The organism is Methanobacterium petrolearium, from assembly GCF_017873625.1.
Lineage (GTDB): Archaea > Methanobacteriota > Methanobacteria > Methanobacteriales > Methanobacteriaceae > Methanobacterium > Methanobacterium petrolearium.
The window spans coordinates 57672-114805 of the sequence record NZ_JAGGKL010000006.1 but is presented as its reverse complement, the minus strand read 5'-3'; the positions used below and the strand labels follow the sequence as shown (position 1 = coordinate 114805).

The 57134-nt window shown below is 37.7% G+C and carries 66 protein-coding genes and 1 tRNA gene (2 of these 67 cut by a window edge); 50 read left to right on the top strand and 17 right to left on the bottom strand.

The genetic code is table 11. The features are described 5' to 3' along the window. The 4 genes from J2743_RS07105 to J2743_RS07090 all read right to left on the bottom strand — a co-directional run. Window positions 1-30: the beginning of a GNAT family N-acetyltransferase gene (locus J2743_RS07105; protein ID WP_209625885.1), read on the bottom strand. The gene continues 1458 nt to the left of window position 1, outside the view; only the first 30 of its 1488 coding nucleotides appear in the window; the start codon lies at window positions 28-30; its stop codon lies beyond the left edge, outside the window. 267 nt (window positions 31-297) lie between these two features. Next, window positions 298-687: a DUF5518 domain-containing protein gene (locus tag J2743_RS07100; protein ID WP_209625884.1), complete on the bottom strand. Its 390-nt coding sequence runs from the start codon at window positions 685-687 to the stop codon at window positions 298-300. A 48-nt stretch (window positions 688-735) separates the two neighbouring features. After that, window positions 736-1047 (bottom strand): DUF5518 domain-containing protein, encoded by a 312-nt coding sequence (locus J2743_RS07095; protein WP_209625883.1) that lies wholly within the window; start codon window positions 1045-1047, stop codon window positions 736-738. A 63-nt stretch (window positions 1048-1110) separates the two neighbouring features. Continuing rightward, on the bottom strand, window positions 1111-1977 hold the full coding sequence (locus tag J2743_RS07090; protein WP_209625882.1) for a ribose-phosphate diphosphokinase: 867 nt from the start codon (window positions 1975-1977) through the stop codon (window positions 1111-1113). A gap of 183 nt (window positions 1978-2160) precedes the next feature. Between J2743_RS07090 and hypA the strand changes: the two genes are divergently transcribed. From hypA to J2743_RS07075, 3 genes are read left to right on the top strand one after another with little or no spacing between them, the layout of a single operon-like run. Then, window positions 2161-2541, top strand: coding sequence for a hydrogenase maturation nickel metallochaperone HypA (gene hypA / locus J2743_RS07085; RefSeq protein WP_209625881.1), 381 nt, complete (start codon window positions 2161-2163; stop codon window positions 2539-2541). Next, on the top strand, window positions 2534-3190 hold the full coding sequence (gene hypB / locus J2743_RS07080) for a hydrogenase nickel incorporation protein HypB (RefSeq protein WP_209625880.1): 657 nt from the start codon (window positions 2534-2536) through the stop codon (window positions 3188-3190). The genes hypA and hypB overlap by 8 nt, the downstream gene beginning before the upstream one ends. 35 nt (window positions 3191-3225) lie before the next feature. Next, complete coding sequence (locus J2743_RS07075; protein ID WP_209625879.1) at window positions 3226-4254, top strand: DUF354 domain-containing protein; 1029 nt, start codon at window positions 3226-3228, stop codon at window positions 4252-4254. Window positions 4255-4378: 124 nt separating this feature from the next. Here J2743_RS07075 and J2743_RS07070 read toward each other — a convergent pair. Further along, window positions 4379-4452: transfer RNA gene (locus J2743_RS07070), tRNA-Ala, on the bottom strand. Between the two features lie 290 nt (window positions 4453-4742). Here J2743_RS07070 and J2743_RS07065 point away from each other — a divergent pair. The 3 genes from J2743_RS07065 (at window position 4743) to J2743_RS07055 (ending at window position 6707) form a co-directional block, all read left to right on the top strand. Further along, window positions 4743-5822 (top strand): hypothetical protein, encoded by a 1080-nt coding sequence (locus tag J2743_RS07065; protein ID WP_209625878.1) that lies wholly within the window; start codon window positions 4743-4745, stop codon window positions 5820-5822. Window positions 5823-5894: 72 nt separating this feature from the next. Beyond that, window positions 5895-6404 (top strand): DUF1890 domain-containing protein, encoded by a 510-nt coding sequence (locus tag J2743_RS07060; protein WP_209625877.1) that lies wholly within the window; start codon window positions 5895-5897, stop codon window positions 6402-6404. After that, window positions 6405-6707: a DUF1894 domain-containing protein gene (locus J2743_RS07055; RefSeq protein WP_209625876.1), complete on the top strand. Its 303-nt coding sequence runs from the start codon at window positions 6405-6407 to the stop codon at window positions 6705-6707. It abuts the gene before it with no gap. Window positions 6708-6789: 82 nt separating this feature from the next. Here the strand turns inward: J2743_RS07055 and J2743_RS07050 are convergent, their stop codons facing one another. After that, window positions 6790-7212: a pyridoxamine 5'-phosphate oxidase family protein gene (locus tag J2743_RS07050; protein WP_209625875.1), complete on the bottom strand. Its 423-nt coding sequence runs from the start codon at window positions 7210-7212 to the stop codon at window positions 6790-6792. 216 nt (window positions 7213-7428) lie between these two features. Here J2743_RS07050 and J2743_RS07045 point away from each other — a divergent pair, with 216 nt between their 5' ends. The 4 genes from J2743_RS07045 to ribC all read left to right on the top strand — a co-directional run bounded on the left by J2743_RS07045 (window position 7429) and on the right by ribC (window position 10723). Beyond that, window positions 7429-8403, top strand: coding sequence for a methionine synthase (locus J2743_RS07045; RefSeq protein ID WP_209625874.1), 975 nt, complete (start codon window positions 7429-7431; stop codon window positions 8401-8403). Then, window positions 8391-9044, top strand: a complete 654-nt coding sequence (locus tag J2743_RS07040; RefSeq protein ID WP_209625873.1) for a thymidylate synthase — start codon at window positions 8391-8393, stop codon at window positions 9042-9044. Before J2743_RS07045 ends, J2743_RS07040 begins: the two co-directional genes overlap by 13 nt. A gap of 93 nt (window positions 9045-9137) precedes the next feature. Next, a complete protein-coding gene (gene mch / locus J2743_RS07035) occupies window positions 9138-10100 on the top strand; it encodes a methenyltetrahydromethanopterin cyclohydrolase (protein WP_209625872.1) in 963 nt (320 codons plus the stop codon). Window positions 10101-10264: 164 nt separating this feature from the next. After that, the gene (gene ribC / locus J2743_RS07030) at window positions 10265-10723 is read left to right on the top strand and encodes a riboflavin synthase (protein ID WP_209625871.1); all 459 of its coding nucleotides are present in this window, start codon (window positions 10265-10267) and stop codon (window positions 10721-10723) included. Between the two features lie 104 nt (window positions 10724-10827). Here the strand turns inward: ribC and J2743_RS07025 are convergent, their stop codons facing one another. Further along, window positions 10828-11943, bottom strand: a complete 1116-nt coding sequence (locus tag J2743_RS07025) for an ABC transporter permease (protein WP_209625870.1) — start codon at window positions 11941-11943, stop codon at window positions 10828-10830. Between the two features lie 167 nt (window positions 11944-12110). Here J2743_RS07025 and J2743_RS07020 point away from each other — a divergent pair, with 167 nt between their 5' ends. Further along, entirely contained in the window at window positions 12111-12431 is a 321-nt protein-coding gene (locus tag J2743_RS07020) for a carboxymuconolactone decarboxylase family protein (protein ID WP_209625869.1), read from the top strand. Between the two features lie 172 nt (window positions 12432-12603). On the opposite strand, the gene J2743_RS07015 is transcribed toward J2743_RS07020, so the two are convergent. Beyond that, entirely contained in the window at window positions 12604-12984 is a 381-nt protein-coding gene (locus tag J2743_RS07015; RefSeq protein ID WP_209625868.1) for an ArsR/SmtB family transcription factor, read from the bottom strand. A gap of 243 nt (window positions 12985-13227) precedes the next feature. On the opposite strand from J2743_RS07015, the gene tsaA reads away from it, so the two are divergent. From tsaA to J2743_RS06915, 20 genes are all read left to right on the top strand, one after another. Further along, on the top strand, window positions 13228-14181 hold the full coding sequence (tsaA, locus tag J2743_RS07010) for a tRNA (N6-threonylcarbamoyladenosine(37)-N6)-methyltransferase TrmO (protein ID WP_209625867.1): 954 nt from the start codon (window positions 13228-13230) through the stop codon (window positions 14179-14181). Window positions 14182-14336: 155 nt separating this feature from the next. After that, window positions 14337-14888, top strand: coding sequence for a GyrI-like domain-containing protein (locus tag J2743_RS07005; protein ID WP_209625866.1), 552 nt, complete (start codon window positions 14337-14339; stop codon window positions 14886-14888). A 126-nt stretch (window positions 14889-15014) separates the two neighbouring features. Further along, window positions 15015-17072, top strand: coding sequence for a histidine kinase N-terminal 7TM domain-containing protein (locus J2743_RS07000; RefSeq protein WP_209625865.1), 2058 nt, complete (start codon window positions 15015-15017; stop codon window positions 17070-17072). Window positions 17073-17497: 425 nt separating this feature from the next. Beyond that, on the top strand, window positions 17498-17848 hold the full coding sequence (locus tag J2743_RS06995) for a MarR family winged helix-turn-helix transcriptional regulator (RefSeq protein ID WP_245248122.1): 351 nt from the start codon (window positions 17498-17500) through the stop codon (window positions 17846-17848). 176 nt (window positions 17849-18024) lie between these two features. After that, window positions 18025-19386 (top strand): MATE family efflux transporter, encoded by a 1362-nt coding sequence (locus J2743_RS06990; protein ID WP_209625979.1) that lies wholly within the window; start codon window positions 18025-18027, stop codon window positions 19384-19386. Window positions 19387-19566: 180 nt separating this feature from the next. Continuing rightward, window positions 19567-20112 (top strand): 50S ribosomal protein L15e, encoded by a 546-nt coding sequence (locus J2743_RS06985; RefSeq protein ID WP_209625863.1) that lies wholly within the window; start codon window positions 19567-19569, stop codon window positions 20110-20112. Beyond that, entirely contained in the window at window positions 20112-20534 is a 423-nt protein-coding gene (locus tag J2743_RS06980) for an RNA-binding protein (RefSeq protein WP_209625862.1), read from the top strand. Before J2743_RS06985 ends, J2743_RS06980 begins: the two co-directional genes overlap by 1 nt. A 15-nt stretch (window positions 20535-20549) precedes the next feature. After that, window positions 20550-21281 carry a ribonuclease P protein component 3 gene (gene rnp3 / locus J2743_RS06975; protein ID WP_209625861.1) on the top strand — a complete coding sequence of 244 codons (732 nt, stop codon included), beginning with the start codon at window positions 20550-20552 and terminating at the stop codon, window positions 21279-21281. Further along, on the top strand, window positions 21271-21648 hold the full coding sequence (locus J2743_RS06970; RefSeq protein ID WP_209625860.1) for an Rpp14/Pop5 family protein: 378 nt from the start codon (window positions 21271-21273) through the stop codon (window positions 21646-21648). The genes rnp3 and J2743_RS06970 overlap by 11 nt, the downstream gene beginning before the upstream one ends. A gap of 90 nt (window positions 21649-21738) precedes the next feature. Further along, entirely contained in the window at window positions 21739-22494 is a 756-nt protein-coding gene (gene psmA, locus J2743_RS06965) for an archaeal proteasome endopeptidase complex subunit alpha (protein WP_209625859.1), read from the top strand. A gap of 3 nt (window positions 22495-22497) precedes the next feature. Continuing rightward, window positions 22498-23193 (top strand): ribosome assembly factor SBDS, encoded by a 696-nt coding sequence (locus J2743_RS06960; protein ID WP_209625858.1) that lies wholly within the window; start codon window positions 22498-22500, stop codon window positions 23191-23193. Between the two features lie 38 nt (window positions 23194-23231). Continuing rightward, the gene (gene rrp4 / locus J2743_RS06955; protein ID WP_209625857.1) at window positions 23232-23960 is read left to right on the top strand and encodes an exosome complex RNA-binding protein Rrp4; all 729 of its coding nucleotides are present in this window, start codon (window positions 23232-23234) and stop codon (window positions 23958-23960) included. A gap of 55 nt (window positions 23961-24015) precedes the next feature. Continuing rightward, window positions 24016-24711: an exosome complex exonuclease Rrp41 gene (gene rrp41, locus J2743_RS06950; protein WP_337972256.1), complete on the top strand. Its 696-nt coding sequence runs from the start codon at window positions 24016-24018 to the stop codon at window positions 24709-24711. A gap of 1 nt (window position 24712) precedes the next feature. Next, window positions 24713-25513, top strand: a complete 801-nt coding sequence (gene rrp42, locus J2743_RS06945) for an exosome complex protein Rrp42 (protein WP_209625855.1) — start codon at window positions 24713-24715, stop codon at window positions 25511-25513. 135 nt (window positions 25514-25648) lie between these two features. After that, window positions 25649-25918 (top strand): 50S ribosomal protein L37Ae, encoded by a 270-nt coding sequence (gene rpl37A / locus J2743_RS06940; RefSeq protein WP_209625854.1) that lies wholly within the window; start codon window positions 25649-25651, stop codon window positions 25916-25918. Next, complete coding sequence (locus J2743_RS06935) at window positions 25919-26050, top strand: Rpo12/RPC10 RNA polymerase subunit family protein (RefSeq protein WP_209625853.1); 132 nt, start codon at window positions 25919-25921, stop codon at window positions 26048-26050. 153 nt (window positions 26051-26203) lie between these two features. Further along, window positions 26204-26734, top strand: coding sequence for a Brix domain-containing protein (locus tag J2743_RS06930; RefSeq protein ID WP_209625852.1), 531 nt, complete (start codon window positions 26204-26206; stop codon window positions 26732-26734). Next, window positions 26721-26975, top strand: coding sequence for a KEOPS complex subunit Pcc1 (locus tag J2743_RS06925; RefSeq protein ID WP_209625851.1), 255 nt, complete (start codon window positions 26721-26723; stop codon window positions 26973-26975). Before J2743_RS06930 ends, J2743_RS06925 begins: the two co-directional genes overlap by 14 nt. A gap of 96 nt (window positions 26976-27071) precedes the next feature. Next, window positions 27072-27431, top strand: a complete 360-nt coding sequence (locus J2743_RS06920; RefSeq protein ID WP_209625850.1) for a prefoldin subunit beta — start codon at window positions 27072-27074, stop codon at window positions 27429-27431. After that, window positions 27394-27717: a DUF3194 domain-containing protein gene (locus tag J2743_RS06915; RefSeq protein WP_342451637.1), complete on the top strand. Its 324-nt coding sequence runs from the start codon at window positions 27394-27396 to the stop codon at window positions 27715-27717. Before J2743_RS06920 ends, J2743_RS06915 begins: the two co-directional genes overlap by 38 nt. 124 nt (window positions 27718-27841) lie before the next feature. Here the strand turns inward: J2743_RS06915 and J2743_RS06910 are convergent, their stop codons facing one another. Continuing rightward, window positions 27842-28300: a DUF2115 family protein gene (locus J2743_RS06910; protein ID WP_209625848.1), complete on the bottom strand. Its 459-nt coding sequence runs from the start codon at window positions 28298-28300 to the stop codon at window positions 27842-27844. 250 nt (window positions 28301-28550) lie between these two features. Here J2743_RS06910 and J2743_RS06905 point away from each other — a divergent pair, with 250 nt between their 5' ends. The 3 genes from J2743_RS06905 to J2743_RS06895 all read left to right on the top strand — a co-directional run bounded on the left by J2743_RS06905 (window position 28551) and on the right by J2743_RS06895 (window position 33092). Continuing rightward, complete coding sequence (locus J2743_RS06905; RefSeq protein ID WP_209625847.1) at window positions 28551-28925, top strand: ArsR/SmtB family transcription factor; 375 nt, start codon at window positions 28551-28553, stop codon at window positions 28923-28925. A 200-nt stretch (window positions 28926-29125) separates the two neighbouring features. Beyond that, entirely contained in the window at window positions 29126-31501 is a 2376-nt protein-coding gene (gene lon, locus J2743_RS06900) for an endopeptidase La (protein WP_209625846.1), read from the top strand. A gap of 703 nt (window positions 31502-32204) precedes the next feature. Then, complete coding sequence (locus J2743_RS06895; protein ID WP_209625845.1) at window positions 32205-33092, top strand: tetratricopeptide repeat protein; 888 nt, start codon at window positions 32205-32207, stop codon at window positions 33090-33092. A gap of 89 nt (window positions 33093-33181) precedes the next feature. On the opposite strand, the gene J2743_RS06890 is transcribed toward J2743_RS06895, so the two are convergent. Continuing rightward, window positions 33182-33982, bottom strand: a complete 801-nt coding sequence (locus J2743_RS06890) for a metallophosphoesterase (RefSeq protein WP_245248120.1) — start codon at window positions 33980-33982, stop codon at window positions 33182-33184. Window positions 33983-34407: 425 nt separating this feature from the next. On the opposite strand from J2743_RS06890, the gene J2743_RS06885 reads away from it, so the two are divergent. The 6 genes from J2743_RS06885 (at window position 34408) to J2743_RS06860 (ending at window position 38697) form a co-directional block, all read left to right on the top strand. Beyond that, window positions 34408-34797: a hypothetical protein gene (locus tag J2743_RS06885; protein ID WP_209625844.1), complete on the top strand. Its 390-nt coding sequence runs from the start codon at window positions 34408-34410 to the stop codon at window positions 34795-34797. Between the two features lie 347 nt (window positions 34798-35144). After that, window positions 35145-35615 carry a zinc ribbon domain-containing protein gene (locus tag J2743_RS06880; protein WP_209625843.1) on the top strand — a complete coding sequence of 157 codons (471 nt, stop codon included), beginning with the start codon at window positions 35145-35147 and terminating at the stop codon, window positions 35613-35615. Further along, window positions 35616-37379, top strand: coding sequence for a tetratricopeptide repeat protein (locus tag J2743_RS06875; protein ID WP_209625842.1), 1764 nt, complete (start codon window positions 35616-35618; stop codon window positions 37377-37379). Then, window positions 37376-37930 carry a hypothetical protein gene (locus J2743_RS06870; protein WP_209625841.1) on the top strand — a complete coding sequence of 185 codons (555 nt, stop codon included), beginning with the start codon at window positions 37376-37378 and terminating at the stop codon, window positions 37928-37930. The genes J2743_RS06875 and J2743_RS06870 overlap by 4 nt, the downstream gene beginning before the upstream one ends. Before the next feature lie 129 nt (window positions 37931-38059). Then, window positions 38060-38221, top strand: a complete 162-nt coding sequence (locus J2743_RS06865; RefSeq protein WP_209625840.1) for a hypothetical protein — start codon at window positions 38060-38062, stop codon at window positions 38219-38221. Between the two features lie 98 nt (window positions 38222-38319). Continuing rightward, complete coding sequence (locus tag J2743_RS06860) at window positions 38320-38697, top strand: hypothetical protein (protein ID WP_209625839.1); 378 nt, start codon at window positions 38320-38322, stop codon at window positions 38695-38697. Window positions 38698-38765: 68 nt separating this feature from the next. Here the strand turns inward: J2743_RS06860 and hmdC are convergent, their stop codons facing one another. Continuing rightward, window positions 38766-40271 (bottom strand): 5,10-methenyltetrahydromethanopterin hydrogenase cofactor biosynthesis protein HmdC, encoded by a 1506-nt coding sequence (gene hmdC / locus J2743_RS06855; RefSeq protein ID WP_209625838.1) that lies wholly within the window; start codon window positions 40269-40271, stop codon window positions 38766-38768. Window positions 40272-40614: 343 nt separating this feature from the next. Between hmdC and J2743_RS06850 the strand changes: the two genes are divergently transcribed. Beyond that, window positions 40615-41547 carry a tetratricopeptide repeat protein gene (locus J2743_RS06850; RefSeq protein ID WP_209625837.1) on the top strand — a complete coding sequence of 311 codons (933 nt, stop codon included), beginning with the start codon at window positions 40615-40617 and terminating at the stop codon, window positions 41545-41547. A 69-nt stretch (window positions 41548-41616) separates the two neighbouring features. On the opposite strand, the gene J2743_RS06845 is transcribed toward J2743_RS06850, so the two are convergent. From J2743_RS06845 to J2743_RS06820, 6 genes are all read right to left on the bottom strand, one after another. Next, window positions 41617-43470, bottom strand: coding sequence for an adenosylcobalamin-dependent ribonucleoside-diphosphate reductase (locus J2743_RS06845; RefSeq protein ID WP_209625977.1), 1854 nt, complete (start codon window positions 43468-43470; stop codon window positions 41617-41619). 188 nt (window positions 43471-43658) lie between these two features. Continuing rightward, window positions 43659-44684: a H(2)-dependent methylenetetrahydromethanopterin dehydrogenase-related protein gene (locus J2743_RS06840; protein WP_209625836.1), complete on the bottom strand. Its 1026-nt coding sequence runs from the start codon at window positions 44682-44684 to the stop codon at window positions 43659-43661. 48 nt (window positions 44685-44732) lie between these two features. Next, window positions 44733-45182, bottom strand: a complete 450-nt coding sequence (locus tag J2743_RS06835) for a hydrogenase iron-sulfur subunit (RefSeq protein ID WP_209625835.1) — start codon at window positions 45180-45182, stop codon at window positions 44733-44735. 71 nt (window positions 45183-45253) lie between these two features. Continuing rightward, window positions 45254-46402 carry a Coenzyme F420 hydrogenase/dehydrogenase, beta subunit C-terminal domain gene (locus J2743_RS06830; RefSeq protein WP_209625834.1) on the bottom strand — a complete coding sequence of 383 codons (1149 nt, stop codon included), beginning with the start codon at window positions 46400-46402 and terminating at the stop codon, window positions 45254-45256. 10 nt (window positions 46403-46412) lie between these two features. After that, window positions 46413-47513, bottom strand: a complete 1101-nt coding sequence (locus tag J2743_RS06825; RefSeq protein WP_209625833.1) for a molybdopterin oxidoreductase family protein — start codon at window positions 47511-47513, stop codon at window positions 46413-46415. Between the two features lie 155 nt (window positions 47514-47668). Next, window positions 47669-48055: a pilus assembly protein gene (locus J2743_RS06820; protein WP_209625832.1), complete on the bottom strand. Its 387-nt coding sequence runs from the start codon at window positions 48053-48055 to the stop codon at window positions 47669-47671. Between the two features lie 940 nt (window positions 48056-48995). Between J2743_RS06820 and mcrD the strand changes: the two genes are divergently transcribed. The 9 genes from mcrD to J2743_RS06775 all read left to right on the top strand — a co-directional run. Next, the gene (gene mcrD, locus J2743_RS06815) at window positions 48996-49460 is read left to right on the top strand and encodes a methyl-coenzyme M reductase operon protein D (protein ID WP_209625831.1); all 465 of its coding nucleotides are present in this window, start codon (window positions 48996-48998) and stop codon (window positions 49458-49460) included. A 257-nt stretch (window positions 49461-49717) separates the two neighbouring features. Next, window positions 49718-50773: a 5,10-methenyltetrahydromethanopterin hydrogenase gene (hmd, locus tag J2743_RS06810; protein ID WP_209625830.1), complete on the top strand. Its 1056-nt coding sequence runs from the start codon at window positions 49718-49720 to the stop codon at window positions 50771-50773. A gap of 159 nt (window positions 50774-50932) precedes the next feature. Beyond that, complete coding sequence (gene hmdB / locus J2743_RS06805) at window positions 50933-51973, top strand: 5,10-methenyltetrahydromethanopterin hydrogenase cofactor biosynthesis protein HmdB (RefSeq protein ID WP_209625829.1); 1041 nt, start codon at window positions 50933-50935, stop codon at window positions 51971-51973. A 54-nt stretch (window positions 51974-52027) separates the two neighbouring features. Next, window positions 52028-52507 (top strand): DUF3236 domain-containing protein, encoded by a 480-nt coding sequence (locus tag J2743_RS06800; RefSeq protein ID WP_209625828.1) that lies wholly within the window; start codon window positions 52028-52030, stop codon window positions 52505-52507. Further along, the gene (locus tag J2743_RS06795) at window positions 52504-53283 is read left to right on the top strand and encodes an SAM-dependent methyltransferase HcgC family protein (RefSeq protein ID WP_209625827.1); all 780 of its coding nucleotides are present in this window, start codon (window positions 52504-52506) and stop codon (window positions 53281-53283) included. The genes J2743_RS06800 and J2743_RS06795 overlap by 4 nt, the downstream gene beginning before the upstream one ends. Further along, window positions 53270-53995, top strand: a complete 726-nt coding sequence (locus tag J2743_RS06790; protein ID WP_209625826.1) for a Nif3-like dinuclear metal center hexameric protein — start codon at window positions 53270-53272, stop codon at window positions 53993-53995. Before J2743_RS06795 ends, J2743_RS06790 begins: the two co-directional genes overlap by 14 nt. A 443-nt stretch (window positions 53996-54438) precedes the next feature. Then, a complete protein-coding gene (locus tag J2743_RS06785) occupies window positions 54439-55077 on the top strand; it encodes a hypothetical protein (protein ID WP_209625825.1) in 639 nt (212 codons plus the stop codon). Window positions 55078-55286: 209 nt separating this feature from the next. Then, window positions 55287-55796 (top strand): FeGP cofactor biosynthesis protein HcgF family protein, encoded by a 510-nt coding sequence (locus J2743_RS06780; RefSeq protein ID WP_209625824.1) that lies wholly within the window; start codon window positions 55287-55289, stop codon window positions 55794-55796. 226 nt (window positions 55797-56022) lie between these two features. Beyond that, window positions 56023-57134, top strand: partial view of a magnesium chelatase subunit D family protein gene (locus J2743_RS06775; RefSeq protein WP_209625823.1) — the 5' portion only. Its footprint extends 682 nt past the window's final position; only the first 1112 of its 1794 coding nucleotides appear in the window; its start codon is at window positions 56023-56025; its stop codon lies off the right edge, out of view.

Below are 57134 nucleotides of genomic sequence, written 5' to 3'. Positions count from 1 at the left end.
TGTCTCTTTATCTGTAGTTCCAGGGGGCATGCTGTTCCTCCATGCAACTTATTTGTGATGAATGAAAAAATGAATGAAAAAATAGTAAGAAAATAATTAAGTAGGAAAAACTTCAAATAAAGGTCTTTACCTTTGCTTTTCAGGGGCAAGTTGTCATTATTAGAAAGTTTTTTCAAGGTAAACCCTCCAATATTATTTAAGACTGAATTTAATAATATAATTTTGCTTTATTTGTAAAATAGTAAGTCTTTACTTTGGAAAAGTGCGCTGAACATATTTCTGATGTGAAGGGAGTAGTTAGGATTCATCTTGAGAATGTTCTTCTTTTTCTTCTTTCTTTTCTTTGGGATTTTTTTTGGATAAAATCCCGATTAAACCACCTATAACTCCCAATATTCCACTACTAACGAAACTAATCACTGCATTGGCTGCCACATTTGATAAATTACCGGGAACGTAAATAATGGCTGCTATAAGGGAACCCATTCCCCCTGCAAGGCCTCCGTTAATGGCACCTTCTTTATACACACCACCTGCCCAGTAAGCTGCTATTAAACCCCCTATTATCGGTGCAAAAATACTTATATACATGGCTACTGAAGCATCCACAGATTTAAAAACAATTCCAATTGTTTCTAGAACGATTGTTACCACAAAACCAATAGCTACTGCTGTCCAGTTTACCATTCATTCGCCCTCCTTTCAGTATTCCTGTTTTAAATGAATGAACTCCATTTAACCTTTAATCAATATCCCAATTATTCCTCCAATGATTCCCAGTATAAGACCAACAATGGATCCTAATGCCAAACCACCAATCACTGCAGTGAATGCTCCTAGCAAAGCAGTGCCTAAGATCGCACCACCAAAAAGCCCACTAATGCCTCCGTTAACTGCACCATCCTTGTAGTCCCCTCCAGCCATGTAAGCAGCAACCAGGCCTCCTATTACAGGGGCTAAAACTCCTAAAAATGGTATGATTATGCTGACCAAACCAATGATTACAGTTGTAACTATACCAACAATAACCGGGGTCCAATCAGTCAATTGTTACACCATTTAATTTTTTTTTAAAGAGGAATTAAGATCTAAGTATATCACTTGATCATGTTACAATCCTTTTTTTAAAGTATCAGCCACTAAACCAGCCACTGAAACACTGCTGACTTCTGATTTAAGAGTGTCAGTTCCAATCACATCATCTGCTCCGGCTGCGAATATCTTCAGAAGAGCATCCTCAACCAAAACTGGATGCACACAGCTAACCAGGATCCTTCTGGCTCCGTGCTCCTGTAGAATACCACAGGAATTGACGATGGTACCTCCGGTGCTGATGATATCATCAATGATCACCGCATCTTTTCCCTCAACATCCAGATTTTTAGGTTTGGTTTCCACTTTATCAGGGGATAGGCGCACCTTCTCCAGATAATCAGATCCACACCCTAAAATATTGGCTATTTCATCGGCAAAGCCTAGAGCGCCCTTATCAGGAGCTACAATTACAGGATCTTCAACACTATTTCTTATATGATTGGCTAATGTGGGCATAGCCGACAAATTATGTGCAGGAACATTGAAAAGGTTACAAATGCTTGCTTCATGGAGATTTATGCTGTATATTTCACTGGCGCCTGATTGTTCAATTAACTGGCATACCACCTCAGCAGAAATGGCTTCTCCACTATTGAAACTTTTTTCCTGCCTACCATAACCAAAATAGGGGATCACTGTTTTTATTTTTTTGACACCCATTTTGTGAATTGTTTTCAGAATCAAGAAAAGTTCCATAAGATTTTCATCTTGAGGATAACCAGTGGACTGTACCACTACCACCCCATCTTCAACATCACCTTTTATTCGAATATAACGTTCTCCATCCGGAAATTTTTTACTTTCAAGGGGACATAGTACATCACCCATTTCTCGGGCAATATTTGCTGCCAGTTTCTGGGAAGAAGATCCTCCTATTATCATCAAGAATCACCATAGATTAATTAAAATATTACTAAAGATATGCAATGGCTTATTTCAACTTCCAAAGCTATTAATGTCATTTGAAGATGATGCCAGTTTTTAACTTTCACTTTTAATTATTTGTTAACTTTATTAATAAGCTTCCCATAACATAGGTTAAATAAAAGCTGGAGAGGTAGTTCAATGCATGAATTATCCATGGCAGAAGCCATAGTGGAAACAGTACTTGACGTTGCAGAAAAAAATGACGCCCAGGAAATAGTGGAAGTCACAATTGAAGTGGGAGAGCTTACCATGCTCAATCCGGAGCAGGTTAAATTTTTATTGGGTGTTTTAGCTGAGGATACCCTCCTTGAAGGTGCAGAAATCATAATTGAAGAGGTTCCAGTTGAGATCAAATGTCGTAACTGTGAATTTACAGGATTAGCCAATACCGATGGTTCTGACCATTATTTGGCTATTGTTCTATGCCCTAAATGCAATGAAAGGAATGTGGAAATTTTAAAAGGAAGAGAATGTAACGTTAAAACAATTAAAATAGAAAAAAGTGATGAAAATGCATAAAATTGCAGAAGTGGAAGTTCAACATGATATAATGGTGGCTAACCGCAAATTAGCCCGGAAAAATCAGAAAATGCTGGATAATAATCAAGTCTATTCCGTTGATGTTGTGGGAGCCATAGGATCCGGAAAAACAACCCTCATCGAGGCATTAATAGATGCTATGGACTGTAATATAGGGGTTATTGCCGGTGATGTCATTAGTAAATACGATGCAGGTAGATTTGAAAAACATGAAGTACCAGTAGTAGGATTGAACACTGGTAAAGAATGTCATTTAGATGCTCATCTAGTGGAACACGCTTTTCATGATTTACCTCTGGGAGATATTGACCTGTTATTCATAGAAAATGTGGGTAACCTTATATGTCCTGTGGACTTTGAACTGGGCAGCCACATGCGTATGGTAGTTATCAGTGTCACTGAAGGAGATGACACCGTGGAGAAACACCCATTAATATTCAAGGATGCTGATCTGGTGGTAATCAACAAGGTCGATCTGGCTGATGCTGTGGGTGCAGATTCAGATAAAATGGTCAATGATGTTAAACAGTTAAACCCCGATGTTCAAGTTATTAAAACAAGTTTGAAAACTGATAAAGGTTTTGATGAAGTAATGAAAGCCATTGAAATTTCTATAAGTGAGAATTGAATTAAAAGAATTGAATAAAAAGGTAGGGTGATGGGTTGAAGATATGGATCGACATAGTTAATGCCCCGCATGCAAGGTTTTTCCAGAGTATAATCCGTTACCTGGAGCGTCAGGGTGAAGAAGTTTTCGTAACCACCCGCAGGTTTGGGGACGTTCACCGGCTCCTGGATCTGTTCAAAATTAACTATCAGTTGGTGGGGTGGCATGGAGTTACTCTGGAGGAAAAACTCATTCGCAGCACACAGAGGGCATATGAACTTTCACAGATTATAAGCCGTGAAAAACCGGATGTAGCTGTTTCTAAACATTCTATTGAACTTCCCAGGGTTTCTTATGGTCTTAAAATCCCCAGTGTTTTTGTTCTGGATAATGAACATGCCATAGCTGCGAACAAACTCACGTTACCTCTCTGTGACAGGATCATACTCCCTAAAGTAATCAAACCAGAAAGTTTGGTACGTTGTGGTGCTAATCCAGACCATCTGTTACCTTACAATGGCACATCTGAGATTACTCATCTTGTTGATTTTCAATATAATCCTCACATATTCCAGGACCTTAAATTAGACCTTGAAAAAGAAAAAACCATACTGATGAGGCCTGAACCGTCCCTTGCTTCTTATCTGGATGCTGACTGTCATAAAACTGTACTTTCTCCCATTGTGGAAGCCCTGGAGGATCAGGCCAATATCCTTGTAATACCCAGATTCAGGGAACAGCAGCAGATATTTGAGAGCGATGATAATATAACTCTGATAAATCCTCCTGTGGATACTTTCAGTTTAATGAAGGCCTGTGACCTGGTGATAGGTGCTGGTGGAACCATGAACAGGGAAGCCGCTCTCCTGGGAACTCCAGTAATATCCTGCTATCCTGGAACTCTACTATCAGTGGATGCCTATTACATAGAAAAGGGACTTATGAAACGATCAACAAATCCTGAAGAAATAGTTAAGATAGCTAAAGAGCTTCTCAAGGATGATTACAGGGTTCAAAAACTTTCTACTGATGATTTGTTTAACATCATCATCGAAAACATCTATGATGCAGCTAACAGCCGGTAGTTAATAAAGATGGTTTATAGGTGTAATCACCCTCTGTGACAAAAGAATTTCATATATGAATTTCATATATACATTAATTTCATGTTACTGTATTGAAATTTATGGAAAAATAATAATTTGGTAGTGGACTGGCCGGGATTTGAACCCGGGGCCTCCGCCATGCCAAGGCGACGCTCTACCAACCTGAGCTACCAGCCCTTTATAGCACTTATCTTTTGGTCTATTTAAACTTAATGCTCCATATATTAATCTTTCTTATCAAAACATTTCTCTACTTCACAAAGCTTTTAAAGAGGTACTTATCTAACAAATATATAAAACATTTAGAATACTCTTACTATAAATTCAATAAATCCAATTAATTCGTATTATAATTTGAATAAACTATACAATATAAACATCACAAATATTAAAAGGCTTTTTATGAATTCAAAATATTCATAAGTTTAAATTTTCCATATAACGTCCAGATTGGAGGATCAGTATAAATGGCTTTAATTGCTCAGAATCATTTACAGTACATTATTGAAATAGCAGTTATAATTCAAATAGGAATATTCTTTTTATTGAACCTGGCCCCAATGTCTTTAAACCTAGTTCTCATGGTGGCCATGATCGTTGCGGCAGGATTCGCCTTACTCTTTGGAATGGATGCCATGTTATTATTCATACCTGGCTTCACCCACTCAGAATTCACCCATCCCTATGGACCACTCGCCCTTCTGGCGGTTGTAACCATTATGGCAGCTATCCCAATTATGGAAAAGTCTGGAATCAACACCCGAAGCCTTAAACTGTACATGTATGGTGTTATTTTATTCATAACCATAGCTGGAGGTTTAATGCACAGGTCATTCCTGGCTTTATGGTTACTGGGACTCTTCATTGGATTTTTCATTATCTCCAAGTCTTTCCGCCAGAAATCTGTTTTCACAGTTAGGCGAATTATTTTCGTGGTTGCAGCGGCAATAGCAGGATTTGGATCCCTGGAATTACTTTCCAGAGCTTTGGACATGAGTGTACTTAGTCCCTTACTCAGAATTACCCGGATTGAAACCTACTCATTATCCAGCCTTAAAATGGTAATTAACCATGCAACTCTTACTGGACACCAATATGGTTCTTGTTACTGGCAGGATGCCTGTCTGGGAGGATCCGATGGATATATCTCACTGCCAGTTACATTAATAACGTTATTTGGTTTGCCCTTCCCTCTTTTTTATGGAATACTGGTAACCAAGAAGGATGTTATTGATTACATGTTACCTGGCATATTTGGGGTGGCATTTGACTTCGGCTATCTTTTCCTAATCTTTTTACTGATATGGTGTATTTTTGTCATGTATTTAGGGTTTAACATACTCAGAACATACAGGAAAAGGAGGGAAAATGGGGATAAAAAATGTTTGGGGAGGGAAGCTCTACTAATAGGGTCCTTAACTGCTTTCATTACTCAGGCAACCATGGGACTGTTTCTGATGAACCGTTCCATCAATGGAACAGCTCTTTTAACCTTTATCATATTGAGTGCACTGGTAGTCGGTCATGTAGTGTTGATCAAAAAATGAATGGCTGTAAATAGGTTAAGGGATTTAAATCATTAAGAGTGTTAAATGTAAAAATATTAGAGGGAATATTTCATGAAAAAAGCTATAATATTATTGGCATGCCCTGAATCACCATCTCAAACTCCTCTGGCAATTTATGCCACCAATAAATTAACTCGAATGGGATATGAGGTTACATTGGCCAGCACACCATCAGCCAAAAAACTACTGGAAGTATCAGACCCTGAAAAACATTATCTAAAAAACAAGATAGACATAGAAACCTGTCTTGATGGCCTAAAAGAGGGAGATTATGATCTTCTTTTAGGATTCGTTCCCAAAGATGCCGCAGTTAGTTATTTTGTAACATTTTATCACATCCTCAATACTAAAAGCTTGGCCCTGGTTTTCGCCCGCGATCAGGAGAAATTGGACTACTTTGTAAACACAGTCAGAGAAAATACCGAAGCTGAAATAGCATCTGCCCGGGCGTACCACAACCCCACACCATTAAGAGTTCGCCTGGACAGGGCACTGAAGAAATTCGACAATAAAACCCTACCAGAAGATGCTAATAGCGACAGTGAAGGGGAGGGTTCTTAGATGTTTTGTCTTGAAACTTATCTTCGTATGTCTGAAGACTACCAGATACACATGACCCGTTCAGGGTTCAAGGACTGTGCTCGTTTCATAGAAGAGAACGCCGTGGAAGTGGTTCATGTTAAACCTGGAGAAAAAATAGTGGGAGCCCGAATAATTGGAATACCCCCAGTACCAATCGGAATAAACGATGAAAAAGGCACTATAATGTTACCATACACCAAACCCTGTTACGGAACAGCAACCGTTGAGATACCTGTTCCTAAAGATGAAATAGAGAAAATAAGGGCTGTTGGTATAGATTAATTTTTAACGTGTTTTTATATAGACAACCCTCACATCCACATACAATCTTTTTTGGCTTTTTAAAAAATGAATAATTGATCAATTAAAATTTTATTATTTCTTTAGGCTTTACATTACTTTCCCAATCCCAGAAGTGAGCTTCACCCTCTGATATTCTGAACACCACCAGTTCTGGACCTTCAGCAGTTAACCCGAACTCTTTTAGGAATGGTCGGTCAGTTAAAACCCGTTTTTTAACTTCCAGATCATTGATAAATTCAACCTCACCAGAAACCCTTAACATGGTTCCCACCATCTCATCAGGCCGGTAGAATGCAAACTCCACTTTACCATTCTCCTGAAGTTGCCGGACCAGATCCTTCATGGTTGCTGCCTGGAAGTAAAAACCGGTTTCATCTGCATACCACAATCCCATACCCCTTACACGGGGTTGATCCCCATCAACAGTTGCCAACCAGGCCACTGGATTTTCATTGGCGAATTTAACACAATCTGCAAATTCCATAGTGTTTCCCTCCATTTTTCCTATTTTTTTACTTACGTTACTTAATATCTGTGAATTAAATTTATGTCTTTGAAATAGTATAAAATAGACAGTAAGAAAGAGTTTTTATTGTGGCAGTGTTGATTTTATATATCCAGAGAACCATATTCAGTTAGTAATCGTAATGAAATTAAAGGACATAATAAAGGCCTTTAATCCCTTAATAAGAGGTACCTCATGTTAACCACGGTAGTTGGAAGCTATCCTTCCCCACCCCAAGAGCCAGCATCACTGGGTTCTAAAATTTCTGCTCTTTTAGGCAGTTTTGACCCTTACAAACAGGCAGTAGAGTTTGCAGTTCAGGAACAGATAGTTGCAGGTATTGATATAATATCCACAGGCCAGGTACGTGGAGATATGATTGAGATATTCTCCCGGGATATAACTGGAATGGAATGGGAAGAGGGCACCTCCAAAATTAAGGGAAAAATACTACCCCTTAACTATTCTATTGGAGCCGAAGATCTGAAAATCGCCCTTAAAACTGCACACGCACTTTCGGATAATTTCAAAGCAGGTGCCGGTGTCATTGCCAATGGAAAAATCACTGCAGATGTTAAGGGAGTTAAAGGAATCATCACCGGCCCAACAACCCTCGTTTTATCATCACGTCTTGAAGGATTTTATACCATGGATGACAGGGATAAAGCCATCGTTGACATGGCATACGCTCTTAACAAGGAAGCCAAATACTTGGAAGGAGTAGGAGCAGCCATAATTCAGTTCGACGAACCTTTTCTTTCTACAGGAATGGCAGACATCCCAACAGCCCTTAAAGCCATAAAAATCGCATGTGATGGTTTAAAAGTTCCGGTGTCCATGCATGTATGTGGGGATGTGACCCAAATTTTTGGAAAACTAATGAAATTTCCTGTAGATATGGTGGACTGTGAATTTGCAGGGATAAAGAGGAATTTTGAAGTCTTAGAAAACACAGACCTTAAAAAGATCATTGGTTTTGGATGTGTGGACACCAAAACTGAGAAGGTGGAAAGTCCGAAGGAAATTCACGAACTCATCAAAAAAGGAGCAAAAATTGTTGGAGTAGAAAACATGATGATTGACCCGGACTGTGGAATGCGCATGCTACCTGAAAAAGTGGCTTATCAAAAACTAAAGAATATGACGGAGGCACTAAAATGGCTATCCTGATCAAAAAACCCACCATTAAGTTGGGGTGGGAAGAACTGGTAAAAAAAGTTATGAAGGAAGGTTCTGAAATAAAGGATGAAAGGGGCTCATTAACCCTTGAGCTTCGCAATACAATTGTTTCGATGGATAATCCCCTCAAACTGGATATTCCGCCTGGTTACTTCTGGAGTGGTGAGAAACTTGAAATTTATGCCAAACAATTCTTAAGTGATGATAAAAAGGGTTTCATCTACACCTACGGTAACCGGCTACGAAAACATTTCCAGGGCATAGATCAGATAGGTGAAGCAATCAGACGTCTTAAAAATTGTAGCGAATCCAGAAGAGCCATATCTGTAACATGGGATCCTCCCACCGACACTAAAGAGGATGAAGTCCCTTGCATGATACTGGTGGATTTCAAGATCAGAGATGGCCAGTTACACACCACCGGCCTCTGGAGATCCCATGACATTTATGGGGCATGGTTCCCCAATGCAGTTGGTCTCACCCACCTTTCCCAGTACGTTGCCAAGGAAGTAGGAGTTGAAGTGGGCACCTTAACTATACACTCCATCAGCGCCCACATATATCAGGTGAACTTTGAGGAAGCCCTGGGTATAAATCCCATTGAAAATCTTTTCTATAACAAAAGAAAATAAAAAAACTTAAAAATCCCGGTAGATTAAAACAATTTAATGGATAACATTAGGGATAATAATCCATTATATCTCACTTTCATGGAGATGATTAGGATGGTAAGTGTCAATTTGGAAGCAAAAAAGACAGTAGACTTAATGATTGAGAATGCAGACGACCTTAATATTGCAGTTCACAAACTTGAAAATGGTTCCACAGTTATAGATGCTGGAGTTAATGTAACTGGAAGTTTCAAAGCTGGAGAATTATACACCAAAGTTTGTTTGGGTGGACTGGCTGAAGTGGGAATTTCCATACCTGGAGAATTAGCAGACAGTGTTGCCCTTCCCTCAGTGAAGATAAAAACTCATCAACCTGCAATATCAACGTTAGGATCCCAGAAAGCAGGATGGTCAGTGAGTGTGGGAGACTTCTTCGCCCTGGGCTCAGGTCCTGCAAGAGCACTAGCACTGAAACCCGAAGAAACCTACGAAGAAATAGGTTACATGGATGAGGCTGATCTAGCCATCCTAACCTTGGAAGCTGACCAGCTCCCTGATGAGGCTGTAACTGATTACATTGCTAAGGAGTGTAAAGTCACCCCTGAGAATGTTTACACTCTGGTTGCACCCACATCATCCTTGGTTGGTTCCATTCAGATAGCTGGAAGAGTTGTGGAAAACGGAACTTACAAAATGCTGGAAGCCCTGCACTTCGATGTTAATAAGGTTAAACATGCAGCAGGCATAGCACCTATAGCTCCAGTGGATCCAGACAGCCTGAAAGCAATGGGAAAAACCAACGATGCAGTTTTATTCGGTGGTCGAACCTACTACTTCATTGAATCAGAAACTAAGGATGACTTGAAAGCACTGGCAGAGAATTTACCATCATCTGCTGCAGATGGATATGGAAAGCCTTTTTATGATGTGTTCAAAGAAGCCAACTTCGACTTCTTCAAAATAGACAAAGGCATGTTTGCCCCTGCAGAAGTGGTAATAAACGATTTAACCACCGGGGAACTCTTCCGTGCAGGATACGTTAATGTTGAACTTTTAAAGAAATCCTTTGGATTGTAGAACTTCTACAATTCACAATTATTTTTTTTATAAAACCTTTTTTTAAAAGTAACATTATTAAAGGAACTTTTTTTATGGAAACACATTTCTTTATTTTTATAATGGAATGAGTAAATCATAAATGATACTAACTCTTATCTAATTACATCTAATAGTGTGATACCATGATAATTGGAATCTGCGATACAACCTTTGCCCGTTACGACATGGCATCTGCAGCCATAAACGAGATAAAACAGCATGTGGGCAACAATAGAATAATCAGAAGGACAGTTCCCGGCGTTAAAGACCTTCCTGTGGCAGCAAAAAAGCTCATTGAAGAAGAAGGCTGTGAAGTGGTAATGGCCCTGGGCATGCCCGGTCCTGAGAAGATCGATAAAATATGTGCTCATGAGGCATCTACCGGATTAATACAGGCCCAGCTCATGACCAACACGCACATACTGGAAGTGTTTGTCCATGAAGATGAAGGTGTAGATGAAAAGGACCTTAAATTCCTGGCAGATCACCGTGCCCGTGAACACGCACAGAATCTGGTTAAAATGTTTTTCAAACCAGGATCTCTAGAAAAAGAGGCAGGTATGGGTATGAGGGAAGGCCATCCTGACAAAGGACCATTATAATTGTTTAAACACGCAACAATTAAAATGTATGACTGTAACAATTAAAGAAATATTTCATTTATCCAAACTTTTTTTTGAGATCTTTATTCTTCCCAGGTTTTCATCTATTCATAGCGCAGTGCCTCGGTTGGGGACAGGCGAGAAGCCCGATAAGCAGGGTATAAACCACCAATAAGCCCCACTAAAATCGCCACACCAAAGCCCTTAATGAACGTTAGGGGAGAATAAACTGGTTTTATAAATCCTCCCACTGATGGGGAGAGTAATATTAGATTCACAGCCACCACCCCCATGATGATGCCAATGAGGGCTGCGAAAATGGTTAAAACTAGGGATTCTCCCATAATCATGGTGAGTATTCTTTTATTTTTCCATCCCACAGCTTTCAACACCCCTATTTCTCTGGTTCTCTCATAAACTGACATAACCATGGTATTTATCACACCAATACCTCCTATTAAAATGGCCAGTAGAGATATGGCCCATGATGCCGTGTCAATACTACTTAAACCTTTATTAACTCTGTTGAAATCATCAACACTTTTAATGGTGGTTAATTTGTTAGGATAAGTATCTTCGATGCTGTCAGTCACATCCTGGAGCTGGGCATCATTGTCAATCTTTACAAATATCATGGTGACTTTGCCCTGATTATCAGTGAGGTTTTGAAGTTTTTCCAGATTCAGGAATGCCCCACCGTCTTCCCACATGTTACCGGTCTCATAGATTCCGGTTATCTTAAAATCACTACCAAAAAGGGTAACAGTGTCCCCAACATGTTTATTTAAACTTTGAGAAGCCCTTTTACCGAGAATGAGCTCATTTGAGCCGTTACTCGTAAAAGCGTTTCCTTCCTGGAGGTTAATGTTCGCCAATTCCAGTTTATCGGGGGATATGCCCATTAAAATAAAAGCATCACCATTAAGGCTATATGTATTTACTAGAACTCCCACTGCCTCTTTCACTCCAGTTATATTCTGTACTTCACCTACATATGATTGATTCAAGGTGCTAGAAAAAAAACCACCTGAATTTGCCTTGGTAATAGTGAAATCAGCCTGTCCTGCCTTTAAAGTGCTTTCAGTGGATTCTTTAAGACCATCAGTTACAATACCTAGGGCTACTATGGTGGCAATTCCTATGGCTATTCCAACAATGGCTAAAATACTTCGAGTTCTGTTTCTGAAAGGATTCTTGACTATGAAAGATAAAAAAGACATGCTACTATTATGTTTGTAATAATCTAAATAAATTATGAGAAGAGGTTAAATGATTTCCTTTAATTTTCTCCTTTATTTTCTTAAGATGAGTTCATTTTAAAAAAATTATATATGAATAAAATGACATACTATTATGAAATAATAAAGATATATTTGGAGGAGAAAGGATGAAAGAAGATGTTTTTTATGGTAAAGGCATGGCCCATGTTCGAAAAGACTATCCAGATATCTTTAAAGCAGTCGTTGAGTTGAACAAAGCAGCTTTCACAGGTAAAGTCTTAGATTATCGTACACAAAAGCTGATTGCACTGGGGATAACTGCTGCAGCCTCAGATGATAGGGCAATGAAAAAGCAGATGATGAGTGCCATGCAAGAATTTGACATCACTCGAGATGAGATTGTTGATGTCCTCAGAGTGGTTTTATTAACTTCTGGTAACCCACCATTCACCAAAGCCATGAAAATACTCTATGATCTTACTGAATAATTCATTTTTTTTTATTTTTTCGGATAGATGATAGATCTGGCTCTAGATAATAAACTTTAACCAAATTTTTTTTCTAAGGGAATGAATGATCTTTTGAGTTTAGTTTGGAGATACCTAATATTTACCCACGAGTGGGTCCAAAGAAATCAACAAGTAATTAATAGTTATTTTCTTATTTTCGCTCTAAAAAGGATTTTGCAAGATTTTTTCGCTGCCGAATTTCTTTTCTTTTAATTTTTACTTTTTTACTATCTTTAAAACTCTTTTCAATAAAAAAAATGTATCTTTTGCCATCTTCTGTAATACCATAGGTTCCGTGTTGTATTTTTTCAACAAGACCTAAATTCTTTAGCTGAGTTAGATGATTGGCCAGGGCGGATTTTTTTAGGTTCATTTCATCAAGTAGTGTTTGAAAGTTTAGGGGTCTATTTACCAGCAAAATCAGTATTTTCAACCGGCTGGAGTTTCCCATGGCTTTTAAAATAAGAAGAATTTCATCAAAGGATTTTAAGAGAAACTCTTGTGAAGGGTTTAAATCATTTTTTTTATCCATACAATTGTTTTATTTTTTAGTCTGATAAATATTTTTCCGTTAAACCAAGCGTTTACCTCCTATTACCATTTTTCAAAATTACAATGTCCCTATTTTCATTTATGGATCATGTCTACATTTTGGGAATCAACACACTATACTCAAAAACATATTCATTAATTAATGGAATATTATTCCGAAAAAAAATAAATTTATATATTATTATTTCCAACATTTATTTCGGGAGATAAATGAGAGGATAACATGAAAATTGAATCAAAAACCATTGAAGAAAAACAAGTGGCCAGTATATCTTATGTAGGGCCAGTAGAAGCCATGGGTGATATAATAAATGAATTAATAGACTGTTTAATGAATGAAGGGTTAGAAATCACTGGACCCCCATTTGTTGTTTATTACACCAGTCCAATGGAAGTGTCACCAATAGAAATGGAATATGATGTGGGAATACCATTTCAAGGAAAACTAAAAGACGAAGGCAAGGTTCGTGTGAAAATATTACCACAACACAGGGTTTTATCTACTCTCCACCAGGGGCCCTATCAAGAGGTGGGATCAGTCTATGGAATGATGATGAAACATATATTCAAAGAAGGATATGAAATAATTGGAGTTCCCAGAGAGATCTACTTGAACAGTCCGGGGAAAGTCCCTGAAAGTGAGCTTTTAACTGAGATCCAGTTTCCCATTATTCCTGAATCAACTATGGATGATTCAGATTCGAGTATCGAATTTTTCAACATAAAACAGAATCCAGAGTCATATAAGATATACAAAATTGGAGAGGTTAAACTGGAAAAATCCAAAACATATCTGGAAATTTCAGACTCTTACCTACCTGCATTAGAGAAACTTGCTGAATTCAGTCATGTCATGGTATTTTGGTGGGCTGATAAGTTTGCCAGTGATAAATATAGAACTGCGCTACGCACCACACTTCCCTACGCTACCAACAAACAAGCAGGTATTTTTGCCACCCGTTCTGAATACAGACCCAACCCAATTGCATTAACTACTTGTCAAATAATTAAAGTTGATGGAAAAAAAGGGATATTGGAAATATCAAGCATAGATGCCTTTGATGGCACAGCAGTTATAGATTTAAAGCCATATATTCCTTTTTTTGATAGAGTAAAAGAACCGAAGATTCCAAAATGGCTTTCTTTCCTGTGGCCACAATGGAGATCTGAATACTAAACACAAAGATGGGTGATAATTAACTAACCAATCATGAAAAATACCTTAATGATTAATGCAGGAGGTGATAATAATATATAATAAATGATTAGATATTGTTTCATTTGGACTCAATTTAGGAATTAATGACAATTCATCAATAGTGAGGATACAATATGAACTCCGATCCAAACCTTCCTCAACCCAAGGAAATTCGAGTTACTGGTGTAAAAACTTTAAAATTAGTGGGTTGTGTTTATTATGGGGATCCATTTCATTCAAATGAAGAATGGAGTACAGAAAACGAGATTGGAGTGACATGGAGTCGGTTTCAGAGGTTATGCTATTTTCATGACGAAATGCTGCATAAAGAAGCATTAGGGGATGTGGCATATGAAGTTCACATCCAACCAGACGATTACAAAGATACTGGGAATTTTTACGTGTATGTGGGAGTTGAAGTTAAAAATCTGGATGAGATGCCCATAGAAATGTTTGGTAAGACACTTCCCTCCACTAAATATGTGGTGTTCACCTTTAAAGGAGAAGATATGTTCAATGGTGGGAATTACATATGGAATGAATGGCTCCCTGATTCAAAATATGATGAATCGTACCCTTACATGGTGTTGGCCTATGATAAAAACAGATTTAGGGGTATTAATGATCCCAAATCAGAAGTTGATTTTTATGTACCTGTGAAGTTAAAAAGACCTAATAATGAGTAGCAGATCTATTAGGGAGTTAGTCAGTTATCCGAGTATAAAAAAATGAAAAAAATTAATATTTAGGCAGATAAATATTATACCATTACTTTAGTTAATTTCTTAGAAATTAGCAGGAACTGATTAGGGATGAGTGCTAAACAACCAATTTTGGGTATAATTTTATTAATAAGTGCCATAATAGTCATGTACTTGGCTTTCTACAGTCTCAGGAAGCGTTCTTCCAAATTTTATTATTATTTCGCACTACTGATGTTTTCTGTATTTTTCTGGTGTTTAGGTTCTGCCATGGAATTTTTCAGCGCAGATATGATGGCCAAAATATTCTGGATAAAAATAAGTTACATTGGAGTAGCCACTGCCGCCCCCTTATGGTTCATTTTGATTTTAGAGTATGGCCAATACGAAAAATATCTCAAACCAGCTTATATAGGTACTTTGATGGTTCTGCCCCTGGTTGTCATAATTCTGGCATTCACCAATGATCTCCATGGGATCATCTGGCCCAGCATCACCCCAGTATCTGATATGACTGGTGCCCTTTTGATCTATGCCCATGGACTGGGATATTGGGTAAATATTGGCTACAGTTATATTATGATTGTCCTGGGATTGGTGATTTTATTACGATTACTAATGAAGTCACCACGGATATACCACAACCAAATCCTGATTTTAATGTTAAGCGGGGTTATCCCCATCTTTTTCAGCATATTGTACAATACCGATATTTTACAGATACCTGGACTGGACATAACTCCATTTGGTCTTACTATTTCAGGATTACTCATAGCAATATCAATATTTAAATTTTCTTTATTAGGAATAAGGCCCATTGCTTATGAAACACTGTTTAATACCATCAAAAATGGATTTATGGTTTTTGATAATGAAGATAAGTTAATAGATGCCAACCCCGCTGCTGGAATGATTGGAATTAGCAGTGATGATGTGGGTCGGCACGTTTTGGAACTATTGGAAAATTTACCTGAATTAAAGGAATTTTATCAGAACCAGGACGAAGAATCTGTAGTGTTTGCAGGAGATCCATTTAACATTTGGATCAGAATACAAAGCACACTTCTCTATGATAATAATTCTTTTAAAGGACATTTAATTGTAATACCGGATATAAACAAACTTAAAAGAGTAGAAAAGGATTACAATGACAGTGAAGAACGTTATAAAAATTTATCTGAACTTTCACCAGATGCAATTTTAGTGGTGATAGGAGAGGAAATTGTTTTTGCTAATAAGGCTTCAGCTACGGTATTCGGATTTGAAAACCCTCAAGATCTTTTAGGTAAAAACTATTTCACTTTTCACCATCCAGATTCACTAGAAATAGCTAAAAAACGTTTAAATGAAGTTTATAATGAAGAAAAGTTTTTAGATTTCACCGAAGAAAAAATCATAGCCAAGGATGATCAGGTCAAGGATATAGAAGTGGGTGATGCCCCAATAGTCTACAATGGCCGCCGTGCTGTTCAGATTGTTGCACGGGATATCAGTGAACGGAAAAAAATGGAGGAAGAACTGAAAAATTCCCTGAAAGAAAAGGATCTCATGATGAAAGAGATTCATCACAGGGTTAAAAATAATTTAATGGTTATTCAGAGCCTTCTTAATCTGCAATCAAGGTATATAAAGGATACAGATGCACGGGATATATTTAAAGATAGTCAAAACCGTGCCAAATCCATGGCAATGATCCATGAAAGTCTCTACCAATCCGGTGATCTAAAACGGATAGAATTCAGTGAATACATAAACACCCTGGCTAAAAACCTTTTTTATAGCTATGCCGCCGATTCGAAACAGGTTGAAATGAATATTAATGTAGATGAAGTCATGCTGGACGTAAACACTGCTATTCCACTGGGGCTGATTTTAACGGAACTAATCTCAAACTGTTTAAAATATGCCTTCCCTAATGATAAGAGTGGCAAAATAGAAATAGATTTCCATTCCTATGCTGAAAATGGCGAAAATAAATTAAAATTAACCGTCAGTGATAATGGAGTTGGACTTCCCGAAGGATTCGACCCTAAAAAGTCAGATTCCCTGGGATTGATGTTAATTTACAGTTTATCAGACCAAATTGGCGCTACAGTTACACTTGATACTACTGAAGGAACAAAATTTGAGATTAGTTTTGAAGAAAAACTTGCATATGACAGGGGTTAATGTATAAAAACTGAAACTAAGATCAAAATCAAACGCTAATGTGTTAACATGCTTTTTTGGGTAGAATTTATAACATAAATTCATAATAATGATAAAAAAACTTTTCATGAATAATAATTGTTAAATTGATTTATCTGTGTTTAACTTTTAGTTATAATTATCACACCACCAGTATCAGTTGTGGTTGTCGTGACAATTGTTGCATAAACAACATATTTATATGTTGGGAACTCAATAGTATAATTGAAGCCAAAATTTTTTATTTTAATTTTTGCTCATCATATTCCTCAATTTGTTGAGGGAATCGTTTATAAAAAAATTAAAACAGGTTTTCAGTGAATATGTCGTTAAAAATTCCATTTAAGGGACTGATATCAATAATTCTCAGAAATCATTTTGTATTTATGAACCGAGAGTTAAAACATTTGAACCTGACTGAGGGGCAGGTTCCCTGTCTTGTAGCACTCTCCAAAAAGGAGCAGCTCACCCAGGATGATCTGGCAAAGATGTTCCATATTGATAAAGGAACTATTGCTCGTAGCATCCAGAAACTGGAAGACAAAAAACTGGTGCAGAGGGTCCAGGATCCGGTTAATAGAAGGAGATACAGACTATCCCTGACTGAAAAAGGGGAAAAAATCATACCAGAGATCCTCAATGCTGAAAAAAAATGGGAGGATACCATATTTAAGAATTTTTCACCGGAAGAACACTCTCTTTTAGTAGAGGGTGTGGAAGCACTGGCAAAAAACAGTCTGGATATAAGTAAAAAGTAATTTAAGAGAGTGAAATTTTGAATAAGGATAAAAAATCGTCTTCAAAGGACAAATCATCATCAAATGATAACTCATCATCATTTACAGGGGATATATCTCCTGAAGGGAAAAATCCTTCATCACCTGTGGGGGGTGAATCTTCTGAAGGGAAAAATGAAGAAAAAATCCCGGAAACCATGAAAGGGATCACTGAGGGTGTTGACCTGATTACAGGTGACCCTAAACATGCAATCCTAAAACTTTCAGGCCCCCTCATTGTGGCCATGTCATTGACTTCAGCTTATAACCTGGTGGACGCTATCTGGGTTTCTGGTCTGGGTGGAGATGCCCTGGCAGCCGTGGGATTCGTAACACCACTTTTCATGATACTGGTAGGTCTTTCCAATGGCATAGGGGCCGGTGCAACCTCCGCCATCTCCCGTTGCATAGGAGCCCATAACAAGGAAGGTGTAAACAACACGGCCATGCATACTCTGGTTATCACCATCATTATTTCAGCGGTTCTAACCGTATTGCTGGAACTATTTTTATATCCTATTCTTTCAGTTATGGGAGCAGGGAACACCATTGACCTGGCTATGACTTATGGTACTGTCATATTTGCCAGTACTATATTGATGTTGTTTAACGGTGCTGCTTACGGAATCCTGCGTTCAGAAGGAGATACCAAAAGAACCATGCATGCTATGATAATAGCAGCAGTTATCAACATAATTCTTGACCCTATACTCATCTACCTTGCAGGATGGGGTATTGCTGGAGCAGCATGGGCTACCTTAATTTCCCAGGGTATTGTTTCTCTGGTGATAATCTATTGGTTCCTCAAAAAGAAGGACACTTTTGCCACTTTATCCTGGAAATATTTCAAACCCGATATGAAAGTTTCTAAATCCATATTAGAAGTTGGTTTACCCGCCAGTGCCGAGTTCATGGTAATGTCAGCAGTCACCGCCATTTTAAACGCAATACTGGTTATAGTGGCAGGGACCGATGCAGTAGCAATATATTCTGCAGGATGGAGAGTGGTAATGATGGCCATAATACCCATGGCAGCAATCGGAACATCAGTGGTCACTGTTGCCGGCGTTGCCTATGGATCAAGAAAATATGAAAACCTATCCATTGCCCACAACTACTCCATGAAGGTAGGACTGCTAGTGGCCATCATAACCAGCATTTCAACCTTTATATTGGCACCATACATAGCCAAGATATTCGCCTACTCACCAGAAACTGCCTACCTGGCACCAACCATAGCTGCCTTCTTGCAGGTGATGTGTGTATTTTATATCTTCGTACCTCCAGGGATCATGTCCAGTTCCATCTTCCAGGGAGTGGGAAAGGGCATCACCTCTCTCATTCTCACTGTGTTTAGACAGCTACTTTTCATAGCCATATTTTCCTACATGCTGGCAATGACCCTGAACTTTGGCCAGCAGGGTGTATGGTGGGGTATAGTTGCAGGAGACATTGCAGGGGGTATAGTTGCATATCTCTGGGCACGTCTTTACATAAGTAGAATCCAGAAACAAGTTTAATTTTGTTTTTGGATATTTTTTATTTTTTAGCACAACCTTATTTTTTAGCACAACCTTTTTAAGGACATATGATCAACATTTTGTTACCGCCAATAAGTGGCGTGTATTTGACCTACTTTTTTTGGGATTACAGTTAGTCCCATGGATGTGGCGAAAGCTGAACAAAAAGAGGTGTATTTAATGTACAATTATATCAAAGAAGCCTGGAAAAATCCAGACGAATCTTACGTAAAAGAATTAATGCAAGAAAGAGCTCCTCAATGGAGACGAGAAAGTGTAATTAATAGAATAGACAGGCCAACCCGTCTAGACAGAGCACGATCCCTTGGCTACAAAGCCAAAAAAGGATACATAGTTGTCAGAACTCGAGTACGCCGTGGTGGAAGAAGAAAAACCAGATTCACTGCCGGTCGAAGGCCTAAAAGAATGGGTGTTAAAAAAATAACTCCTAAAAAATCCATCCAGCGCATAGCTGAAGAAAGAGTAGCCCGCAGGTACCCTAACTTGGAAGTGTTAAACTCATACTGGCTCTGGGAAGATGGAAAATTCAAATTCTTCGAAGTAATCTTGGTGGACCCCAACCACCCTGCAATCAAAAATGACCCTAAAATAAACTGGATATGTGAAAAACAGCACACAAGTCGCGCATTCCGTGGTTTAACCAGTGAGGGTAAGAAAAACAGGGGACTTTATAATAGAGGTAAAGGAGCGGAGAAACTAAGGTAATGATACATAACCTCTCATACCGGGCCTTTGTTTACTCAACAGAAAGCGAAGAGAAGGTTAGGGAGGCCATATGTACCCTCCTCCCCACAGCCCTACCTGAAAAAGAAGTCACAGAAGGTTACCATAATAATCCGGTTATTATTCTCCATGGAAAGATCACCAAGAAAAGAGAAATTAATGATTTCCTGGAAAAACTACGTTCATTAAAACCTTCAGTCAAAAAAAAGATTTTAAAAGAACTTCATAACCGTATGGATGATAAGGGAAACCTTTTTCTTAGATTTGATAAACAATGTGCCTATCTGGGGGATTTAAAGATGGTAGAGCACGGTGATGCTTTGCATCTTAAACTTAAAATTGCTGCCTACCCTGCTAGGAAGGAAATAGCCCTTGAGGTAGCTCAAAAAATATTTGAGGAATAAGGGTAGGTGAGGCACATGTTTTTTGATCTTCATATTCACGCAAACCCTGAATTGGCAATCAATGCCTTAAAAATGGGATATTCTGGAATGGCTCTTGTATTAAGTCCTCAGGATTATGAGGATAAATCCAAAATTCTTAAAAACATCAAAAGAACCATAAACACATCCCCTGGTGATGATAAGCTTAATATCAAGTTTGCCGTGGAAATAGATGCTAAAAACTCTAAAGACCTAAAAAAACAGGTTCGAAAGTTCCGAAAAAAAGTCGACGTGATCCTGGTCCATGGTGGGGATCTTAAGATAAATAGAGCTGCCACTGAAGACCCTCGAGTTGACATTTTAAGCCATCCTTACCGCAGCAGATATGACAGTGGCCTTAACCATGTATTAGCAGTCAAAGCCGCTGAAAACAATGTTTCTGTGGAAATAAATCTTAAATATTTCCTCCTAACCCGTCCTACTCAGCGGTACCGGGTTTTAAGTCAGTTTAGGCAAATTATGAAATTGCATCGTAAATATAATGTTCCAGTCATTATCACCAGTGATGCTAGTTCTGTTTATGATCTACGCCATCCACAGGATGTGATTGCTTTGGCATCCTGTTTTGGAATGACCAATGATGAGGCATTACATGCCTTATCAACAGTTCCTCAGAATATACTGGCAAGAAACGAAATAAGGGACCAGATCATAATTCCAGGTGTTCGTTTGCTAAAACAAAGGAGTCAGAGGGATTATGAAGCTTAAAATTTTGCCTACTCATCTTCGGGATAAAACCAGATATCTGGCATTTCAGGCAATATCGGAAATTCCCCTGGAGAGGGATGACATAATATCTCTGGTTTCAGAAGAATCTAAAGATCTTTACGGAGCTTATGGGGCAAGTAAACTCGGTATATGGGTGGTTAAAGTATGGAATTATCCGTCACCTGGAAAAAATATGGTAAAAGGAATTATCAGATGTAACCGTGAGGAAATAAATGCTGCTAGGGCTATAATGCCAACTGTAACCCGATTTAGAGGAAAAAGAGTAGTTTTCCAAACCCTGGGAATTTCAGGAACCATCAAAGCAGCAATAACAAAGTTTATTAAATTGAATGCAGCAGATGATTAAAATGTATAAATGATTTGATAAGTTATTAAATCAAATATTCTATCATTAAATTCATTGTTTTATCAAAAAAATTTAAAAGAGGTATAAGATATGCAACCGTTCCCAGCAGCAGGATATGATAAAGGTATATCTATTTTCAGCCCTGACGGAAGACTTTTTCAAGTTGAGTATGCAAGAGAAGCTGTAAAAAGAGGCACAACTTCATTAGGGGTAAAATCATCCGAGGGGATTGTGCTGGTAGTTGATAAAAGACCCAGCAGCAAACTGGTGGAACCCACCTCCATTGAAAAGATATTCCAAATTGATGAACACATTGGAGCCGCAACTTCTGGACTGGTGGCTGATGCCAGGAAACTCATTGAACAGGCCAGAATGGAATCTCAGGTCAATAAGATCACATTCAACGAACCCATACCAGTGGAAATGCTGGCCAAAAAGATATGTGACATGAAACAGATGTACACCCAGCATGGTGGAGTCAGGCCATTCGGATCTGCCCTGATAATTGGAGGGGTAAATGATAATGGATGCCGACTTTTCGAAACTGACCCCAGTGGTGCTTTAATTGAATACAAAGCCACTGCCATTGGAGCTGGAAGAGCCCTGGCCATGGAAGTCTTCGAAAAAAGCTACAGTGAAGATATGAAATTCCCTGAAGCCATGGATCTGGCATTGAATGCAATCTACGAGGCTACCGAGGGTAAAACCACCAAAGAAAGTGTGGAAATAGCTGTTATAGAAGAAAAGAATCACAGATACCGAAAACTCACTGAAAATGAAATAGAAGATCATGTAGAAGAACTCCTCATCCGCAAATCCAAGGAAGGTGAGGAAGAAGAGGAATAAATCATGATTACCCTTGAAGATGCCGTTATTGCCCGTTTAGAATATTACGGGGAGCGATTTGAGATTTTGGTAGATCCTGATCTAGCATCTGACTTTAAAAGGGGCGAAGATATCAAAATTGAAGATATACTGGCTGTTGAAGAGGTTTTTAAGGATGCTAAAAAGGGGGACAAGGCGTCGGAAGAGGCCATGAACAAGGCTTTTGATTCTGCAGACCCCCTAGAGGCCGCTGCCATCATCATACGTAAAGGCCATGTCCAACTCACCGCCCAACAGCGGAGAGATATGCAGGAGGATAAAAGGAAGATGATCGTTGCTAAAATAGCGCGAGAAGCAATAAATCCTCAGACAAAACTACCCCACCCTGCAAGAAGGATTGAAATAGCTATGGAAGAGGCTAAAATCAGGGTGGATCCCTTTAAAAGTGTGGATGAACAGGTTAATATTACATTAAAGGCCATCCGTCGATTAATACCCATAAAACTTGAAAAGGTACAAGTGGCTATTCACATACCTGGAGAGGACACGGGAAAAGTCTATGGAATCATACCAGAATTTGGAAAAACAAAAAAAGAAGAATGGCAACCGGATGGCTCATGGGTTGCAGTTGTAGAAATCCCTGGTGGTATGCAGGATAATTTCTATCAAAAACTCTCCGAGATCACCCATGGACAGGTGGAAACCAAACTCTTAAAATAAAACTTCTTTTTATAAGCCCGTAAAATAGGAGGCAAAACGTGTTACTTGTAGAAGATAAACAGATAGTAGTTCCAGGTGAAATACTGGCAGAAGGGGACTATCATTCAGGTAGAGGAACTTTCAAGGATGTAGACAAGATATGTTCTTCCCTGGTCGGCCTGGTTGCTGTTAGGGACAAAAAGATTAGTGTTATACCCTTACAGAGTAAATACATCCCTAAAAGAGGAGATGTAGTAATAGGTAAAATCAGTGACATTAGATTTTCCATGTGGAACTTAGACATTAACTCGCCATATTCGGGAATATTACCTGCAGCAGAAGTCTTTGGTAAGGACAAAAGAGAATTAAACAGGGCATTCGATGTAGGAGATGTACTATTTCTGCGAGTTGTAGATGTTGATGAAGTTAAAAAGGTTAAACTTGGCCTTAAAGGCAGAGGGCTGGGCAAATTCCGAGGAGGAATCCTGATATATATAACCCCAACCAAGGTACCCCGGCTCATAGGTAAGAAAGGATCCATGATCAACATGATCAAAGACCAGACCAGATGTGAAGTAGTGGTCGGTCAAAATGGAATAGTCTGGGTCAAAGGACAACCAGAAATGGAAAGAGTGGTCCAGAAGGTTGTGAAAACCATTGAAGAAGAAGCACATACCTCTGGTCTTACAGATAGGATAAGAGACATGTTGTTGGAACTTCTCGGGAACAACAAAGATGAGAAAACAACCAAAGAAGAGGACGATTTTGAAGAAAAACTGATTCAATAAAGGGGTGATTATTATTTTAACCAGCAAATCAATAGGAAATAATAAAGGAAGTTTAATCACATCCGGAACTAAAAAAAGGCCGGATGGAAGAGCTTTCGATGAGATGAGGCCCCTAAAGATAGAGGCAGGAGTCCTGGAACGAGCAGATGGATCAGCATACCTGGAGATTGGAGATAACAAAGTGCTGGCAGCTGTTTACGGTCCAAGGGAATTACACGTACGTAGACTGTTAAAACCTAACATGGCAATACTGCGCTGTCGCTATAATATGGCCCCATTTTCAGTAGAAGATAGAAAAAGACCAGGACCAGACAGAAGATCCGTGGAAATATCCAAATTAACTGCAGAAGCACTTAACCCATCAGTTTTCCTTGAAAAATTCCCACGATCAACCATCGACATATTTATAGAAGTTCTGCAAGCTGAAGGAGGAACCAGATGCGCTGGTATATCCGCCGCATCAGTGGCACTGGCCGATGCAGGCATACCCATGAGAGATATGGTAGCAGCATGTGCTGCTGGTAAATCTGATGGACAGGTTATAATGGACCTCTCTGAATCAGAGGATAAAGAAGGAGAAGCCGACTTACCAATAGCCATGATGCCCCGTACAGGGGATATAACATTACTACAGATGGACGGACACCTCACATCCGGTGAATTTGAACAAGCACTGGATCTAGCCATAAAAGGATGCAAAACCATTAGTGAAGAACAGAAAAACGCAATCAAAAACAGGTACGGTGATTAAAATGGTACAAAGCATAGTTCCAGAGATCATAAAAGAAAGCGTGGTTAACCTCATCCAAAATAAAGAAAGAGCAGATGGAAGAGATCTGGACCAGTATCGGGAAATAAGCCTGGAAACAGGCATATTAAAGAAAGCAGAAGGTTCAGCCCGTGTTAAAATAGGTAAAACCCAGATCGTGGTGGGAACTAAACCTCAGATCGGCGAACCATTCCCAGACACCCCCAACGTGGGAGTTTTAATAACTAACTCAGAACTCCTGCCAATGGCAGCCCCTAACTTTGAACCAGGACCCCCAGATGAACGTTCAGTTGAACTGGCTCGTGTAACAGACCGTTGCATTAGGGAAGGGGGAGTAATTGACCTGGAAAAATTGACCATCATACCTGGAAAGAAAGTGTGGATGATCTTTTTAGACATGCACATTGTGGATTATGATGGTAATCTCTTTGATGCTGCAGTTTTAGGCAGTTTAGCTGCTATTATGAATACTAAAATCCCAACTACAACCATTGAAGATGAAGAAGTAGTAGTTAACCATGAAAAGATGGTTCCACTCCCAGTTAAGGAACAGCCACTCATGTGCACCCTGGCCAAGATTGGGAAAGAACTGGTGGTTGACCCATCCCTGGAAGAGGATGACATCCTTGATGCACGAATATCCATAGGTATCAGGGCTGATGGTAGCATATGTGCCATGCAAAAAGGAGGATCAGTTCCCCTCACCCGTGAAGAAGCATTAAAAGCCATCACAATAGCCCAAGATAAAACTAAAGAACTTCGTAAATCCCTTCCCAAAGCCTAGAGGATACCATCAGATCCAAAGTTTTTAGTGAAATACAATAATCCAAACAACTAAGAACGTCCAAGCAACTATATCAGTTTAGAGTGGATAAACACTCTAAACAATTCATTATAACAAAATACTAAGGTGATAATTATGGCAAGAACCAAAAAAGTAGGTATTACTGGGAGATTCGGTGCCCGATACGGTAGAAAAGCAAAAAGATCCGTAAAAATCATTGAAGAGAATATGAAAAAGAATCACACCTGCCCTCAATGTGACCGGCCAGGTGTTAAAAGAGTCTCAGCAGGAATATGGAAGTGCCGCAAATGTGGTGCTGTCTTCACCGGTGGAGCATACATGCCAAACACTCCCATGGGCAAAACCGCCTCAAGAAACATTAAAAGGATTGTTGGAGGTTTATAATTGTATAAATGTGTTAAATGTGGTACACTTGTAGATATTAAAGGGTACACAGAATCTAAATGTCCCAGCTGCCGATACAGGATACTTTTCAAGGAGATCCCAAAGGTTAGACGCGTTGTAAAAGCAAGGTAATAAGCTGGAACCAGGTTTTTACATTTAAAAAGATTTAGCATCTAAAGGTGAATTAATTCATTGAATATTCATCAATACCTCAAGAGGCAAATCAATCCCCAAACTTTTACCCTCCAAAGGTAAAACCAATACTTGAATATTTAAAATAGATTCATGTTATTCACCACTTCCCGAAAACCATCTCAGAGAACCAGAACTTTTTGCCGCGGATTAGAACGGGTCATGAAAGCTCGTTGTGTTAACCGGGGAAAAATGAGTCTTCGAGATGTTTTTTTGAAGGCCAATCAACTGGGAATGAGTCGTGTAATGGTGATATCAGAAAAAGATGGAAATCCCAATGGGATGGACGTTTATGTGGATGGTGAACTATTCGCTACCATGAAATTCACTGTGGATTTCTCCCTTCCTAAAGGAAGGATGAACAAGGATGCAATTTCTCTTCGGTGTGAAGTAAAAAAATTAAAACATGTTACCCAAGAGATTTTTGACATTCCACCTGAAAATTCACATGAATCTGATTATAATAAGGAACATAAATCTGATTGTAATCTACTATGGATAAGGACCCACAAAAGGAAATCCACACCAGTGATGGAATTTTTCGATGCCCACGGTCAACCTACTGGTCCACGCATCTATATAATTGAGAGTGAATTCGCAGGGGAAGTAGATGAAAGCTCTTAAACAAGTTGAAGCCCAGTTTGAAATAGAGTTTGACTCCCAAAAAGAAGCCGAAATTGTCTTATCTGCAATTCAGCCTGAAATATGTGACTCACCCTCTGATAGAGCCATGACTGAAGTAAAATGTGAGAATAAAGTTCTATTCATTTACATAAAGGCACAGGATTCTCCTTCCCTTCGAGCATCCATAAATTCGTACCTCCGCTGGATCACACTTTCTCAGCAGGTTCTCAAATTGAGTTAAATAATTATATCTGAAATAGAATTAAGATTTAAAAATTAAATTTAAAACTAGAATACACATGTTACTGATTTATTATATGATATATGAGGTGAAAATATGGAAATCCCCCAAAACATCCAACATCAACTAGCCCAATTCCAGCAGATGCAACAGCAAGCACAGGCAATAACCATGCAAAAACAAAGCGTAGATTTGCAGATACGTGAAACAGAAAAAGCCCTGGAAGAACTGGAGAAAGTGGAAGATGATGCTGAAGTTTACAAAACTGCAGGAAATCTACTCATTAAAATGGGTAAGCCAGAGCTAACTGAAGAAATGTCTGAGAAACTGGAAACTCTGAAACTCAGGGAAAAAACAGTGGCAAGACAAGAAGAAAGAATTATGAAACGGTTGCAGGAAATGCAGGAAACCTTACAGGGTGCCATGCAGATGCAGCAACCTGGTATGGGTAACTGAGGTCAAAAGTTTGAAAACCCTCACAGACTCTGAATTGGAAGAAATCTCTGAAGCTGCGGCAGTAGCCGCAGAAAACTATATTTTTTCCAAGGTTTCTAAAAAGGAAGTTCTCGACCTGGAGTTAAGAGTTGAATTCAATCAGGACGAAGGCCTTGATGTGGATGTAGAAATAGAACTCTTCCTGGATGAGCTATCTAAAGCAGGTGAGACTCTGGCTGATGAGGCAGCTAAAGTTGCCCTGGATGAAATAGATAGACAGGTTGAAAAACTGTCAGAATCCTCCTAATTTTTAATAAATCTTCAAAAAATGTATGATATTGAGGGATTATGGGGATTGTGAACTCAGAACCAACCCATTTTTTTTAATCTTCTGTACCTTAAAATAGTTTAAAATAATGTTCATATATTTATCATTGTGTTTGTTTACAAATGCAATATCTGCACAGTGAATATGTTTCCTGAATGAAAACATTTTTCCCGGTACAATAATATTTATCTTGTTTTTTAAATACTCGGTTTCCATCTGAAAAAATAATCCCTGGTGGATGCAATGGTTTTTTTGCTATAAATGATAGATATGTGGATATTGCCAGTATAAACTCTTTAAAGTCACCATCATCTGGAGCATGTAACTGGAAATAATATTCTATACTCTCTTTAAACTCATTCAATTTCCCTTCATCAATTTCTCCATCAATTTCTTCAGGAGATAAACTCATAATCTCATTAAAATTATCTTTATTATACTTAGACATGATAAGATGTATTGGATCAATATTTTCATTTTTATCTTTGTTGTGACAGTTAACTTTTGATTTAAATGGTTTTAAATCCTTTTTAATCTTAATAACTAAATTTGAACTCTTCATCTAAAACCCCTTATCAAAGTTTTTTATATCTAATTTTTGTCACGGCTAGTTTATAGGTGTTGTAATGTTCACTAATATTTTTGATTCGTTAATTGTTGTTCTTTTAGTAAAAAAGACAATCTTTAGTTTAACTTTTTTGTAATATTGTTCAACCCCTAAAGAATGTTGCTGCCTTAATTTTCACATACATTAATTTATGCCCTAATTGGATAGAAAAGTATATAAGCATATACTAATATACTTATGGTACATGCTGAGGATAAATTCCAGGTCAACATTAGAGGCAACTGAAGAGATGGAGGAAGTGTTGAAGGCCCTGGCCAATGTTAATCGGTTACTTTTGATTTATTCACTGGCGTCCGGTGAAGTGGATAAGATCAGTGTAACTGAAATGTCCAGAAACATGGGTATCACACAACCTGCAGCATCGCAGCATCTAAAAATCCTGAGAAATGCCAAAATCCTCATTGCAAAAAAAGAAGGAAACTACATCTACTACAGATTCAACGAACCGTCCATGAGAAAGTACCAAAAAAGAATTGATTTTTTATTTAGCTGTGCATTTGCAAGGTGCAATCAAATGGAAAGATCGAAATGCCACTACTCAGAAAAAAAGGAAGAATAAATATAAGTTATTCCCCTTAAATTCCACAAATTTTCCAAAAATCATTTTAGACTTGAATTTAAACCTCTGGAATCTGTAATTAAAATAAATTTACATAAACTTGAGAAAAATTAATCTTAAATCATTAAATTTAAAGTAAATCATGAGTATTTGAGTTATTATCAAAGTTATTGATTCATAAAGCCCTATGAGTGATTAATATGAACCAGATAAACGCAAACGAAGAATTACCCTTGTTAGTTTTACCAGACATGGTTTTATTACATGAAACTAGCATGAACCTTAAAATTAGTAGAAAAAGGGGGAGAGAAATACACGACCGGGTTAAAGACCATAATTACTTTGGCATTGCAGTTGCAGCCAAAGAAGGATCACCAGCACGGTTCTACTCAAAATCAGATTTATACAAGGTAGGGACATTAGTTAAAATAGAAAACGCCGTAGAAATGAAAGATTTCTACCACCTGAAAGTAGAAATCATAGAACGAGCTGAAATTGAAGAATTTATCAAGGATGGTTTAAATTACCAGGTTAAATACAAGTTAATACCCGATTTAATGGACTTAGACCAGGAAAACCAGGAAGAAATCCTTAAACACGTACGATACCTTGTATCGGAAATAAGTGAAAACTTCAAAGAATCCAAAGCTTACTCAGACCAGATCAAACAAATGACTGATTTGGGTAAAGTAATTGCCAGCATATTCCCCTACATGAGACTCGCACTGGAAGAAAAACAGGACTTCCTCCAGACACGATCACTAAAAGAAAAAAGCCTGAAATTTCTGGACATCCTCATTCAACAGAAAGAATCCATACAGTTCCAGATGGAAATGGCTGCCAAACTCAACGAAGAAATGAACAAAAAACACCGGGAAAACATACTCAAAGAACAGTTAAAAGTTCTCCAGGATGAACTACATGAATCCGAAGGAAAAGGCAGGAAGGATTACCGGGAGCTAATTGAAGAATCAAACATGCCAGAAGATGTAAGAGAAATTGCACTGGACGAGGTTAACAAACTGGAACGCCAGGGCCCCAACAGCTCAGAAGAAAACGTTATAAGAAACTACCTGGACCTTTTAGTTGCATTACCCTGGGATGAAAGCCAGATCAAAGACATTGACATAGAAGCTGCCAGAAAAATCTTAAACGATGAACATTACGGGCTGGATAAAGTCAAAGACCGTATAATCCAGCATTTGACAGTGATGAAACTCAAACAGAACCAACAGGGTTCCATCCTCCTATTGGTAGGCCCACCAGGAACTGGTAAAACCAGCCTGGGCAAAAGCATAGCCGAAGCACTGGAACGTAAATACGTACGTATAAGCCTGGGTGGTGTAAAAGACGAATCAGAAATCCGAGGACACAGAAGAACCTATGTTGGGGCATTACCTGGCCGAATAATCCAGGGTATGAAACGTGCCGGTGAAAAAAACCCCGTCTTCATCCTGGATGAGGTGGACAAATTAATGGCCTCCTACAGTGGCGACCCTGCCAGTGCCTTACTTGAGGTCCTGGATCCTGAACAGAACAACACCTTCTCAGACCACTACCTGGAAGTACCCTACGATCTATCGGATGTGTTCTTCATAGCCACTGCCAACTCACTTAAAGGCATTCCCGGCCCATTAAGGGACCGTATGGAGATCATTGAGATAGGCAGCTACACCAGCCATGAAAAATTCCACATAGCCAAAAAACACCTCATTGACGAGGTCTTAGAAGACAACGGACTGGATGAAACTCAGATAGTCTTTGAAGATGAAGCAGTAAAATCCATCATCGAAAAATATACCCGAGAAGCAGGAGTAAGGAGCCTTAAACGCCAGTTAGCAACTGTAGCCAGAGTAGCATCTGAAAAGATAGTGCTGGGCAAGGTGGATTTACCTTACACCATTAAAGAAGACATGTTATACGACATTTTGGGCCATGAATTAATTCAGATCAACCAAGCAGGTAAAAATAATCCTCCCGGTGTGGTTACAGGATTAGCATGGACACCGGTTGGTGGAGACATACTCTTCATTGAAGGGGCATTCATGCCTGGAACCGGGAAGTTAATGCTCACAGGACAGTTAGGAGATGTGATGAAGGAATCTGCCAAGATATCCCAGAGTTTAATCCGTTCTCGACTGGCTTTCAGCCTTAAAAAGGTAGAATTTGACAAAAAAGACCTTCACATACACGTACCATCAGGAGCCATTCCTAAAGATGGTCCCTCTGCAGGGGTGGCATTACTCACCACTATAGCCTCCCTGGTAACTGGCCGTGAGGTGGATCCTAAACTGGCCATGACTGGTGAGATCTCCCTCAGAGGAGCATTACTACCAGTGGGAGGTATCAAGGAAAAGGTGCTTGCCGCCCACCGGGCAGGAATAAACAGGGTCATCTTACCTAAAGAAAACTTAAAAGACCTGGATGATGTTCCTGATGATGTTAAAGCTGAAATAGAGTTCATCCCTGTTGAAACTGTGGAAGATGTCATAAAAGAAACCATTGGCATAGAACTTCCCAAACCCCTGATGATGGATATGTCTACAGACACTCTGACTGGGGGGGCAGGCACTTAAATTACGCCAAAATAGCATTATAGCTGAAAAATTGTTTTATCCTCCTGATTAATCGTATTGGGAGGATTAACCTTATTTTTTTAAAAAAATTCAGAATTAGATTTCAGAATTAGATTTCAGAGTTAGATTTCAGAGTTAGATTTTAGGATTAATTTTGGTTAGTTGGATGATTCCTATTTATGGGATGATTTGTTTTTAGTGTGTTATTTATGACCACCGGTCAAAGTATTAGAGATTTTTTTTAACACATTATCCTTGTTTCGACTCCGGTTGTGTGGATTTTTTTTGTTTTGAATGGATTCTTCCAGAATCATTATTTCATTGAGTTTTTGCTGTAGTTTTTCATCCATTTCTGCAAAGGACAGAACTGCGGATAATGTTTCTAAGTGATGAGAATAAACCAGTTCACCCCCACACTGGCAGCTTTCAAAGTCATCAGGATTTTCTCCTTCTGTTAACTCATAGTAACCTTTACATTCCCTGCAAATCAGATAACCGATGTTAACACAACCATCATCTTATTATTATTGTTTATAAGTAACAATATTGTTATATTGTTTTTATTTTCCAGTTTTATGGTAATAAATGTTTTTCTTTCAGGGCGGGAAAGTTTCCAGTAGAAAAATAATTTTGCGACTTTGTATCCCATCCCAAATTTTATATTTCAGAATAAAGATAGTAATACATCACCTGGGGGGTTGTAATGCAAACTAAAGGTGCTCACTACTATATCGAAAAGGGTATCGACACTTGGTTAGGCCATAAGGACTATTTTAAGGCCATAAACCTATTTTCAAGAGCATTGGAGTTTGAACCTCATAATCCTGATGCTCACCTTTTAAGGGGAGCAGTATACGTTGATGTTGGAGACTTGCATTCTGCTTTGAAGGATTACAATAAAGCTCTAGAATACAACCCTGAAAATGTAGGTCTGTTTTTTGATAAAGGAACGGTTCTATTCTATTTAGGAGATTATCATAATGCCATCCATTCCTATGAAAAATTTCTAAAGGAAGAACCCCATGATGTTGATGCATTATATTTCAATGGTCTGGCCTATCACTTTCTGGGGCAGAATAAGTCTGCCCAGAAATTAATTGACGAGGCCCTGGCTTTAATTGACACATCCGATGATTTGTACCCTGATCTGTGTAATGCTAAAGGAGAGATACTTTTTGATCTAAAAAATTACCAGGATGCTGTCACTTATTTTAAAAAAGCAGCAGAAGCTGATCCCACCTCATTTATTGCACTCTACAATATAGGACGTGCATTCTATGAAATGGGAAAACTTGAAGAGGCCCTCAAATACATTGACGATGCTTTAAGAATAGAACCAAAAGAATGGGATATTATGAATTACAAAGGACTTATTTTAATGGATATGGATAGGAAGGATGCAGCTATTCACTGTTTTGATGAAATAATCGAATCACATCCTGTCTATTTCCCGGCATGGTACAATAAAGGAGTGACCCTTCGACAACTTAAAAAAACAGAAGAAGCCCTGGAACATTTTGACGAAGCAATCAGATTGCTTTTGGATAAAAAACCTGACCTGGTTAAGGGAATGTGTTTAAAAAATTTGTAATTAAGTTAAGATGATTCATCTATTTTTTTACTAGTGTCTTTTTTCCAGGATTAACCCATTTTATCAGTAATTCCTTCTTTTTTTATCCATCATGTCTTTTTTAAAGTCACCACTATGATTTGTGGTCGTGCGAAAAACCTTACTGGTAATATGGTGGTTCCCAGACCATTACTAACAATTAAAGTAGAGTTATCCTCGGTGATAACCCCGGTACGGTACTTGTTACCATAATCCGAGTGAGTGGTAGGTGCCCATAGTCCGAAGAAGGTTACCTGTCCTCCATGGGTATGTCCAGAGAAAACCAGATCAACTTTGGACTTATCAACCAGGGGGAAGTAGTCAGGGTTATGGCTGATTAAAATAACAAAGTCCTGGGGTGTAACCACTGAAGTGGTGGCATCCTGTATCTGAGCACCATTATTGTAATCACCTACTCCACCCAGACGAATTCTGGAGCCATTAACCGTGATCCAAGTCCCTTTGTTGCCTATGTAGGTTACATTTGATTGGAATATGGTATTCAAAGTTACATATTGAGGATCTTTATTACCTAAAACTGCATAAACGCCTAGAGGGGCTTTTAAATTGGATAATGAATTAAAAGTGGAGGGGGTATATGCAGAATCACCGTCTACATAATCTCCTCCCAGGAGGATCAGATCAGGATCCAGGGCATTGACCTGATTAACCAGGCTATCAATTCTTTCTTGACTAAAAAAAGGACCAGCATGAATGTCAGAGAGGAAAACAATCTTTTTACCATCAAATTGGGCAGGGATCTGGTCGGATTCAATGGTTATCTCCTTGGTTTCAATCCAGTAGGGTTCTAAGAACATGTAGATTACTAACAGGATCACTGCCATTAGCAATAAATAACGTTTTTTAATCAAAATGACACCTGTAACGTTTTAATTCGGCTAATTTTCATTCAAGTTTTAAAAAATCGAATAATTGATTTAGGGATAATTCTATTTTTATTAAAAATCCTTTCTTGGAATATTGATTTATAAGGAGTGGCCACTTTGAATTAGATAGGATTTTCAAGTAAATAAGGTTTAGGGTTCCGAAGTCATGGTTTCAAAAAAATATTTTTGAGGATCCTCAGGTCTATAACCTAGTGTAATTTTTTGAAAAACATGTTACCATATAGTCTGTTTTCATTAATACGTTCTTTTTTGATTATTTAACTAAATTTAATCAAGGAAATGGTGAAAATAAGCGTTCATAAGCTTATTAATTTGTAATACTTTTATATGAAAAATTATTTATACTGCGAATATCATAATAATATCATAAAAAGTAGGAGGCACATGTTATGGAAGGAGATTTAAAAGATCTGGTTTTAGGATTCAGGAAATACACAGGAAAAACCCAAAGTCAAGTTGCTGATAAACTGGAAGTATCCACTGATATAGAGACTGCACTGGAGACAGGAACTTACAAACAACCCACAAAACATCTTATGGGGAGAATAAAAGATTTAACCTCTAAATGTGATCAAAACGATCTAGTACATATTGGAAAAGGTTACCGGATAATGGATGGTTTAGGTCCTGACTTCAAATACTTCATCCGTGGCCTGGAACAGGCAAGGGGCATTGATCCTAAAGAACTCCTCAATCAACCCGAAGATGAATTCTATCGTATAATCGGAAGTGTTAATCTGGAGGAGTTTGACTTAGTTATGGCGGGTAGGAAAGCTTAATTAGACACAATTAACGATTAATGTAGTTTAAAAAATTTTCTTTTTTTATTGCTTTAGAGGGAATCAACTCTTGATTCATAAATAGTCTATGAGTTAATATTTATTGTAGAGAATAATGAAAATTGAAACTAAAGTATTAAATACTAGTTTTTTTAATATCCATTTTTAAACTGTTATGATTAATCATAGGAAATCGTGTTCTCAATGGTTTAAACGTGATTTTAACCTTACAGAGTTATAAACTGTTGATTAATTAACATTGATAAGGTTAATTAAGGTGTTTGAACCAGGAGACTATTCTATAATTTAATCTGTTAAATCTTAGTAGTGGGGGCAATGAATTAAAGATGGAATGCAAAAAATGTGGGAGCCTAATTCCGGATGAAAATTCTAAATTCTGTCATGAATGTGGTACAAAAATTCCAAAAAAGAATGGAATATTTGAAAGATTAAAAAATTTAAATACCGGTCCTGAAAAGGAAGCCTGGCCAAAAAAAATTGCCCTCATCCTATTTTTCTGGGGCATTACAAACATGATATTCACCTCACCCTTTGAGGGCAGTATCCTGATCTTTTTCGCAGTTTCAATATTTGCTTCTCGAAGTTCACTGGCTATTTATGCCTTTGGAATTATCTGGCTACTGGTAGCATTGTTCCAATTAATTAATGGAGTTACTAATTGCCAGTTAACTAGTTCTGCCAGTACAGAATTTTTTTATATCTTAATTTCAATCGTTAACTTCATTTTTGCAGGCTACTCCATATATAAAACAAGGATAGTAGATGAAAATGAAAAGCAAAGAGAGGTTTTGGTTTAAATGGGTGTTAATGGTATTTTTCAAAGGATAATGCTTGATTATGGTGAATTTTTTACAGGATTAGGGTGGTATAATGTATCATTGAAATTTATTGAAATGGTGATGAGTATTGATCCAGACAATAAAGAAGCATGGTATGATAAAGCCAGTTTATATAAAAAAAGAGGGGAATTTAAAAGGGCATTAGTTTGTTTTGAACAGGTATTAAAAATTGACCCTCATCATTCCAGAACATGGCATCTGAAATCAAATGTCCTTGAATTAATGGGCCGTAAAGAAGAAGCGAAAAAATGTGCTTTAAATGCAATTGAATGCTATGATAAAGATTTAAAAAATGATCCAACAAATGCAACTACTTGGTACAATAAAGGGGTAGTTTTTCAGAACTTGGGCAAATACAATGATTCCACACAAGATTTTAATAAATGTCTGAAATTAGATCATGATTATGTTTCTGCATGGAAGAAAAATGCCTATAATCTGGCAATGATGAAGAATTATGATGAGTCATTAAAATTTATAGATGAAGGACTAAAACTAAGTCCAGGGAGTAAATCGCTTTTAATGTTAAAGTCAAATATTTTCAGAATTGAAAAAGAATATTACTTGGCCATTGCCTGTTTAGATAGAGTTTTAGATATAAAACCAATGCATATTGATTCACTTATAGCAAAAACAGATATTTTAGTGGAAATAGATGAAAATGAAGAGGCTTTAAAGTTATTGGATTTAATTTTCAAGCTTGATCCTGAAAATGAAAAGGCGTATTATCAAAAGGGTTCAATTTTTGGAAGCTCAAAGCAATATGGGAAGTCTTTAGAATATTATGAAAAAGCAATCAGTATCAACCCCAAAAACCCATTTTACTGGAATTCAAAGGCCTGGGCTCTTAATAATCTGGAAAAATATTCTGAAGCTTTGGAATCCGTTAAAAAAGCTTTAGAACTGAATCCAAAATTTAGCACGGCTTATGGTTTAAAGGCATTTATTCATAAGAAAATGAAGAATTATGATGCGGCTATCAAATGTTTTGATAAGCCAATAGAGCTGGATAATGATCCATATATTTTTTATTCTAAAGGTAAGATTTTGTTTAAACTTCACAGGTACCCTGAGGCTTTAACCTGTTTTGAAAGAGCTTTAGAACTGGATCCAGAAGATTCCGGATATTACCATATGAAAGGGGCCACTCTCTATGATATGGGGATGGAAGATGTATCAAAGACTGTTTTTGAAAAAGCAATTGAATTTTACGATCAAAAAATTGATGAGAATCCTGAAGATAAGTACAACTGGGCTAATAAGGCCGCTGTTTTAGAAGACCTTGGAAATTATCAGGATTCTCTAAAAACAGTTGACAAAGCACTTGATATAGATCATGAATATTCATGGGCTTTGAATTTAAAAAGCCGTATCTTAAGGAAGATGGGGGAATATGGGGAGGCATTGAAATATTCAGATAAGGCATTGAAAATTGATTCTGAAGAGGGGGAGTACTATTATGAAAAAGGAAGAACTTTATGTGGGTTAGAAAAATATGAAAAAGCTCTTAAAATGTTTGAAAAGTCTTTTGAATTAGATGAGTTGGATGAAAAGTCCTTGCATGCTAAAGGAGTTATCCTTGAATCTTTAGGCAGTAATGAAGATGCTGAAAAATGTTTTAAGGAATCCATACAGATAAATCCATATTTTGAACCTGTTAAAAAATCTTTAGAGGATTTAAATGGTAGATTAGGAACTGATAGGTCAGGGGTGGAAAAATGAGATTTAAATCATCATCAGATAACAAAAAACCATGGGAAAAAATACCTCTAGATGAAATACAACCTTATCCTTCCCCTTACAATAAAGTGATTCTAATAACCTATTTATATGCATTTTCAGTTTTCGTCATCAAGTTCATGAGTGTAAACTCAATTTTTGATCCATTTATTCCCTTCATTAAAATGATGGTTTATGGAGTATTTGCATTCGTAGTTTTGAAGATTATATTGAAAAAAAAGGTTAAGGATTCAATTAAAGGTATTTTCATGTTCATTGTACCCCCCTATACTCTCGTTTTAGTGATCATAAATTTAATTGTTCTTTCAGTAATGAAAATATCTTTAAGTGATGTTTTTGGAGTTTTATTTAATCTAATTGGATTATTGTATCTGATAACCTGGTATTTCTATACACTTTTCGGATTAATTGCCATAGGATCGGTTATTTATCTTTTCATGTCAGAATATCCAAAAATAAAAATTCAAGCTTATATTTTAACTTTGATGTTTTTCTTTATTTATTTTGTATCTGGGAATTTCATTAAAATTTGAATGAGAAGATGATATGAATTCCAAAAATAAAAAAAATAGAATCACTTTTTTAATATTTATATCGGCATTATTTGATGAATACATTGTTTATGGAACTGCTCGGGGAAGGGAAATAAAGTTGTTTCGTCTTTGGTTTACGAATCTCTAAACGAAAAACTCCAAAACAGTCCACTCTATGTATTCCATACTTTCACTGATCATGAATCTCTAAAATATACTCTTTTTTTATTTATAACTACCTATACTACCATGCAGGCCTATTTAACTGCTGGAACTGATGATGAATGTTAAGGTGTTGGTGGTGGAGGGGCCGGAGGAGGATCCCGTGGTGATGGAGCTTTTTAACCCTTTCTACATCTTATTTTGTTAAAATTTTATTTGTGGTGGACATGATTAATAAAAGAAAAATTATGTATAAAAAGTTATTTAAAGATAAAAATGGTCCCAAATTGATGATTATGAATAATTATAGGGTGGTACTGACCAGGGCATTGTTTATTTTTTTCCCTTTTATTGGTACCGCCAATGGAATTCATGGCACTGAATTTATTTTGTCAATTTTAATCGGAGTTGTCTTGGCCATATCGCAGTTTGCACGTATTTGGTTTCTACAGATATTGGGTACTACTATTTTATTTGTTTTTGGGGCTTTAGAATTATTATGGGGTTTATTTATAAATCAAGATGCTTTAATTCTTGGAGGGTTTAGTATTTTAATAGGATTTTTCAGTGTACATGATATTAGAAAATACTTCAATAAATCTTGATGAGGCTATAAGAGTGGTTTAGGTCATAAGTATCTTTGAAAGCAGTGAATTGAGTTATAAATACTAAATTAAATCAAAGTAATCGATCCATCCAACTTCCTAGATATCTTGGTAACCAATCCAGGAATAGTGGAAGTGATTATGGTGTGATCAGCACTTTCGGATGCTAATCTATCATCTGATGAGGCCCCAATGATATTTGGTTCCAATTCTCTACTTAAGATATCAACAGTTACCTTTTCCACCCACGGATCCTTATCGCTAATGATGATCTCATCCACATCGTTGTCCAGTTCTTTGGCTAAAGCCCATGATACAAATCTTCCCCCTATGAGTGCGGCACTGCTACCCGTCAGGGTTTCATGAATACCCTGAATGGTCCTTTCAACTTTCACTTTATCATAGATAGGTGAGTTGGGCAGCACTGCCCAGTGAGCATCACCTACTGGGAACTCACCAATTTTCTGTGGATACACATTTTCAGGTCCCACCACCTTAATTGCACTGGCCAATGCTTCCAGTTCACCCCTTTGAATAGGCACACTGGTTAAACCCTCTTTGAGTTCTTCTTTAATTATCTTGATCACACGTGGAAGTCCAAAATTACCTTTTTTAGCTGTTCCTGGACTGTAACCACACATGTAGCCATGATGATTCTTGGGAAAACCAGTGATTATAGCGTTAAGCCCTGCCCGTAAACCCACACGACACTCATCTTCATAGGCACCGTTGGTGGCAACGATTTTCCCAGGTACCAGTAGGCGGGCCATGGCCACTGCCTTGGCAAAGCTATCCAACCGATCACTGGACTGATTGAAAGGCCCACCTTCCAGTACAAAGATATCTGCCCCTAACTCCAGGGCTTTCTCAAATCCGGTGATTAGATCATCATAACCATCACCTATGAACATGATGGCCTCCACACCTTTACCATACTTTTGGGCAAGCTGGGCGATCTCTTCAGCCTCTTCTAATGGTGCAGCATGTCCTTCTCCCCCCTGGGCACTGGTCAGGTTAATAGCCACAGAAGAAGAGCATTTAACCCAGTCATCCCTTTCCATTGAAGCTGCTTCCTCTTTGTCCAGGAGTCTGGCATGTATTCTGTCCCGGGGACATTCATGGAAAGGAGGGCCTTCATTATAGCACTGTCCTGGGCATTTCACAATTTCCCTGGGGAATCGCATGGCTCCATATCTTCCGAAGTGATCCAGGTCCAGAGGCACATCTGTAACTTCTCGAACTTCGCGGAGAACATCAATACCTCTCATTTTATAATTTTCAGCGATATCTGCAAAGGCATAAGCGCACACGTGAATAGAAGCACCAATCATGTTTGATAAAAGGCAGTTACCAATCAGTTCATCCTTCTCCAGGTCTGATGCACAGGTGCCCACAATGATCTCAGTAAGGTCACAGCCTAGAGGAAATTTTTTGAAATTCATTCCTAGTTGGGTGGCTTCAGCAGTTGATAACTCAGAAACTGCATCCACCACATCATTAACATTTTTTTCTGATTTACTGAGTTTGAGGGCTGAATCCATGTCATTTACTGCTTCTTTGATCAAATCGTGCACTAATATCACCTGTTAAATTTTTTAAGGTCTCAAAACGCTAAAAATATACATTATTAGTATTTTCATTTACTTTTGCCATTCTGTTCTAATTATAATAATTGGTTAAGCTATTTAAAAGTTAGTATAAAAACTGGTTAAAGTATTACAAATGAAGTTGTTATCAGTGCAAATCTCATACAAGGAGCTACTGTTTTATTGGTTGGTGTGGTAATATGTTGCCTAAATTTTTAAATATAAGTAAAATTTAATATATTTTGTTAAGACAATAATACAATTTCAAATGCAATATTTTTTTGTTAAACAATGTAAAATAGTACCGAACTTTGATTAAGCTGGAAATTAAATGAAAAAATCGTCATCAGATATAATAGTGGGTTCTATTTTATTATTATGCACTCTTTTGTATAGTTTGACTGCTACTGGGTTTTCTGATATGTTTATAGCAATATGTTTTGGTCCTTTTGGGGTTTTACTACTTTTAAGTGGTATCTTCAACAGATTGGAATATTATAATAAAACTCTTTTTATGAGAATAATAGTTGCATCTTCGATTGGAATAGGACTATTGATATTTTTTAAGTTATATCAATTCTCTAATACTAGGGATATTTGGGTATCCCTCTTTTTCACGGTTTTAGCTGGAATTTATTTGCTGGGAATGATTTGGACTGGTTATGGGTACTCCAAACGCATGGATGAATATCGGAGAATTGAAGAATCATTTAAAAAGACAATAAAATCTGACAATGAGGTAATGGCATGGAACAGAAAAGGTCTCCAACTCATGAAAATTAAAGAATATAGAAAGGCAATAGATTCATTTGACAAGGCACTGGAACTTGAACCTTCCAATGTAATGATCCTGAATATTAAAGGTATTTCCCTCACAGAAATCCGTAAATTCAGTCGGGCTTCTAAAGTCTTTGACAAAGCCCTTAAATTAGACCCAGAAAATACAAAGGTATTGAATAATAAGGGAAACAACCTTACAAAGGCATTCAAACACCAGGAAGCTATTGATTGTTATAATAAAGCTCTTAAAATAAATCCTGACAATTCTAGGGTACTGTACAATAAAGGAATTGCAATGGGAATGCTTGAAAAATATCAAAATTCAGTTGAATGTTTCAACAGAGCCTTAAAATTGGATCCTGAAAATTCTGAATTATGGCACACTAAAGGGAATGCCCTTTTGAAACTGGGAGAAGATCAGGAAGCCCAGGAATGTTATGATAAAGCTCTGGATTTGGATCCTAATTTTAAACCTGTAAAATAAATGAAAATTAATGTTCTGCTTCCTTTTAGATGGTTTACTTTAGATGGTTTACTTCACTTTTAGATGGTTTTAGTGTATACAGATAAAAGAAGGACAACCCCCTGAATACTCAGATTTAGCATTTAAATATTCATGTTCTTGGTTATCTGGAACTACACCCACATATAAAACCTGTTTTTCTTTACTCCCATACCTATAAACTGTTATTCCTTTACATTTAAGCTGATGGGCTAGTAGGAAAACCTTCTTAACATCTTCAGGAGTTGCATCAGAGGGAAGGTTAACAGTTTTTGATACTGCGTTGTCCACATGTTCCTGGAACGCAGCCTGCATCCGCACCTGCCAGGAAGGATCAATATCATATGTGGTTACAAACAACTGCCGAATATCTGCAGGAATTTCCCTTAAACCAGTTAAAGAACCCTTCCTGGCAATTTTAAGCATGAGTTTTTCACTGTAAAAACCCCTTTTCAGGGCTATTTTCTGGAAAAGAGAGTTTATTTCCAATAATTTGCTCCCATCCAGCACATCCCTCTGGAAACTAACAGCAAATAAGGGTTCAATCCCACTGGAAACTCCCGCAATTATACTTATAGATCCTGTAGGGGCAATAGTGGTGGTGGTAGCATTACGCATAGCAGAATAACCCTTTTTATCCCATTTACTCTTATTAAATGCAGGAAATGACCCTTTAATTTCACCAAGTTCAACTGAAGATTCCCTAGCAGTTTCACTGATGAATTTTGCGATTTTCCTGGCTATATCCAGTGCTTCTTGAGAATTATAGGGGATCCCAAGCAGGATAAGCAGGTCAGCAAAACCCATTACTCCTAAGCCAATTTTCCGAGTTTTGAAGGTCATGCTTTCTATTTCTGGCAGGGGGTACTGATTGGCATCAATCACGTTATCCAAAAAATGCACCGCAGTTTTGATGGTTTTTTTAAGTTTATCCCATTGTATAAATCCATTTTCCACCATGCGCGCCAGGTTGATGGATCCCAGGTTGCAGGACTCGTAGGGAAGGAGAGGTTGTTCACCGCAGGGATTGGTTGCTTGTATTAATCCCAGTTGAGGAGTTGGATTGTGACGGTTTATTTCATCCATGAATAGGATTCCAGGATCACCACTTTCCCAGGCTGTATGCACCATTAAATCAAAAATCATCCGTGCAGGTACTGACATTACCAGTCCATTATTTCTGGGATTTACCAGTTCTATCAGATTATCATCCTGAACTTTCTGTATGAACTCATCATCAACAGCCACCGACAGGTTAAAATTGGTGAGTTGATCCCTGAATTCCCTTCTAGATGTGGTCATCTCTTTTTCATCTAATTTTCCACTATTTTCTTTCCTTTTTTCTTTAACCGTGATAAATTCCAGTATGTTAGGGTGATCAATTTGGAGTATACTCATATTAGCACCCCTTCTCCGGCCACCCTGCTTTATCACATCAGTAGCTGCATCATAGATGTGCATGAATGAAATAGGTCCTGATGCAATTCCTTTAGTTGACCGAACCACGTCTCCTGCCGGCCGAATTTTGGAAAATGAAAAACCAACCCCTCCTCCTGATTTATGGATAAGGGCCATGTGCTTTAATGAATCAAATATGCCTTCTATTGAATCTTCCACAGGTAAAACAAAACATGCAGATAACTGATTTAGGGAAGTGCCAGCATTCATCAGAGTGGGGGAGTTCGGAAGAAACTTTAGACCAGTCATTAAATGGTAAAATTCTTCCTGAAGAGCGTCAATTTCAGCATTTTTGTCATACTGAAGATCTACTTGGGCTATATTCTCAGCCACCCTTCTGAACATCTCTTCAGGGGTTTCAGTAATTCTCCCTTCCTCATCTTTGGTAAGGTATCTTTTTTCCAAAACTTTCAGGGCATTAACAGAAAGTCCAAGTTTGCCAGAAATTTTATTATTTTTCCGGATAAGTGAGGCCCCCTTAATGTATGATTATAGTTTGTTGTTTTTAGTAGAAATAGAAGTTTAAAAAAATGAAAAGTATAAAGACAGGATATGTATAATGATGATTTTGCTGACGAATTTAGTTTTATTAAAGAAAAAAAGTTATTTAAATTCATGCAATTATAAAAAAAGGATTATTCAAACATTTTACGCATGCATCGTCTGATAGTACCTTCAGATGCCCTTTCACCCATAAGGGCCAGGAGTTCCTTGGCCAGGGCCTGGGCAGCTACCAGGTTAGTTGGTTTTATTTCAGCTTCTCTGGCATTTTCCATTAACTCCGGATCCAGGTCAGATAGTGTCTCCAGAGCTGCATCTAAATCCTTCTGTTCTTCTAAAAGGTGCATTGAACTGGCACTTTTCACCAGTAATTCTGGATTCATTGCCTTCAGGAGTCCTTCCACTCCGGAGGACTCCACCAGAGAGGCCATGGTCTGCAGGGTCATGAGTATCTGTTTTTCCACCATCTCTTTAGGGGCCTGGATGATTTTGGTCCCTACTTGATAGTAATCCAGAACACCGGAGAGGGTCACTGCTGTAACCAGGGATCCCATATCTGCCACTGCTGATGAAACATCAGCAGGCACAACATAAGCCTCTTTTTTACAATCTCTGGCCAGATCAACACATTTCTGGATTTGTTCTTTGGTAGCCAGATCCAGATCATTGGTGCTGTGCCCTCCAATGACATAATGGCCATGCTGAGGAGTTCCAGGAACTGCTGCCGGGTGCATGGAACAAATACCCACATCACTCCTTTTTCTTTTTATCTCAAGCTCCAGCACATAATAGAGAACCAGGGGAGATACAGTACAGGTATTGGCAATCACTCCATTTTCCGGGAGATGGGATATAATGTTTTTAGCTATGTTAAAGGTGGACTTGCCGAAGGGAGTAAAAAGTATGGCTATTTCAGCATTACGGCCTGCTTCAGCATCGTCGGAGGTAACAGTCACTCCTGAATCCTCCACAATTTTCCACAGATTAGGTGAAAGTATGTCCCGGTGGGGTTCAGCAAGGTAAACCTGATGTCCGGCATTTGAAAACTCGATGGCCATCCGGCTTCCACCGTATGGTGCGTTTCCACCGTACTTTTCAGGTAGGTTTAACTGATTAACGTAAAGGTCCTGATTGCCAGCACCATAAACTGCGATTTTCATTTTTTTATCACCAAAAAGATGAAATTTAAAAAATAAAATAATCTATTTTTAGGTTTTGGCAGTGGCTTTTGCATGGGAAGTGAGTTGGGGTGTTGATCTTTTAAGTGGTCCAATTGATTTTATGGTATCACTGAATTCTTTCATGGTCTTCTGGAACTTTTCACCTTCTGAAGCAGATATCCATTCGAATCTGAATCTTTCCTTTTCAATCCCAAATTCGGGTAAAATATCTTCAATCAGTTTGGCTCGACGGTTCCATTTATAGTTCCCAGCATCGTAGTGGCAGTCTCCCATATGACAACCACCCACAAAAACGCCATCTGCACCTTCTTTAAATGATTTAAGTACCATTGATGGGTTAATACGGCCGGAACACATCACCCTTAAAATTCTGACATTGGGAGGGTACTGCATCCTGGCTGTACCTGCAGTGTCTGCACCCCCATAGCAACACCAGTTACAACAAAAACCCACAATTTTTACATCTTTTTCGGACATTTATATCACCTTAACTTCTTCATGCTTTTTTAATGAAAGATTGAATAATTTTCAACTTTTGAAATCCTTTTTTATTCTTTTTCTGGACTGTACAATGGTGGTAACTCTTCACTGACACCTGCTATGAATCCAGTGTCATCTCTGTATTTTTTCTGCATTCTGTGGAAGATAAGGGCCAGGGGGATCTCCATGGGACACACATCTTCGCATTGTCCGCAGTTAACACAGCTGAAACACATATGGGACAGTCTAACTCCCTGGAAGGTGAGAGGATCTGGTGCTATTTCATCTTCATCAGAATAGAAATCCTTTTCCAGATCGCACTCCTTACAGAAACAGATAGGACACACATCCCGGCAGGCGTAACATTTGATGCAGCGATTCCAGTATTCATCCCAGTTTTCTGGGGCAGGGTAATCTTCTTCCAGATATTTATCCTGGAATTTACCGGCTAACTTTATCATCACATTCTCAATCTTTTCTCTTATGGCAATTGCCTTTTCAGATGGGGTTTTAACATCTATATATCCTTTTTTTCTAGCATTTTCCACCAGATCTTTCCCTTTCTCTGTGACCACTTCTATGAAAGTCCATCCTGGTTCAGCACCCCAGTTACCACATGCCAGATCTGCATTTCTTGGAATTTTCAATTGACATCTCTGACAATTGCTGCGTCTTCCAAATCCTTTCTCTTCTAATTCATCGATTTCCACTGATTTATGAGTTCCATCAGCCAGTTCAATGATGAATTTCCCCTTGTCAATTTCTTCAGCCACCACTTCTGCTGGATCCACATCATAGAACATCTCTATCATTTTCCTGGCAGTGATAGGCATTACAGTCCCTCCACAGTTAAGACCTATCTTGTAAATGGCATCAGGGTTGATTTGATGCCGTTTTTCCAGTTCTTTAATTGCCATTGCATCGCAGGGTTTCACACTCACTGCCAGTCGTATGTCATTTAAATGTTTGCTTATCAAGTCTCCGAACATGGTTGGTGCACAGTGCAGAGAACCGCAAGTTTCAATTATCTCCTCTGAGTTTTCAACCAGGGTGGGAATACCATCGTATACATCTTCCCCCCTGGTTAGGGTTAAAACTCCATCAACCAGTTGTTGATCTAACAGATATTTGAATAGGGCACTTACTGCACCTCCACATTCTCCGTTCTTGGCTAATTCTTCATCTTTTGCCTTGGCAAGTAAAAATTGTGGTTCCATTTATATCACCTTACAACTCCAACCCCATTTTTTCTGCAATTTCCCTGATTATGGTTACATCATCCCAGGCATTTCCTGGTGGTTCAACTATTTTCTCGAAGTTCTGAATTTCTCCGGTAGTGTTGGTGAAAGAACCCGATTTTTCAGCCCAGCAAGATCCTGGGAGGACCACATCAGACATCAAAACAGTTTCGTTAACGAAAAAATTCTGTGTAATTAAAAATTCAATGTTTTTCAAGGACTCTTCCATATAGGAAGCAGGGTCATCTCCCACCACATACAATAATTTTACATTTTTTAGGAGATCCTTCAGGTCATCTTCTGTTAGGGCAGAAAGAAGGTTCATAGCCCCTCTGCTGTTACACTCTTCCATCACTGGGAGTAATTTGGCATTGGAGTCCTGGAAAAATTTAAGGATGTTTTCAAATTCCTCACCACTTACTCCACTGATAATGACTGTTGTTGATTGATGAGGGGTTTCCAGAACTTTTCGATTAATGTTATCCAGAAATGAGGATGTTGATTCAATTTGTATGTATTCATCAGAATTTATTCCAGTCAGGGTTTTTTCAGGGTAATCAGCTGTGATTATTTCTGCTCCACCTTCTTTTGCTAATACAACCCTCCTACCTAAGAGAGGATTTTCCTTCAGTACATCTCCAATTATTAAAATGAAATCTGAGTTTTCCACATCATCAAGGCTGGCTGTTTTGAATTTGAATGTGGGAATGTTTTTAGCGTTATATCCAATATTTTCAACTCCCAAAGCATCAGCGAATTTTTTTAAGGTTTCATATTCTTCATTGGTGCAATCACCAGATGCAATGATTCCAATTTCATGATTTTCGTGGGATTTTAGTTGGGAAGTAGCAGTTTCTAAGGCATCTTCCCAACTGACCTGTTCAAGACCTTTTTTCCTGATTAAAGGGTCTTTCAAGCGGTTTTCATTCAATATTTGGTAGGAATCCCTTCCTTTTTTACAATTTTTGCCTTGGTTTATAGGATGTCTTTTGTAGGGATATGTTCCCACTGCTTCCTGGTCTTTGATTATCAGGTTTACTCCGCACCCTACACTACAGGAGGGGCAGATGGTATGGGCTACTTTTAACATTTTTTTACACCTGTATATTGTTAAATTTGATTCCATTAGATTTTATCTGGTAAATTTTTCAGTAAAGAATTATTAAAGTATAAAATACTCTTAAAATGGTTAATTCAGTTTTTAGATGAGTTTTCTTCTTGCGTGATTTAGCAATTTTTTAAGGATCAATTTTTGAATTCACCTGAAAAACAGTTTAAATAGACTTCTGGGACATTTTTAATGGTTACTACACTGTTTTTGGTGATGTTTACAATGTTTATCATGGTATTCATGCACTTATCCAGTATGAGTGGGGAGAGTTCATCAGAGCGTTTCTCTAAATCTTCTGATCTGTCTTCACATTCCAGAGAACCCTGTACTGCGAATTGAATAGGCATTTCACCTATTGCATTTAAGGTACAAACATATTCCATGTTTCCTTCATTTGTTTTGATGTATTCGATACTCCAATCAATGTTTAAGTTTAAATCACAGCTTTTTGGATTTATTCCCGGTCGAATCATCTTGATTTTATTTATACAAACATCCACATTTGTATTACTTATTATCATTTTTATATTACCTCCATGATGATTAATAAATCCTTAAGTAGTATTACACTTATAAACCTTTGGGCTGAAAAAAAGACTTATAAACCTTTTTTTATCCGTGAATTTAATTTTATAAGTGTATAATTAGTTTTAAATGGCATATATTTTTTATTTTACTCAAATTCTCGTATTTTGCCGGTTTTTCTGTTATTTTTCTCCATATCTAGTAAGGACATTTTACTTATTGGGGTTAAATTAGGGGAGAAATCCAAGAAAAGCCTTTTTGATATCCTTTTTTTTGAATCCATAATTTTGGAAAAAAATATTATTACTTAGGATTTATTTATTACAAAATAGGTATGATATTGATATTTATAATAAATTTTTAATCAATATTATTATTAACATTGGCTCGGTTGGGTTTTTCCAGGGATTTTTGATTTTCATGTCAGAAGGATGTCCAAGGATGGTATTCAGCCATGATAATCAGTTAGTTATAACATTGTATAAATGAGAAGTTTTTTTTTAAGGTGTTGTAAAGGATACAATTGATGTGTATGGTTTTTAATCCCTGCTACTACCTCATTTTTTCATGATCTTATCATGATATACAAACCACAAGTAAACATGATTAAATTCAAAATTTTGGCTTTAGTACTAATTCTTTAGTACTAATTAATTCCAGACTCTGACGTAACCACAAAGTTTATATACTTATTACTACTTCTTTTTGACTAACTGATAGTAATAAAATAAATTAGAGTTATAATATTACTGTTGGTTATAACATTGTGTGGTTTTGGCAGTGTTTAATGGATTGCCACCATTACTGTCAATTCCTTCCTACAGAGAATGGAGACTAAATAGTCTCCTTTTACTATAATTACCTGATTAAAAAGATTTAAACATGATTAAATAGTAAATAGAGGGCCTAAATCCTCTAAAAACTGGAGTTAAAATAATGGACATCGAAAATCAAAAAACTGATATTGAAATATTTCCCCACCGCTTGCTGGGTTGTGAAACCACTGAAAAATTGTTGTGTGACTTTGAAAATATTGAGGCTGTAAACAGGATAGTTCTCCACGGAAGGAGACTACCACTGGAAGATGGAGAAGAACCAAGATTCATAACCATCAAAGATGAAAGAATTGATTTGCACGTTAAAACCGGTAGGGTTTTAATTGAAATTATAACCACAGAAATAGAAGATCCAGATGCATTTCATGACAGGATCAGGGAAATATGCACCCAACATTTACCATTTGGATTTAACATGACTGAAGGAACGTTCATACGTAAAAAGAAAACTGTATCTGATGGGTTAAAGTATGGTGAAAATTTAGATCATGTTCCTGATGAGATGGTAGGATTGACTGATCAGAATGTTTTGGTCAGTGAAAGAGCAACAATTATCAAGAAGTAATGGAACTCTAATTTTTTTATCAGATTAGTTACTAATCCCACCAGATTACTAACCAATCATTTTTCTTTTCAATGAGTTATTAAATGGATGAACCTATTCGTTCATACTATAAATGATAGATATTTTATTACTAATTTGTTATATAGTTATAAAATGTGGTAAAAATCAAAACATTTATATTACACTTAGACTATCTAATTTTGTACTACTAAACCCGTAGGTAGTATTAAGATTTGACGGAAAAAAGGAGTGATAGTATGAAACTTGCAATATTGGGAGCCGGTTGTTATCGAACCCACGCAGCCAGTGGGATAACAAACTTCAGCCGAGCCTGTGAAGTAGCAGAACAAGTAGGAAAACCAGAGATAGCCATGACTCATTCCACCATTACCATGGGTGCAGAACTCAAGGAACTGGCTGGGGTGGATGAGGTAGTAGTGGCTGACCCATCATTTGGTAATGACTTTAAGGTAATAGATGATTTTGAATACGAAGCAGTTATTGAAGCTCATAAAACTGACCCTGAAAGCATAATGCCGCAGATCAGGGAAAAAGTCAATGCCGTAGCTAAAGACTTACCAAAACCACCAGAAGGTGCCATACACTTCACACACCCTGAAGATCTTGGTTTTGAAGTCACCACCGATGATAATGAAGCAGTTGAAGGTGCTGACTGGATAATGACCTGGTTACCCAAAGGTGACATGCAGATGGGAATCATTAAAAAATTTGCTGATAACCTTAAAGAAGGTGCTATTGTAACCCATGCATGTACAGTGCCCACTACCATGTTCCAGAAGATATTTGAAGACCTGGCAAGCGATGAAATGAATATCGCACCAAAAGTTAATGTATCTTCATATCACCCTGGAGCAGTACCTGAGATGAAAGGACAGGTATATGTTGCCGAAGGTTACGCATCAGAAGAAGCCATTTGTGACCTGGTAGATTGGGGTGTAGCAGCACGTGGTGATGCTTTCAAACTTCCTGCAGAACTATTAGGTCCAGTATGTGACATGTGCTCTGCACTCACTGCCATAACCTACGCTGGAATTTTAAGCTATCGTGACTCAGTAATGAATGTACTGGGAGCTCCAGCAGGTTTCGCCCAGATGATGGCCAAAGAATCACTAACCCAGGTCACAGATCTGATGAATAGTGTAGGAATTGACCACATGGAAGAAAAACTTGACCCTGGAGCATTACTGGGAACTGCTGATTCAATGAACTTCGGTGCAGCTGCAGATTTACTACCTTCAGTCATGGAAGTCATGGAAAACAGGAAAGGTAAGGGTCCAACCTGTAATATATAATTAACACCCTTTTTTATTATTTTTTTAAAAATTAAACGGAATCTGGGTATAATCATTAAAAATCGTTAAATTTCATAAGTATCCATGAAAATGGCCCTAGACATTGGATTGGATATTTCATCAAAAGAATATTATTTATAAAAGTGTAAAGGTGCTAAATTGATAAACAAAATTATCAAAAGAGCTTTAAATGGACAGGATTTAAAAAAAAATGAAGTGCTGGGTTTGTTTAAAACCAGATCCTATGAAAATATTGTAAAAATTTTTGAAACAGCCTCAGAGCTTCGAAATTCCAATAAAAGACCTATTAAATTAACATCCACAGTTCATTTAACCAATGTATGTAAAATAACACCTAAATGCAAGTACTGTGGATTTGCAGCTAAAACATCCAGTGAAGGATATTACTATTCGTTTTCAAAAACAGAAGATGAAATTTTGATGGCTGCTCAGTCAGTGGAAAAGGCAGGAATTCCACGCATCAGTTGTTCCGGAGCTCATGGATATAATGGTCAACATGCAGTTCAAGCCGCCAAAATTGTAAAAGAAAATACCAACCTGGAATTACTGATCAACGTGGGATCAGATTTAACTAAAGAATCAGTGAAACAATTGGCAGAATATAATACCGACACAGTTTGTTGTAATCTGGAAACAATAAATTTAAAACTTTTTAATGAATTAAAACCTGGTGAAAAACTGAAAGATAGGTTAATGACATGTAAAATGGTTGAAGACGAAGGTATTGAATTATCTTCGGGTTTATTAATTGGAATAGGAGAATCTTACCAGGATCGTGTTAATCATCTTTTCTTTTTGAAAGAATTTCACACACTGGGTGAGGTGCCTATAATGGGATTTAACCCCTACATGGAAACTCCCATGGAGAATCATCCTTCATGTTCTTTGATTGAGCAGATGAAGACCATTGCCATTACCAGATTGGTTTTCCAGGACTTGAGAATCACTGTTCCCACCCCTACCATTGGCCCGGAGAATGTTAAGTTCTCCCTCATGGCAGGAGCAGATAATGTGGCAACTGTTATACCGGACAATTACCCTCTGGATGTTAAAGGAGTGGGATCTTCAACATATGGAAACCTTAAAGAAGTTGTTAAAACCATCAGGGAGCTTGGACTTAACCCTGAAATTAATGAAATCCCATGCCCGGTTAAAGAAATGGGAATAACTAAAATATGATCCTTGAATATGAATAAAAACAATTGAGGTATCAAAATTTAAGGAAGATAATTCATGAACTTTGATGAAACAGTAAAAAATGCTTATCAGGAATCGGTACAGGATGAACGTTTTGGAGACACAGATGATGAGTTGATAGCTCTACGTAATCATATCAGATCGTGTAAGAGGATTGTGGTTCCCAACAAGAATACCGTTAAAACTTCTGCCATAAACGAAGTTTTAACCAGATTTAACTTACCGAGCGCTGAACTCGTGTCCATTCATACTAACTCTGCAGATTTATCACGAACTCCAGCCATTACCAAAGCCTTACTAGCCCTGGATGTATGTGACTGTGATATGGTCATTGCTCGAGGACGTTTGGGAGTACCTGGTTCTGGATCATTACTGATAATAATGGATAAAAAAGGCAGGATATTATCAGCTGCCACATCACCCCCGCATATTTTGCATGGTAAAGAAGTTCAGGATGCAGTAAAAGATGAAATAACCGAGGCTCTCATAAGAATTGGATTTTCGGTGGTGGAATGATTATAAAGGAAAGGGGAATTACAGAAGAAGTTTTCACCATGTACTCTGGAATAAAAGTAGGGGATATAGTTAACAGAATAGGGGATATTAAATGTGAAGCCACCCTCCAGTGGGTTGAATCATTGGATGTGAACGTGGAAGAGACAGTAATTGTAGGGGCATACATCACAGGAATGAAACTTGCTGAACAATTTAAGGAGTTTTCAAGTGTCACAGTAGTTGATATTCAACCCAATCTTGAACACCTTTTAGGAGAAGGGGTGAAGTTCACTGATGATCTATCCCGGATCAAAGAAGCTGATCTGGTGGTGGACACCACGGGTTTAGGAGGTTTGAGTCCACAAACAGTTAGAGAATTTGTTAATGGTGACGTTCCAATATTCATAGCAGAAGATCCCACTTCAGATGGTAGCGACCATCATATTAATGAAAAAAGCAACATAAATGACAGAATTGATGATGCTGGTTCAAAATATAAGGGGATATTGAAAACTGGAGGATTAAACACTAAAACTTCCGGAACCATGACCTTCACCATGGAAGTCCTCCGAAAAAGCCTGGGTGATGTTTTAGAAAGTAACGGAGTACTTTATGGTGTGGCAGGAATGAATTTCTATGAAGGGGTTATATTCAAGGAAAAGGATCATCATAAGTTTTCATCACTCCTGAGGGAACCTGCACTGATAATATCTGCATTACAACCATTATCATCAGATGATACAATTGAAAACTATTTGGCAAAAATAAATTCTACGGTGGAAGATGTTAGCATCTGAATTATTCAAAATAATTGAAGATAAAGTCCCTCTCAGTCTAGCCTTAACTGATGATAAAGTAGGATTCATAGGTCCAGGCCATCCAGATGAAATTGAGGTGGAGAACGTAGCGGTAATTTTAGACATCCATCCTGAAACTGATCCAAACAGTGAGGAAGCAGATCTCTTAGTTTGTCACCATCCCTCACTGTTTCCTCCTACAACTCCCACTTACATCATCCATTCCAATTGGGATATCGTCCAGGGTGGTGCCAATGACGCCCTGGCCGACTCCCTGAAATTAGATGTCATCGATGTTTTGGAAGAGGAAACAGGAATAGGGAGGATTTGCAAAGAGGAATTCACCCTTGATGGTTTTGTAGGGAGGGTGTTTGATTCTCTTGATGTGGATCATATAAGAATTGTTCAGGGAAAAGAAAGTAAAATTGAAAAAATAGCTTTAATATCTGGGTTTGGATTAAACCCTCACTATATTAAACTTGCCAGTAAAAAAGGAGTTGATTTATTGCTTTCTGGTGATCTCACCCATCCGGGTGCCGTACTTGCCCAGAGATTCGGCATTAACCTAGTGGATGCCACCCACCATGCCACAGAAATCCCTGGGTTGGTGAAACTTTGCCAAATGTTAAACGAATTAGGGTTAAATGCCGATGTAAATTATACCAATAAACCCTGGGATACGTATCAATCCCCTAATATGTCCACGAGCTAATTAATCAGATAAACATTATAAATTTGTTTAAAAAAAAGTTCATTAAAACTATCAGAAAGAAAAAAAGGAGTAAAATAAACAAAACAAAAAAGTAATACTTTTTTAAGATAAAGTATTTATAGTACTTAGTACTAATACTAGTTTGGAGAGGTTTTACCTCATCACACCTCCTCCAAAAGTTCAATAGAAGGATGTAATACTGCAGAGTAGAAAAATCCGGATATTGTATGAATAGTAGGGCATCTGAAGATTAAAAAAACATTTTTCGCTCAAATGTATCACAAGATTTGGATGCCCTTCAATTCTATTTCTGTCATTACTACTACTTAAATTAACCCTCCTACTACAAACAAACATTCATACAACTAAAATTAACCCAACACTTCAGTTAAGAAAGTATTATTGAAATATCTTAAGAGATGATACTCTTTAAGGGCTATTAAATGAAAATAGAAGAAATGGAAAATAATAAGGTTCCCAAAGGCCACGTAACTCTGGTGGGACTGGGAAGACTGGGAATACGAACAGGACTCAATTTAGCCCAGACACACCGGGGAGGGCCCCAAAAAATAACTGCAATTGATTCCCAGAAGATCTCATCAGGAGATATAATTTTTAAAATCCTGGGAGGAAACATAGGAAAATACAAGGTAGACCTTCTACATGAACTTAGGGGTATTAAAGAGGTTATACCCATCAGAAAAGACATTAATCTGCAAAATTTGGATTATATAAATGGGGATGTGGTATGTGTGGAAATAGCCGGGGGAAACACTATTCCCACCACTGCGGCAATCATTAAAAGGGCGCATGAAATTGGTGCAACCACCATAAGTACTGCAGGGGTTTTTGGGATTGGAGATGAAAAAATAGAAGTAATTGGAATCTCCGACGCAGACCGCAGTAATCCAGTTATCAATGAATTAAGAAAACAGGGCATAAACCATCATCATACTGTTGTAACCACCGGAAAGTTCATCAGGGATAGGGAACCGGTAACTCCTTATATGCTGGATGAAATTGCAAACAGAATGACCATGGAAATATTAAAAGCATTGGAGTCACGCAATTTGGGGAAATAATCACGCTGGAAAAATCAGTGCCATGTTATTTTATAAAAAAACTTGTCAGTACTTGCGAAGAAAAATCATTGATAATATCTATTCAAAAAACTGCATTTTAACACATTTAACTTTAAAAATTTGTGTTTTAAGACATTTAATTTTAAAAAAACCCGCATTTAAACATTTTAAATGAATTTACCAGAACATTGTAAGATGGTTGATGTATCATGACAATTACAGTTGCCACCGCCGAATGCTTCACCCATGGTATCATTGCCCGGGAAATACATGCATGTACCCAAGGATATCAGGGAGAATTTGGTCCCCAGGTATTGAAGCCAGAATCCTTGAAAAACTTTCAAGATAATGTGATACTTCTATGTGGGATGTTCATTCCCACACTCAGTGCACTCAAATCAGTTTTAAAGGTTGATCCACCTAAACCACATAAAATCATTAATGGGATAAAGGTTTATCATGAAAAAGAGGACCAGGAAGTGGCATTGCTAATGGCACGAGCAGTTAAAAAAATTTCTGGAGCCGATGTTGGAATAGGAACCACAGCTGGGATCGGTAGGGGTGGAATATCAATTGTGACGCAGGATAAAACGGTTAGAATCAATTCAGATGAATATGCGGATTTGTGTTCTCCCAATTCCGAGCAACTTCTGTCACGGCAAAGATCAGGGGTGAAAAAAACTCTGATTTTACTTGAACAGATTTTAAACCAGCAATAAGAAATAAATGGATGTCATAAGATGTTAATATCGTCACGCCTTAATGAACTTTTTTGACTTCATATCCCATTTTTCTTTTTTAAATATTTGATTGTATTATCTTTTTCTTTAATTTCTACAAAACGTAATAATAACAAAGAAATGGAAAATATTATATTATTGAATTTAGTTAATTCTAACGAGAAATTAAACTAAATAAATCATGTATAAATTGGGTGATACAGTTATGCATCATAAGTTTGTTATATTTCCATTTACTGCCATGGTGGGGCAGAAAATACTGAAAAAAGCACTTCTTATAAATGCCATTGATCCTTCAATAGGAGGAGTGCTCATAAAAGGAGATAAAGGTACAGGGAAATCAACGTTCGTTCGTTCACTTTCATATCTGTTACCTGAAATAGAAATCGTGGAAGGTTGTTCCTTTAACTGCCATCCATCTGATATCAAATTAATGTGTCATTCTTGCCAGGAAAAATATAAAAATGGAGGCACACTCCCTAAACTTAGTAAAAGAATGGAAATCGTGGACATGCCCATATCAGCCACTGAAGATATGGTAATTGGAACTATAGATATAAAAAAAGTCTTAAAAAAAGGAATTAAAGCTTTAGAACCAGGAATTTTGGCACGAGCTAACCGCAACATCCTCTATATTGATGAAGTGAACCTTTTAGATGATCATTTGGTAAATGTACTTCTTGATTCTGCAGCTATGGGTGTGAATCTGGTGGAAAGAGAAGGAATCTCTATTCATCATCCATCTAGGTTTATTCTGGTTGGAACCATGAATCCGGAAGAAGGTGACCTGCGTCCTCAAATATTAGATCGTTTTGGGCTCTCGGTGGAAGTTAAAGCTCTTGAATCAAAGGAAGAACGTCTCAAAGTAATGCAATACCGACGCGAATTTGATCATGATCCATGGGAATTTGAACAAAAATTCAAAACCCAGCAGGAAAACTTACAGGATAAGATCATTCAGGCTCAGAAATTACTACCTCAGGTAATGATTTCGCAGGACATGCTGGAAAAGATAGTGGAAATAATCACCAGTCTGGGCATAAAAACCCACAGAGCAGATATTGTTATGGAAAAAACATCCAAAGCACTGGCAGCATTGGATTGTAGAACTGAGGTAGCAGAAGAAGATCTTAAGGAAGCTGCCTTAATGGCTCTACCACATAGAATGAAGCAATTACCATTCCAAAAAGATGAACCTCTCACCCAGGAGGCCATTGAAAACATGATTCATGGTGAACCTCCTGAAGAAACTTTTGAAATAGATCGACAACGTCAATTGAAAAAGAACATCACCAGAACGGAGGTTAAAGGAGCCTT

What these genes read in the sequence shown, in the direction of transcription:
- J2743_RS07100 (WP_209625884.1), bottom strand. Translation starts at nt 687, where the DNA reads ATGGTAAACTGGACAGCAGTAGCTATTGGTTTTGTGGTAACAATCGTT.
- J2743_RS07090 (WP_209625882.1), bottom strand. Translation starts at nt 1,977, where the DNA reads ATGATAATAGGAGGATCTTCTTCCCAGAAACTGGCAGCAAATATTGCC.
- hypA (WP_209625881.1), top strand. Translation starts at nt 2,161, where the DNA reads ATGCATGAATTATCCATGGCAGAAGCCATAGTGGAAACAGTACTTGAC.
- hypB (WP_209625880.1), top strand. Translation starts at nt 2,534, where the DNA reads ATGCATAAAATTGCAGAAGTGGAAGTTCAACATGATATAATGGTGGCT.
- J2743_RS07065 (WP_209625878.1), top strand. Translation starts at nt 4,743, where the DNA reads ATGGCTTTAATTGCTCAGAATCATTTACAGTACATTATTGAAATAGCA.
- J2743_RS07060 (WP_209625877.1), top strand. Translation starts at nt 5,895, where the DNA reads ATGAAAAAAGCTATAATATTATTGGCATGCCCTGAATCACCATCTCAA.
- J2743_RS07055 (WP_209625876.1), top strand. Translation starts at nt 6,405, where the DNA reads ATGTTTTGTCTTGAAACTTATCTTCGTATGTCTGAAGACTACCAGATA.
- J2743_RS07050 (WP_209625875.1), bottom strand. Translation starts at nt 7,212, where the DNA reads ATGGAATTTGCAGATTGTGTTAAATTCGCCAATGAAAATCCAGTGGCC.
- J2743_RS07045 (WP_209625874.1), top strand. Translation starts at nt 7,429, where the DNA reads ATGTTAACCACGGTAGTTGGAAGCTATCCTTCCCCACCCCAAGAGCCA.
- J2743_RS07040 (WP_209625873.1), top strand. Translation starts at nt 8,391, where the DNA reads ATGGCTATCCTGATCAAAAAACCCACCATTAAGTTGGGGTGGGAAGAA.
- mch (WP_209625872.1), top strand. Translation starts at nt 9,138, where the DNA reads ATGGTAAGTGTCAATTTGGAAGCAAAAAAGACAGTAGACTTAATGATT.
- ribC (WP_209625871.1), top strand. Translation starts at nt 10,265, where the DNA reads ATGATAATTGGAATCTGCGATACAACCTTTGCCCGTTACGACATGGCA.
- J2743_RS07025 (WP_209625870.1), bottom strand. Translation starts at nt 11,943, where the DNA reads ATGTCTTTTTTATCTTTCATAGTCAAGAATCCTTTCAGAAACAGAACT.
- J2743_RS07020 (WP_209625869.1), top strand. Translation starts at nt 12,111, where the DNA reads ATGAAAGAAGATGTTTTTTATGGTAAAGGCATGGCCCATGTTCGAAAA.
- J2743_RS07015 (WP_209625868.1), bottom strand. Translation starts at nt 12,984, where the DNA reads ATGGATAAAAAAAATGATTTAAACCCTTCACAAGAGTTTCTCTTAAAA.
- tsaA (WP_209625867.1), top strand. Translation starts at nt 13,228, where the DNA reads ATGAAAATTGAATCAAAAACCATTGAAGAAAAACAAGTGGCCAGTATA.
- J2743_RS07005 (WP_209625866.1), top strand. Translation starts at nt 14,337, where the DNA reads ATGAACTCCGATCCAAACCTTCCTCAACCCAAGGAAATTCGAGTTACT.
- J2743_RS07000 (WP_209625865.1), top strand. Translation starts at nt 15,015, where the DNA reads ATGAGTGCTAAACAACCAATTTTGGGTATAATTTTATTAATAAGTGCC.
- J2743_RS06990 (WP_209625979.1), top strand. Translation starts at nt 18,025, where the DNA reads ATGAAAGGGATCACTGAGGGTGTTGACCTGATTACAGGTGACCCTAAA.
- J2743_RS06985 (WP_209625863.1), top strand. Translation starts at nt 19,567, where the DNA reads ATGTACAATTATATCAAAGAAGCCTGGAAAAATCCAGACGAATCTTAC.
- J2743_RS06980 (WP_209625862.1), top strand. Translation starts at nt 20,112, where the DNA reads ATGATACATAACCTCTCATACCGGGCCTTTGTTTACTCAACAGAAAGC.
- rnp3 (WP_209625861.1), top strand. Translation starts at nt 20,550, where the DNA reads ATGTTTTTTGATCTTCATATTCACGCAAACCCTGAATTGGCAATCAAT.
- J2743_RS06970 (WP_209625860.1), top strand. Translation starts at nt 21,271, where the DNA reads ATGAAGCTTAAAATTTTGCCTACTCATCTTCGGGATAAAACCAGATAT.
- psmA (WP_209625859.1), top strand. Translation starts at nt 21,739, where the DNA reads ATGCAACCGTTCCCAGCAGCAGGATATGATAAAGGTATATCTATTTTC.
- J2743_RS06960 (WP_209625858.1), top strand. Translation starts at nt 22,498, where the DNA reads ATGATTACCCTTGAAGATGCCGTTATTGCCCGTTTAGAATATTACGGG.
- rrp42 (WP_209625855.1), top strand. Translation starts at nt 24,713, where the DNA reads ATGGTACAAAGCATAGTTCCAGAGATCATAAAAGAAAGCGTGGTTAAC.
- rpl37A (WP_209625854.1), top strand. Translation starts at nt 25,649, where the DNA reads ATGGCAAGAACCAAAAAAGTAGGTATTACTGGGAGATTCGGTGCCCGA.
- J2743_RS06930 (WP_209625852.1), top strand. Translation starts at nt 26,204, where the DNA reads ATGTTATTCACCACTTCCCGAAAACCATCTCAGAGAACCAGAACTTTT.
- J2743_RS06925 (WP_209625851.1), top strand. Translation starts at nt 26,721, where the DNA reads ATGAAAGCTCTTAAACAAGTTGAAGCCCAGTTTGAAATAGAGTTTGAC.
- J2743_RS06920 (WP_209625850.1), top strand. Translation starts at nt 27,072, where the DNA reads ATGGAAATCCCCCAAAACATCCAACATCAACTAGCCCAATTCCAGCAG.
- J2743_RS06910 (WP_209625848.1), bottom strand. Translation starts at nt 28,300, where the DNA reads ATGAAGAGTTCAAATTTAGTTATTAAGATTAAAAAGGATTTAAAACCA.
- J2743_RS06905 (WP_209625847.1), top strand. Translation starts at nt 28,551, where the DNA reads ATGCTGAGGATAAATTCCAGGTCAACATTAGAGGCAACTGAAGAGATG.
- lon (WP_209625846.1), top strand. Translation starts at nt 29,126, where the DNA reads ATGAACCAGATAAACGCAAACGAAGAATTACCCTTGTTAGTTTTACCA.
- J2743_RS06895 (WP_209625845.1), top strand. Translation starts at nt 32,205, where the DNA reads ATGCAAACTAAAGGTGCTCACTACTATATCGAAAAGGGTATCGACACT.
- J2743_RS06885 (WP_209625844.1), top strand. Translation starts at nt 34,408, where the DNA reads ATGGAAGGAGATTTAAAAGATCTGGTTTTAGGATTCAGGAAATACACA.
- J2743_RS06880 (WP_209625843.1), top strand. Translation starts at nt 35,145, where the DNA reads ATGGAATGCAAAAAATGTGGGAGCCTAATTCCGGATGAAAATTCTAAA.
- J2743_RS06875 (WP_209625842.1), top strand. Translation starts at nt 35,616, where the DNA reads ATGGGTGTTAATGGTATTTTTCAAAGGATAATGCTTGATTATGGTGAA.
- J2743_RS06870 (WP_209625841.1), top strand. Translation starts at nt 37,376, where the DNA reads ATGAGATTTAAATCATCATCAGATAACAAAAAACCATGGGAAAAAATA.
- J2743_RS06860 (WP_209625839.1), top strand. Translation starts at nt 38,320, where the DNA reads ATGATTAATAAAAGAAAAATTATGTATAAAAAGTTATTTAAAGATAAA.
- J2743_RS06850 (WP_209625837.1), top strand. Translation starts at nt 40,615, where the DNA reads ATGAAAAAATCGTCATCAGATATAATAGTGGGTTCTATTTTATTATTA.
- J2743_RS06840 (WP_209625836.1), bottom strand. Translation starts at nt 44,684, where the DNA reads ATGAAAATCGCAGTTTATGGTGCTGGCAATCAGGACCTTTACGTTAAT.
- J2743_RS06835 (WP_209625835.1), bottom strand. Translation starts at nt 45,182, where the DNA reads ATGTCCGAAAAAGATGTAAAAATTGTGGGTTTTTGTTGTAACTGGTGT.
- J2743_RS06830 (WP_209625834.1), bottom strand. Translation starts at nt 46,402, where the DNA reads ATGGAACCACAATTTTTACTTGCCAAGGCAAAAGATGAAGAATTAGCC.
- J2743_RS06825 (WP_209625833.1), bottom strand. Translation starts at nt 47,513, where the DNA reads ATGTTAAAAGTAGCCCATACCATCTGCCCCTCCTGTAGTGTAGGGTGC.
- J2743_RS06820 (WP_209625832.1), bottom strand. Translation starts at nt 48,055, where the DNA reads ATGATAATAAGTAATACAAATGTGGATGTTTGTATAAATAAAATCAAG.
- mcrD (WP_209625831.1), top strand. Translation starts at nt 48,996, where the DNA reads ATGGACATCGAAAATCAAAAAACTGATATTGAAATATTTCCCCACCGC.
- hmd (WP_209625830.1), top strand. Translation starts at nt 49,718, where the DNA reads ATGAAACTTGCAATATTGGGAGCCGGTTGTTATCGAACCCACGCAGCC.
- J2743_RS06800 (WP_209625828.1), top strand. Translation starts at nt 52,028, where the DNA reads ATGAACTTTGATGAAACAGTAAAAAATGCTTATCAGGAATCGGTACAG.
- J2743_RS06795 (WP_209625827.1), top strand. Translation starts at nt 52,504, where the DNA reads ATGATTATAAAGGAAAGGGGAATTACAGAAGAAGTTTTCACCATGTAC.
- J2743_RS06790 (WP_209625826.1), top strand. Translation starts at nt 53,270, where the DNA reads ATGTTAGCATCTGAATTATTCAAAATAATTGAAGATAAAGTCCCTCTC.
- J2743_RS06785 (WP_209625825.1), top strand. Translation starts at nt 54,439, where the DNA reads ATGAAAATAGAAGAAATGGAAAATAATAAGGTTCCCAAAGGCCACGTA.
- J2743_RS06780 (WP_209625824.1), top strand. Translation starts at nt 55,287, where the DNA reads ATGACAATTACAGTTGCCACCGCCGAATGCTTCACCCATGGTATCATT.